This is a genomic window from Castellaniella daejeonensis (assembly GCF_039523555.1).
GTDB lineage: Bacteria > Pseudomonadota > Gammaproteobacteria > Burkholderiales > Burkholderiaceae_B > Castellaniella > Castellaniella daejeonensis.
In genome coordinates, this window is record NZ_BAAAFN010000006.1 from 303,173 (window position 1) to 360,146 (window position 56,974).

The following is a 56,974-nucleotide window of genomic DNA, read 5'->3' on the forward strand; positions in this document are numbered from 1 at the left end:
ATCAGGGGATAGCGCAGCACGAAATCCTGCGCCATGCGCACCATGGCGTCATAGGCCGCCTGGTCGCCGTGCGGGTGGTATTTGCCCAGCACATCGCCCACCACGCGGGCGGACTTCACGGGCCGGGCCTGCGGCCCCAGCCCCATGGCGTCCATGGCGTACAGGATGCGGCGCTGCACCGGTTTCTGGCCGTCGGACACTTCCGGCAGCGCTCGGCCGCGCACCACCGACACGGCATAGTCCAGGTACGCCTGCTCGGCATAGCGCGCCAGCACCAGGCCGTCGTCGTCGCCCGTCGATTCAGTCAGATTCAGATCCATTCCAGTCCCTTCAAACATCCACGTCGGCCAGGTTGCCCTTTTCTTCCAGCCAGCTGCGCCGCTGGGCAGCCTCGCCGCGGGCCATCAGCATCTCGAACATGCGCGCCGAGGCTGTCAGGCCCTCGTCGCCATGGCGCACCTGCACCAGACGGCGGGTATCCGGATTCAGTGTCGTGTCCCAGAGCTGCTCGGCGTTCATTTCGCCCAGGCCCTTGAAGCGGCTGATGCGCCAGCCGCCTTCGCGCAGGCCCTCGCCGCGCAGCTTGTCCAGCACCGAGTCGAGTTCCGCCTGGTCCAGGCAGTAAAGCTTGCGCGCCGGGCGCTTGCCTGCGGCCGGCACGTCCACGCGGAACAGCGGCGGGCGGGCGATGTACACGTGTCCCGCCTCGATCAGGCGCGGGAAATGGCGCAGGAACAGGGTCAGCAACAGCACCTGGATGTGTGCGCCATCCACGTCGGCGTCCGACAGGATGCAGATGCGGCCGTAGCGCAGCCCCGAAAGATCGGCTTCCTGGCCGGGGCCATGCGGATCGACGCCGATCGCCACGGAGATGTCGTGGATTTCCTGGTTGGCGAACAATCGGTCGCGCTCGACTTCCCAGGCGTTCAGGATTTTGCCGCGCAGCGGCAGGATGGCCTGGAATTCCTTGTCGCGACCCATCTTGGCCGAGCCGCCGGCGGAATCGCCTTCCACCAGGAAGACTTCGGTGCGGCTGACGTCCGTCGATTCGCAGTCGGTCAGCTTGCCCGGCAGCACGGCCACCCCCGAGCCCTTGCGCTTTTCGACCTTGCGCGCGGCACGCGAGCGGGCCTGCGCCTGGCCGATGGCCAGTTCGGCGATCTTGCGCCCGTATTCGACATTGGCGTGCAGCCACAGTTCCAGTGCGTTGCGCAGGAAACCGCCCACCAGGCGCACCGCATCGCGGCTGTTCAGGCGCTCCTTGATCTGGCCCTGGAACTGCGGATCCAGGATCTTGGCCGACAGAATGAAACTGGCGCGGGCAAACACGTCCTCGGGCAGCAGCCGGATGCCCTTGGGCAGCAGGTTGTGCAGTTCGGCAAAGGACTTGACGGCGTTGAACAGGCCTTCCCGCAGTCCCGACTCGTGGGTGCCCCCGGCCGGCGTGGCGATCAGGTTGACGTAGGATTCCCGCACCACGGGGCCTTCCTCGGTCCAGACGACGACCCACTGGGCTCCTTCGCCCGGCGCGTACTGCTCGTCGTCCGGGTCCGCATACTGGCCGCCCTCGAACGGCGGCGCCAGGGGCTGTGCGCCATCCAGGGCCTCGTTCAGGTAGCCGCGCAGGCCGGATTCATAGTGCCATTCGCGCCGCTGGCCGGTCTTTTCCAGCGTCAGCGCCACTCGCGTGCCCGGCAGCAGCACCGCCTTGCTGCGCAGCGCGTGCTCCAGTTCGCCCAGCGGCACCTGGGCATGATCGAAGTAGCGCGCATCCGGCCAGGCCCGCACCCGGGTCCCGGAACGCCGCCGCCCGACGCTGCCCACGCGCGTCAGGGGCTCGACCACGTTGCCATCGGCAAAGACGATGCGCCATTCGCCGCCGTCGCGCCAGACGGTGACCTCGAGCCGCGTGGACAAGGCGTTGGTGACCGACACCCCCACGCCGTGCAGGCCGCCGGAAAAGGCGTAGGCGCCGCCGTCTGCCTTGCTGAACTTGCCCCCGGCGTGCAGGCGCGTGAAGACCAGCTCGACCACGGGCGCGTGTTCCTCGGGGTGTTCGCCCACCGGAATGCCGCGCCCGTCGTCTTCGACCGTCAGGCTGCCGTCGGCGTGCTGCGCGACCTCGATGCTGCGGGCGTAACCGGCCAGCGCTTCGTCGGCGGCATTGTCGATGACTTCCTGGATGATGTGCAGCGGATTGTCGGTGCGCGTGTACATCCCGGGCCGCTGGCGCACAGGCTCCAGCCCCTTGAGGACGCGGATCGACGACTCATCGTAGCGTGCGGTGCTCAATGTTTTCTGTCCGTCTGAGGATTCAAAAGACGCCTATTTTACGGAGAATTAATGGTATGCTTATCGCCATTGGACCGATGCGCCCTGCCTCCGGGCGGTTTCTTTCCGGCCCACCGTCTTCTCCTATCCTTGCTTCCGCGCACACGACATGAGTGACTCCATCAAGCACGTCAGCGACGCGTCCTTTGCCGGCGACGTGCTCCAATCCGATCTGCCCGTCCTGGTCGACTACTGGGCCGAATGGTGTGGCCCCTGCAAAATGGTCGCCCCCCTGCTCGACGAAGCCGCCGCCCAGTACCAGGGCCGCCTCACCATCGCCAAGCTGAACGTCGACGAAAACCCCGACAGCGCAGCCAAGTATGGCATCCGCGGCATTCCCACCCTGATGCTGTTCAAGGACGGCAAGGTCGCCGCCACCAAGGTCGGCGCCCTGTCCCGCACCCAGCTTCAGGCCTTCCTCGACGAAGCCCTCTGATCCTCCCAGCCCATCCGCTTTGACTCCGCGCGCGAACCCGGTCCCGGGTTCGCCGACCATCCGACGACCTCCACTTTCTTCCCTTTCCCCTCTTTCCCATGCACCTGAACGAACTCAAAGCGCTGCACGTTTCGCAGCTGCTCGAAATGGCCGCCGGTCTCGAGATCGAAAACGCCAATCGGCTGCGCAAACAGGAACTGATGTTTGCCATCATGAAGCGGCGGGCCAAGCAGGGCGAACAGATCTTCGGCGACGGGGTCCTGGAAGTCCTGCCCGACGGCTTCGGTTTCCTGCGTTCGCCGGAAACGTCCTACCTGGCCAGCACCGACGACATCTACATCTCGCCTTCCCAGATCCGGCGCTTCAACCTGCATACGGGCGACTCCATCGAGGGCGAGGTCCGCACCCCCAAGGACGGCGAACGCTACTTCGCGCTGGTCAAGGTCGACAAGGTCAACGGCACGGTTCCGGAAGCCATCAAGCACCGGATCATGTTCGAGAACCTGACCCCGCTGCATCCCGACGAGCCCCTGGTGCTGGAACGCGACATCAAGAGCAAGGAAAACATCACCGGGCGCATCATGGACATCTTCGCGCCCATCGGCAAGGGCCAGCGCGCGCTGATCGTCGCCAGCCCGAAGTCGGGCAAGACCATCATGATGCAGCACATCGCCCACGCCATCACCGACAACTACCCCGATGCGGTGATGATCGTGCTGCTGGTCGACGAGCGCCCCGAGGAAGTCACCGAAATGCAGCGCACGGTGCGCGGCGAAGTCGTGGCCTCCACTTTCGACGAGCCGGCCACGCGCCACGTCCAGGTCGCTGAAATGGTCATCGAAAAGGCCAAGCGCCTGGTCGAACTGAAGAAGGACGTGGTCATCCTGCTGGACTCGATCACCCGCCTGGCGCGCGCCTACAACACCGTGGTGCCCGCTTCCGGCAAGGTGCTGACCGGTGGCGTGGATGCCAACGCCCTGCAGCGCCCCAAGCGCTTCTTCGGCGCCGCGCGCAACCTCGAAGAAGGCGGTTCGCTGACGATCATCGGCACGGCCCTGATCGAGACCGGCAGCCGCATGGACGAAGTGATCTACGAAGAATTCAAGGGCACCGGCAACTCCGAGGTGCACCTGGAACGGCGACTGGCCGAGAAGCGCATCTACCCGGCCATCAACCTGAACAAATCCGGCACGCGTCGCGAAGAGCTCCTGATCAAGCCCGAACTTCTACAAAAGATCTGGGTACTGCGAAAATTCATCCACGACATGGATGACGTCGAAGCAATGGAATTCATCCTGGACAAAATCCGGGCCACCAAAAACAACGCCGAATTTTTTGACATGATGAAGAAATAAGCACAAGCGAGCACTTTTGATGACACTTCCTTCCGTCGATCAGTTCCTAACCCGGATTCAGGCCCGGGATCCGCATCAACCAGAGTTCATGCAGGCCGTGAAAGAAGTCATGCACAGCCTGTGGCCCTTCATCCAGCAAAACCCGCGCTACGCCAGCCAGGCCCTGCTCGAACGGCTCGTCGAGCCGGAACGGGCCCTGCAGTTCCGCATCAGCTGGATGGACGACACTGGCCGCATCCGGGTCAACCGGGGCTTTCGCATCCAGCACAACTCGGCCATCGGCCCCTACAAGGGCGGCATGCGGTTCCACCCCTCGGTGAATCTGTCCATCCTCAAGTTCCTGGCCTTCGAACAGACCTTCAAGAACGCGCTCACCACCCTGCCCATGGGCGGCGGCAAGGGCGGCTCCGACTTCGACCCCAAGGGCAAGTCCGACGCCGAAGTCATGCGCTTCTGCCAGGCCCTGATGATCGAACTGCACCGCCACCTGGGCCCGGACACGGACGTGCCGGCCGGCGACATCGGCGTGGGTGCCCGCGAGGTCGGCTTCATGGCCGGCATGATGAAGAAGCTGTCCAACCAGAGCGCCTGCGTCTTCACCGGCAAGGGCCTCACCTTCGGCGGCAGCCTGATCCGCCCCGAAGCCACCGGCTACGGCACCGTCTATTTCGCGGAAGAAATGCTCCGGCACGCGGGCCAGTCGCTCGAAGGCTACACGGTCTCGGTGTCCGGCTCGGGCAACGTGGCGCAATACACCATCGAAAAATGCCTGCAGCTGGGTGCCAAGGTCGTCACGGTATCCGACTCCCACGGCTGCGTGGTCGACCCGGCGGGCTTCACGACGGAAAAACTGGCTGCCCTGATCGAGCTGAAGAACGAAAAGCGCGGCCGCGTCGAAGAATACGCCAAGCAGTTCGGCCTGACCTACGAGGCCGGCAAGCGCCCCTGGCACGTGCCCGTCGACGTCGCCCTGCCCTGCGCGACGCAGAACGAACTGGAAATCGAGGACGCCCGCACCCTGATCGCCAATGGCGTGCGCTGCGTGGCCGAAGGCGCCAACATGCCCTCCACCATCGAGGCGGCCGAAGCCTTCATCTCGGCCGGCGTGCTGTATGCGCCCGGCAAGGCCAGCAATGCGGGCGGCGTGGCCGTATCCGGTCTCGAAATGAGCCAGAACGCCCAGCGCCTGCACTGGACCCGCGAGGAAGTCGACGCCAAGCTGCACGCCATCATGCGCGACATCCACGAAAACTGCGTCCGCTATGGCAGCACGGACAAGGCCGTCAACTACCTGAACGGCGCCAACATCGCCGGCTTCGTGAAGGTGGCCGACGCCATGCTGGCCCAAGGGGTGTGCTGATGGCGCTCCGGATGGTCTTCCCCCACCCATGAAAAAAGCTCCTTCGGGAGCTTTTTTTCGGCCTGCAGTCAGCGGTTCTCGCCCACGGCCGCGCCCGTCGACGCCGGATCCTGGTTGCCCGGAGCCGGGCCGCCGGGCGCCCCAGCCGGGCCGGGCATTTCCCGGACGACCGGATCGTCCCAGGTTCCGGTCACGCGGTAACGCACCGCCATGCTCCTGGCCAGCGGCGCCTTCAGCAGCCACTGCGTGACGAAGGCGCCCAGGCCGATCAGGGGGTTGACGGCGATGCCCGCCGCGATCGCTGCGCCGCTGGCGTCCAGGTTCGGCACGATGACGGCCTGCATGTCCAGAATCTCGTCCACGATGCTGGTGCTGCCTTCGAGCAGGATGGTGCCCACCGGGCCGATGACCTTGTAATCGCGGACCTTCACCTTGCCTCGATCCATGTCCAGCGTGCCGCGCAGCTGATCGAAGGGAAAGCCATCCTTGGGCAGGCCGGCCAGGCCGCTGTCCAGCTTCGTCAGCCGTGAAATGGATTGCAGGGACAGAAATTCCAGCAGCTTGGCGGTATGCGAGCCCAGCTTCTGGAACCGGCCCTTGTCCAGTTCGATTGCCAGTGTGCCGCTCAGATCCGCCTTCTCGCGCGTCCAGGGCAGATTGCGCCACTGAAACCGCCCCTTGAGCGTGCCTTCGCCGCCGGACATCACGTTCTTCCAGCCGGCCCGATCCATCCAGGCCCCCAGGTTTCCAGCCTGCACCGAGGCATTCAGGTCCAGCCCGCGATCAGGCCCGCGCAGGCGCCAGGTGCCCGACCCGCGCAGGCGGGCGTTATCGTCGCCCAACCGCAGATTGTCCAGTTGCCAGACATGGCGGGTCCCGTCGCGCACGCCTTCCAGGGACAAGGCACCCATCGAATGACCGTACAGCCGCAGTTCGTCCGCCTGCAGCACGATGCCCGGAATTTCCAGGTCGTCGTCGAACGAGGCCTCGTCATCGGGCTCGGCCTCGGGCAGCAGGGACCGGGCGTCGTGGGGATCGTCTCCCAGGCTCAACCGCGCAAAGCGGGCCGACATGCGGCCCAGCACCCGGCCGTCGCGTTCCTGCCATTTGAGCGTGCCGCTGGTCTGCTCGGAGCGCAGGTTCATCGACCACTGATCCTCGGGAGAGCGCGACACCCGCAGCACGGCCTGGTCCAGGCGCGTACTCAGGATCCGCATCTGGTCGGCCTGGACGCTGAGCAGGCTCAGGTCGGGCCACAGGGGCCGCGTGCCGGACCGCTGGGCGCCCGCGCCGCGACGGGGGATGGAAAACTCGTCCACGATGCGGTTCCACAAGTCCAGGTCGAACAGCGGGTAGGCAACCTCGATCTTCAGCCCGTCCGCGGCGGCATCGATGGCGCGCCCCGCCCCGACGGCAGCACCCTGGAAATAGGGCCCCCGCCGGACCTTGCGCTCATGCCGCAGGGCCAGCCGCAGCGCGTCGCCGTACTGCGCCTCCAGGCGATCCGACTTCGGATCGGCATCCGACCACTGCACGTGCAGGGACCGGGGCTGCTCGGCCGGCTTGGCCAGCGGCGCGGGAAAGTCCAGCGTCAGGCCCCGGGTATCCGAATCCAGGGTGAAGACCGTGTCCCGCCCCTGCCTGTGCAGCGAAGCCCGGTAGTCCAGAGTGCCCATGATTCGCTGCATGCCCGGCACGCCAACGTAATCCGCCAGCGCCCGGGCGCCGATCCGGCCCTGGAAATCCAGGCCGGTGGCGTGCGGCCCGCCCAGGCTGCCTCCGATCCGCACATCGCCCCCGAGCAGCCGGGCGGACAGAGGCCGGGCGATGCGAACGCCCTGCTCGCTGAAATGCAGTTGCCCATCGATGGCCTGGAAGGCCGGCGCGTGCGGCAGGAACTGCAGGCTGCCCTGATGCAGGTCCACGCGCCCCTGGACCTGGGTGTCCTCGCCGTGCAGCAGGGGAATGGTCAGGGACAGCGGCACCTGCCAGTCGCCGCCGGCACTGGCCTCGTCGAATACGCCATCCAGCAGCGCGGCCAGCGGAGAATGCCGGATCAGCGCCATGTAGGCCTCGCCGGGCGCGGCCGTCAGTCCGGACACATGCAGGGTGGAATCATGCTCGAGGTCCGGAATCCGGGCGGTCAGCCCCGACAGGGAGATTTCCTGGCCGGCCGCAGGGCGCATCCGCGCCATGGAGGCCGTCAGCCGCAAATCGGTACGGTGCAGGTCGGCCGTGCCCGTGACGTCCTCCAGCATGGGCCAGACATCTTCCGGCGGCGCGCCGGGCACGAACTCGATGCGCGCCTCGCGAAACCCGCCCTGGACGCGGAAATCCCCCGCCTGCGGCTGCGCGCCGAACGGGAATTCCGCCAGATCGCCCTGCAGGCGCCAGCGCGCATCCACGACCTCGCCGGCATGCAGGCCGCCCGCCAGCCAGTCCCTGGCGTCCGGGTTGACCTCGAGCGGCAGGTAGCGGTGGATCGCATTCAGGCTGGCGCGGGCAATCGTGCCCTGGAAATCGGCCTTGCCGGCCGCCCCACCGGACTGCCAGGTTCCCGCGCCGCGCAGATCGATGTCCGGATTCCGCCAATGCAGTTCGTCCAGCGCCAGGCTCCAGGATTCCGCCTGCCGCAGCTGGCCGCGGACTTCCAGGAAACCCAGGGACAGCGGCTGGCCAAATACGGCGGGCACGTTTCCCCGCGCACCCTGGGCGCGCACCTGGAAATCCAGACCGTCGGGCATCGGCCGGCCCTGCCCCAGGGCCAGCCACTGATCCAGTGCGCCAGAGGCCCAGATCCCGGCCCGGGGCATATCCAGGGACAGTCCGGAATCCCCTTCCCAGCGGACGGCTTCCGATCCCAGCAGCAAAGTCAGGCGGGGCCGGCCGCCCCGGGTCTGGACCCAGGCCTGCGCCTGCATGCCCCCCCGCAGCAAGGCCTCGGGCACGTCCGCCCAGGCGCGCCAGGCACGCGAGCGGATCGGCCCGGCCTTCAGCCAGGCCTGCCAGTCGGCTGGCAGGCGGCCTTGCGCCAGACTATCGGGATCCGCCAGCCTGGCGCGCAGTTCGAGCCGTGCGCCGGCCGCGTCGGGCACCCGCGCGCTGAGCGATATGCCGAGCGCTCCGCCCTCGCGCTCCAGGACCGCATCCACGCCTTCCAGACGCAGTTCGGGCGCGGCGCGCACCTGATCCACCCAGCGCAGGGTGGCATCGTGGAACGCGATCCGGGGCTGAGCCAGCAACCATCGCAAGGCAGGCGCATCCGTGGTGTCGTGCGCGCCTTCCAGGTTCAGGGTCTGTCCCAGCAGGCCCAGCCGGCCGTCCGGCAGACGATCCAGCGTCAGGTCCATGCCCCGGACCCGCAGGTCCAGCAGGCCCTGGTGCCCCGGCAGCATGGCGCGCCAGTCCAGCCGCGCGCGCGTCTCGGGAATGATCAGGTGTCCCTGGCCGTCGGCGGCCTGCAGGCGCGTGCCCTGCACGTCGAATTCGGGATTCCAGCCGTGCCAGCGGACCTGGATGGGGCCCAGCGCGACCTGGACGCCCAGTGCCTGGGACAGGCGTGCATCGATGCGGGGGCGCCAGGCATCGATCTGCGGCAGCACGACATACCGCAAGACGAGCAGTGCGATGCCGATGCAGAAGTACAGACCGACGGCAACCGCGAGCAGCCGGCGGCCCCAGGTGGAGCCATGGCGTGAAATGAATTGGCGCATGCCACCTTTTGCAGTATGTTAGGAACCCTTTGGAAACCCCCGGAACCCGCGCCGCGCACGGCAGGTCCCGCCCACCGCAGGCAGTCCCCATGTCCGAGACCATTATATTCAAGCCCGCCCTCCAATGGTCCGGCGCCTTGCGGCGCTACCTGACGGCGCATCCGGGCGAAGAATCCCGTCTGGCGGCCGACGCGGGCCAGCCCGTCACCCGCAAGACCCTGGCCGACTGGTACGCGGAACTGCTCGGCCCCGACACGGCCCGCCCGGTTCCCCAGGCCGACCTGAGGCGCGCCCTGCGGCGGCTGCGCGCGCGGGTCTTCGCCACGCTGACGGTGCGCGACATCGCCGGGCTGGCGCCCCTGCACGAAATCGTGGCCGCCATGTCGCACCTGGCGGACCTGGCCGTGGGCGAGGCCTACGCCTGCGCCATGCATACGCTGATGGAGACGCACGGCGTCCCCCGCCACCCCGGCACAGGCCAGCCCCAGGACATGCTGATCCTGGGCATGGGCAAGCTGGGCGGCAAGGAATTGAACGTCTCATCGGACATCGACCTGATCATGCTCTACGATGCGGAAGGCGAGACCGACGGCCGGCGCCGCATCAGCCACCACGAGTTCTACGGCAAGGTCTGCCGGCTGATGATGCCGATCCTGTCCGAGCCCGATGCCGACGGCATCGTCTTTCGCACCGACCTGCGACTGCGCCCCGACGGCGACAGCGGGCCGCTCGCCTGGAGCCTGGAGGCACTGGAGAACTACCTGGTGGTCCAGGGCCGGGAATGGGAACGCTACGCCTGGCTCAAGGCCCGGCTGATCCCCTGCCAGCTCTTCGACGAGTCGGCCTTCGCCGCCCAGGCGCGCGATGTCGAATCCCTGCGGTGCCCCTTCGTGTACCGCAAGTACTTCGATTTCGACGCGCTCGCGGCCCTGCGCGGGCTGCGGGAACGCATCCGCATGGACTGGCAGCGCCGCGCCCATGCCCGCAAGGGCCTGGACACGCGCCACAACATCAAGCTGGGCGAAGGCGGCATCCGCGAGATCGAGTTCGTCGTCCAGCTCAACCAGCTGATCCGGGGCGGGCGCCAGCCTTCCCTGCAGCAGCGCAATCTGCTGGCGGCCCTGCACAAGCAGCGCCGCGCCGGCATCCTGGACGAGGACCAGGCCGCCGGTCTGGAGGCCGCCTATGTCCATCTGCGACGGGTCGAGCACATGCTGCAGTACCGCGAAGACGAGCAGACCCACCTGCTGCCGCGCACGGCCGAAGGCATGGCCGCGCTGGCCCAGGCCATGGGCCATGCGGACACGGCCGGCTTCCTGGCCGAACTGGACCGGCACCGCGCCTGCGTCTCGCAGTGCTTCCGCGACGCCTTCCGCATCGCCGGCATGGGCGGCGATGCGCCGGAACCCGAAACTGCGCAGCCGGAAACGGCCGCACCGCAGCTGCCCGACGCCCTGGCCGAAGCCATGCAGGCGCGCATCGACGCCCTGCTCGACAGCCATCGGATCCGCAGCCTGCCGCGCGCCAGCCTGCAGCGCCTGCATGCCCTGCTGCCGGGGCTGACACAGGCGGCGGCACGCACCGACGACCCGCCCGTCGTTCTGCAGCGTCTGCTGAACCTGGTCGAGCACATCGCCCAGCGCAGCGCCTATCTGGCGCTGCTTGCCGAATACCCCGAAACCCTGGCCCGAGTGGCGCGCATCGTGCAGGCCAGCCCCTGGGCCTCGGAATACCTGACCCGCTATCCGCTGCTGCTCGACAGCCTGATCGAATGGCGCAGCCTGATGCAGGCGCCCGACTTCCCGGCTCTGGCCGAACAATTGCGCAACGACCTGGACGCCTGTGTGCTGCCCGACGGCCAGCCCGACGTGGAGCAGCAGATGAACCTGATGCGCGACGTCCAGCACCAGGTCACATTCCAGCTCCTGGCCCAGGACCTGGAAAATGTCATCAGCGTCGAGGGGCTGGCCGATCACCTGTCGGCCCTGGCCGACCTGATGCTGGCCGAAGCCATCCGCCGTGCCTGGCCCCAGGTGCTGCCGCGCGAACGCCGCGCCAACCCCGGCAAGCCGCGCTTCGCCATCATCGCCTACGGCAAGCTGGGCGGCAAAGAAATCGGCTACGCATCGGATCTGGACCTGGTTTTCCTGTACGACGACCCGGACCAGGAAGCTGCCGAGCGCTACGTCAAGCTGGGCCGCCGCGTGGCGTCCTGGCTGTCCACCCTGACCTCGTCGGGCCGCCTGTACGAAATCGACCTGAGACTGCGCCCGGACGGCGACGCCGGGCTGCTGGCCCTGCCCATCGACGCCTTCGAGCACTATCAGCTGGAACAGGCCTGGCCCTGGGAACACCAGGCCCTGACCCGGGCGCGTTTCGTGGCGGGCGATGCCGCCATCGGCGCCCGCTTCGAGGACATCCGCCGGCGCATCCTGCTGCTGCCGCGCGACCCCGAAGCGTTGCGCCGCGAAGTACTCGTCATGCGGGACAAGATTTCCCAGGGCCACCCCAACCGCAGCGGGGATTTCGACCTGAAGCACGACCGGGGCGGCATGGTGGACATCGAGTTCATCACCCAGTTCCTCGTGCTGAGCCAGTCCCGCACCCACCCAGAACTGCTGGGCAACCTGGGCAACATCGCCCTGCTGGGCCTGGCGGCGCGCGCCGGCCTGATCCCCGGCACGCTGGCGGCCGAGACGGCGGATGCCTACCGCGTCTTCCGCCGGCGCCAGCACACGCTGCGCCTGCAGGGCGCCGACAAGGCGCGAGTGCCGCCGGCGGAATTCGCACGCGAGCGCGAAGCGGTGCGCCAGCTGTGGGCGCACGTGCTGGAAAACAAGGGCTGAAGCGGCGGCGCAGGCTGCGGGGTCGGCCGGATCAGGCCTCCCCCACCCGGAACGCTCCGGCCAGCGTGGGCGAGAAATGGGCGGCGTTGATGCGGGTCATGGCGCGATAGTCGGCCGTCACGGCAAAGGCCTCTCCCGGCAGCAGCAGAATGCCCTTTTCCTCCAGGCCCGCGATGAAACCGGACAGATCCGGCAGGTCCGGATGCCCCGCCCACAGGAACATGCCTCCGGCGGGCGCAACCTCGAACCGCCAGCCCAGGTTGCGCAACGCCTTCTGCGTCAGTTGCTGCTGTGTGGCGAGCCGCCGCTGGATGGCGCGCGCGTGGCGCAGGTAGGTGCCATCGGCCAGGATGGTGTGGACGAAGCGCTCGCAGAACCCGGGAACCGCCACACTGGTCAGCAACTTGAGCCGGATGAGCGGTTCCACCAGATCCTTCGGGCACGCCAGGTAGCCGATCCGCAACGAGGCCGACAGCGACTTGGAAAAGCTGCCGACATAGACGACGCGCTCCAGTCCGTCCAGTTCCGCGAAAGTCTGGCGGCCCCCGGGATGGAAATCCCCGTACACATCGTCCTCGATGATCAGGAAATCGTGCGCCTCGGCGCGCTTCAGCATCCCGAAGGCCGCCCTGGGCGTCAGGCCCGCACCCGTGGGGTTATGGAAGGTGCTGTTGCAGAAAAAGGCACGGACACGATGCCGCGACAGGATGTCGTCCAGGAACTCGAGGTCGGGGCCGTCCTGCCGGCGGGGCACGCCCACCGGCTCGCCGCCGCACAGCCTGATCAGCCGCACCAGATTGCCGTTGCACGGCTCATCGACCAGCACCCGGTCCCCGGGCGAGAGCAGTTGCCGGGCCACCAGGTCCAGCGCCTGGGTCGCGCCCAGTGTGGTGATGAGCCGGTCCGGCGGAGCCTCCAGCCGCATGGTCTGCTGCAGATGCGCCGACAGCAGCCTGCGCAGCGGCACGTATCCCTGGATGTCGCCGTATTCCACCAGGCCGCTCTGGCCATGCCGGGCGGTCCGGCGGATGGCACGCGCCAGCAGATCGGTATCGCGCCAGGACGGCGGCAGCCAGCCGCAACCCAGCTTGACGTGGCGGCCGGGCGGCGCCTGCAGCAGCCGGAACAAGGGATCGCCCGGAAGGACCGGCGCTTCCGCAGGGGCCGCCGACCGGTGCAGGGGCCCCTGCACCGCCACGAAATAGCCCCGGCCCTGCTGCGCTTCGAGCAGGCCATCGCCCACCAGGCGGCCGTAGGTGCTGACCACCGTATGCAGGCTCACCCGCCGCTGCGCGGCCATCGCACGGATGGAAGGCAGCCGCTGGCCCCATTCCCACCGGCCCGCCAGCAAGTCCGAGCGGATATCGTCATAAAGGCCCATCGCAGCCCGCCCAACTGTTAGAAAAAACGCTCAAACAGTTTACGGGAAAAGCAGCCGGTGTTTCCGTCGGCGCAGCGTCTGAACTGACACAATATCTCCAGACGACACGCAACCGGACGAAACCCGATGACCTCGAAGCTGCCCTTTGCCACCTACCTGTATTTCCTGGCGCAGTCCATCAACCTGACCACCGCCGTCATGTCGGTGGCCATGGCGGCCATCGTGGGGGCCTCGCTCACGCCCAGTCTCTGGCTGTCGACCGTGCCGTACGGCTTCCAGTTCCTGCTCGTGATGCTGATGACGGTGCCCGCATCCCAGCTGATGAGCCGTATCGGGCGCAAGCCGGCATTCCTGCTGGCGGCCATTCCCCTGGCGCTCGCCGGCGTCGCGGGCTACCTTGCCGTGGAGCAGGAATCGTTCGCGCTGCTGATCGTATCGCACGCGCTGCTGGGCACCTACATCGCCTTTGCCAACTTCAACCGCTTCGCGGCCACGGACGGCCTGGACGCGCAGCTCAAGCCCCGCGCCATCTCGCTGGTCGTGGCGGGCGGCGTCCTGGCCGCCCTGACCGGCCCCCTGCTTGCGGACAGCCTGAAGGACGCCGCCGGCCATGCCCCCTTCGCCCTCTGCTACGCCGCCTTCACCGGTCTGGCGCTGCTGTCCTTCCTGGTCCACCTGGCGGTGCGGGAAGCGCCCGGCACCGGTTCCCAGGCCGTCCGGGGCGGGCATGCAGGTGCAGCCTGGGGCATCGTCCGGCGCACCCCCGCGCTGGCGGCGGCCATCGCCGTGGGCGCCCTGGGCTACGGCATCATGAACCTGCTGATGATCCAGGCCTCGCTGCACATGGCCGGCCTGCACATGCACTTCTCGGCCGTCGGCACGGCCATCCAGTGGCATGTGGTGGCGATGTTCGCGCCGTCCTTCTTCACCGGGTCGATCATCGGCCGCCTGGGTCTCAGGACCGTCGTATCCGGCGGCATCGCGCTGCTGGCCACCGCCAGCATCCTGAACCTCGTGTCAAGCGACTACGTGATGCTGGTCGCGAGCCTGGTGGTCCTGGGTCTGGGCTGGAATTTCACCTATGTGGGCGGCAGCGCGCTGCTTGCCCGGATCCTGGGGGACCAGCCCCACGCGATCGAAGTGCAGGGCCTGAACGACCTGGGGCTTTCCGTGATGGCGACCGCCGGCGCCTTCCTGCCCGCCCTGCTGCTGCAGGGCCTGGGGTGGACCGGCACCAACCTGGCGTGCATCGGGCTCTGCCTGGCCCTGCTGGCCTACGTTCACCGCTGCCTCAGGCACCATCCGGCCGCGGACGCGGACCCCGCCGCCGCGCGCGCCTGAGCCCGGCTGCCGGATCGATCCGGGGAACGACCCGGGCGGCAGACGTCCCGGGGCTAGGTCCTGGCCAGCGCCTCCGCCACGGATGCCTGCAGCGGCGTCGTCGGCCGGCCGATCAGCCGCGACAATTGGCAGCCATCGTCGAACAGCGCCCCCCGCGACGCGTCGACATCCCAGCCGGCGATCGCGCGGGCCAGCTCGGACGGCAAGCCATGGCTCACCAGGATGGCGGCGTAATCCTCCTGGGGCAGGTTGCGGTAGGGAATCGTGCGGCCCGTCTGGCGCGAGATCTCGGCAGCCAGTTCATCCAGGGTGTAGGCCGCATCGCCCGCCAGCTCATGGGTCTTCCCTTCGTGGCCGTCTTCCGACACGGCCACGGCGGCCGCATCGGCATAGTCGGCGCGCGCCGCCGAGGCAATGCGGCCCTGCCCCGCGCTGCCGACCAGTGCGCCGCCGGCCAGCGCTCCTGCGATGGCGCCCGTGTAGTTCTCGGTGTACCAGCCGTTGCGCAGGATCGTCCAGGCCAGCCCGGAATCCTTCAGCATCCGTTCGGTCCCCTGGTGCTCGGCCGCCAGGCTGAGCGGCGAGGCATCGGCATGCAGCAGGCTGGTATAGACGATGCGCCGCACGCCCGCTGCACGCGCCGCATCGATCGCATGGCGATGCTGCGCAAGGCGGCGGCCGACTTCGCTCGAAGAAATCAGCAGCAGGGTGTCCACGCCCGCAAGCGCGGGTTCCAGCGTCGACGGCCGGTCGTAGTCGGCCTCGCGCACATCGATGCCCAGGCCGGCCGCCCTGGACGGAGTGCGCGCCAACGCCCGCAGGCTGTCGGGATCGACGTGGGACTTCAGTCGTTCGATGACCAGGCGGCCGAGCTGCCCGGTGGCTCCGGTAATGGCGATAGTCATGATGATGCATCCGTGTAAGTTGAGGGTGGCTACACTCTACCGAATAAACTAACTTTCAGTAAGTACACACAGAAATGTTAGTGTTAACATGACGCCATGAAGACTGCTTCCGTCTCCGCCGCCCCGGCGGCCGTCCCGTCCCTGTCGCAGCGCCTGCGGCACGGCAACCTATTGGCCGCAGACTGTCCTTCCCGGGAAGTGCTCAAGCATGTCACCAGCCGCTGGGGCGTGCTGGTGCTGATCGTCCTGGAAAGCCGCACGCACCGCTTCAGCGAACTGCGGCGCGCCATCGGTGGTGTCAGCGAACGCATGCTGGCGCAGACACTGCAATGGCTCGAAGGCGACGGCCTGGTGCTGCGCACCGCACTGGACGTCGTGCCGCCCCATGTCGAATACAGCCTGACTCCGCTGGGCCGCGAAGCGGCCGAAAAAGTGCGGCTCCTGGCCGACTGGATCGAACTGAACCTGCCCCGCATTCGTCCGGAGGCACAATGAGCCGGCCGCAGGCCGGGATCCACCCACCCACCGCCGCGGACGGCGAACCGCCCGCGGCATTCTGGCGCGACCCGTCTCTGCCCTTCATCGAAAGCCGCCGCGCCTGCCGCAGCCGCGCCTGCTACGTGCCGCATCGCCATCCCACTTTTTCCATCGGCGCGGTCGATGAGGGCCGCAGCCTGTTCACCGGCGCCCCCGGCGGCCCGATCGGGCTGACCGCCGGCACGCTGGTGTTCGTGCCGGCCGAACGGGTGCATGCCTGCAATCCGGTCCCCGATACCGCCTGGAGCTACCAGATGCTGCACCTGGACGCCGCATGGCTGCGGCACGCCAGGGAAGAACATGCCCCGGCCCGTTCGCGCGCGGCCGAACCGGTCCGCATCTCGACCGACCGCGCGCTCTACCGCCGCTTCAGCCAGCTCAACGCGCTGCTGTTCTCCGGGGCCGGACCGCACGACAAGGAAGCCGCACTGATCGAGTTCATGGGCGACATCGATACCGGCTCCGGCGTGCATATCGAACCACAGGCCGTCCCGCCCGGCACACACAAGCGCATCCGTCCGGTCCTGGAGCGCCTGCGCGACGCGCCGGATACCAATGCCTCCCTGAGCGAACTGGCGGCTTTGGCGCGCATGAGCCGCTACCAGCTGATCCGCACCTTCCGCACGGCCACCGGCATGACGCCGCATGCCTGGCAGTTGAACCAGCGCGTGAACCTGGCCCGCGAACGGATCCGCAAAGGCGCCGCCATCGCGGAAGTGGCCCTGCAGCTGGGCTTTGCCGACCAGGCGCATTTCCAGCGGGTGTTCAAGGCCCACACGGGCGTCACGCCGGGCCGCTTCCGGGCCTGACGCCGCGCCTGCCTGCAATTTTCTTCAATACAGGGCGCGTGCGCATCGGCACACTGCGGAAAAACACGCTCGTGCCCAGAATGCAGCAATTCCTGATCATCGCCGCGGCGCACTTCCTGGCGCTGCTGTCCCCCGGCCCCGACTTCTTCCTGATCGGCAGGACGTCCTTGTCCTCGGGCTGGCGCGTCGCCAGCGGCGCTTGCGCCGGCATCGCGCTGGCCAACGGGGTATTCATCGCCGCCGCATTCGCCGGCACCGCCGCGCTGCGGCCGGACGGCGTCCTGTTCACCGCCCTGCAGGCGGCCGGCTGCGCCTACCTGCTCTACCTGGGCCAGATGTTCATCCGCCACGCGGGCCGCAGCCAGCTGGACATCGCGCGAACCCGGACGCCCCTGCCGGCGCGCGCCCCCTGGGCCTGGCGGCGCTGCGCCGGCATGGGTTTTCTTTCGGGCATCCTGAATCCGAAGAATGCGCTGTTCTATGCCAGCCTGGCCGCGATGCTGAGCGGCCCGCATGCAAGCGCCGGCTGGAAAACCCTGTACGGCGCCTGGATGTTCAGTGCGGTGCTGCTGTGGGACGTGCTGGTTGCCGTCATGATCGGCAACCAGGCCGTGCTGCGGCGTTTCGCACGGCTGCTGCCCTGGCTGGAACGCATGTCCGGCGCCATGCTCATCCTGCTTGCGCTGGGCGTCATGGCGGTCCTGCTGCTGCGCTGAAGGCCAGGGCAGGCACGCTTACTGCAAGGTGCGCTCGAACACGAACTTCTCGCCGTCCCAGTCCACCGGCACGACGTCGCGCGGCCCGAACTTGCCTTCCAGGATCAGCCGCGCCACCGGATTCTCGACGTGCTGCTGGATGGCGCGCTTGAGCGGCCGCGCGCCGAACACCGGATCGTAGCCCGCGCGGGCAAGCTCGGTGACCGCCGCGTCGGATACTTCCAGGCGCATTTCCTGCTGAGCCAGGCGCTCGGCCAGGCGCTTGAGCTGGATGCGCGCGATCGGCTCGATGTGCGTGGCATCCAGTCCGTGGAAAACCACGATCTCGTCGATCCGGTTCAGAAATTCCGGCCGGAACGCCGTCTTCAGTTCGTCGCGGATGACCTCCTTGACCACGTCGTAGGGCTGGTCGGCCAGGTTCTGGATGTGCTGCGAACCGATGTTCGAGGTCATGATGACCACCGTATTGCGGAAGTCCACCGTGCGGCCCTGGCCGTCGGTCAGGCGGCCATCGTCGAGCACCTGCAGCAGTACGTTGAACACGTCCGGATGCGCCTTTTCGACCTCGTCGAGCAGGATCACGCTGTAGGGCTTGCGGCGCACGGCTTCCGTCAGGTAGCCGCCTTCCTCGTAGCCCACGTAGCCCGGCGGCGCGCCGATCAGGCGGGCGACGGAATGCTTCTCCATGAACTCGCTCATGTCGATGCGCACCAGATGGTGGTCCGAATCGAACAGGAAGCTGGCCAACGCCTTGGTCAGTTCGGTCTTGCCCACGCCGGTCGGCCCCAGGAACAGGAACGAACCATAGGGACGGTTCGGGTCGGACAATCCGGCGCGCGAACGGCGGATGGCCTCGGACACCAGGCGCACGGCTTCATCCTGACCCACCACGCGCTCATGCAGCACGGTCTCCATGCCCAGCAGCTTGGCGCGTTCACCCTGCATCATGCGCGACACGGGGATGCCGGTGGCACGCGACACGACCTCGGCGATTTCCTCGGCGCCGACCTGGGTGCGCAGCAGGCGCGGCTTGTCGGCCTCTTCCGTCCTGGACGCGGACTCGGCCGCCTTGAGCCGCGCCTCGAGTTCGGGCAGGCGGCCGTACTGCAGCTCGGCAAGCTTGTCGTACTGGCCCTTGCGCTGCAATTCGGCCATTTCGGCGCGGACCTGGTCGATTTCTTCCTTCACAGCCTGCGATCCCTGGACGGCAGCCTTTTCGGCCTTCCAGATTTCCTCGTAGTCGTTGTATTCGCGCTGCAGCGATTCCAGCTCGTCCTCGATCGCCTTCAGGCGGCGTTCGGAGGCTTCGTCCTTGTCCTTCTTGACGGCCTCGCGCTCGATCTTCAGCTGGATGATGCGCCGGTCGAGCCGGTCCATGACTTCCGGCTTGGAATCGATTTCCATGCGGATGCGCGCCGCCGCCTCGTCGATCAGGTCGATGGCCTTGTCGGGCAGGAAGCGGTCGGTGATATAGCGGTGCGACAATTCCGCCGCCGCCACGATGGCCGGATCGGTGATCTGCACGCCATGGTGCAGTTCGTAGCGTTCCTGCAGGCCGCGCAGGATGGCGATGGTGGATTCCACGTCGGGCTCGTCCACCAGCACCTTCTGGAAGCGGCGCTCCAGGGCGGCATCCTTTTCGATGTACTGGCGGTATTCGTCCAGGGTGGTGGCGCCCACGCAATGCAACTCGCCGCGCGACAGGGCGGGCTTGAGCATGTTGCCGGCATCCATGGCGCCTTCGGCCTTGCCGGCGCCGACCATGGTGTGCAGCTCGTCGATGAAGACGATGGTCTGGCCGGAATCCTGGGACAGTTCCTTCAGCACGGCCTTCAGGCGTTCTTCGAATTCGCCGCGGTACTTGGCGCCGGCCAGCAGCCCGGCCAGGTCCAGCGACAGGATGCGCTTGCCCTTCAGGGTTTCGGGCACTTCGCCATTGACGATGCGCTGCGCCAGGCCTTCGACGATCGCCGTCTTGCCCACGCCGGGCTCGCCGATCAGCACGGGGTTGTTCTTGGTGCGCCGCTGCAGGATCTGGATGGTGCGGCGGATTTCGTCGTCGCGCCCGATCACCGGATCGAGCTTGCCTTCGCGCGCGCGGGCGGTCAGGTCCAGGGTGTATTTCTTGAGCGCCTGGCGGTTGTCTTCGTCCTCCGCGCCCGTGACGGCGGCGCCGCCGCGCACGGCATCGATGGCGGCTTCCAGCGCCTTGCGCTGCAGGCCCGCCTCGCGCAGGGCGCGGCCGACCTCGCCCTTGTCATCGGACAGGGCCAGCAGGTAGAGTTCGCTGGCGATGTAGGCGTCTCCGCGCTGTCCGGCTTCCTTGTCGGTGCGCGCCAGGGCGGCCTGCAGGTCGCGGCCTACCTGGACATTGCCCTCGGCGCCCTGGACTGCGGGCAGGGCCTTGATCTGGCGTTCCAGTTCGGCTTGCAGGCGCGGCACCGCCACGCCTGCGCGCGCCAGCAGGCTGCTGGCGCCGCTGTCCGCATCGGCCAGCAGGGCCGACAACAGGTGGGCATTTTCAATATAGGGATTGTCATGACGCACCGCCAGGCTCTGTGCGTCGGCGAGCGCCTGCTGGAACTTCGTCGTCAGTTTGTCGAATCGCATGGGTGGAACCCCTTGAATAGGGAGGGGGCATTGCGCCCCGATACGCGATATATACGGACAGAAGACGGATTTTCAAGATGCTGCCCAGGCCGGGCAACAGGCTCCTTGCCACGTGATCCGCCGCCGTCAGCCAGCGTAGCGCGCAGGCTTTGGGCCATGCGCCACACAAAATCCCGGTCGATTGAGAAAAGTCAAAGCCGTGACAGATAAATCCCGGTTTCGCGGACGAACGACGCCATTCAGGGTTTACCCGGTGCTACAGTCAGAAGAATCTGATACAAAACCGCCCTTCCGCCCCTCGAAAGAACCGCCATGACCGCCTCTCAGGACTGGGACCCTCGCGCCCCGGAAGTTCTCGCCGACCCGATCGCCGCCTATGACAGCATGCGCCGCCGCTGCCCGGTGGCCCACAGCGATTACCTGCATCATTCCGTCTTCCGCCACGCCGACGTCATGCGGATCCTGCTGGATCACAAGACCTTCAGCAGCCAGGCCTCGCGCCACGTATCCGTGCCCAACAGCATGGACCCCCCCGAACACACCGCCTACCGGCGGCTGATCGAGCCTTATTTCGGCCCCGACCGCATGGCGGCCTTCGAGCCGGTCTGCCGCCGCCTCTGCGAAGACCTGGTCGCCGCCCTGCCCCGCAACGAGCAGGTCGAAATCATGTTCGGCCTGGCGCATCCCTTCGCCCTGCGCATGCAATGCGCCTTCCTGGGCTGGCCCGACAGCCTGCACGAACCCCTGCGGCAATGGATCCACAAAAAGAACGTCGCCACGCTTTCGGGCGACACCCACGCCATCGCCGCCGTGGCCACCGAATTCGACGAGACCATCCGTTCCCTGCTGAAGGTGCGCCGCCAGGCCGGTGACCAGGCGCCCGACGACGCCACCACGCGCCTGATGCGCGAAACCGTGAACGGCCACCCCCTGTCCGAAGACGAGATCGTCAGCATCCTGCGCAACTGGACTGTCGGCGAACTGGGGACCATGGCGTCCAGCGTCGGCATCATCGCCCACTACCTGGCCACCCACCCCGACCTGCAGAACCGCCTGCGCCGCCATCCCGAACTCGTCCGGCCCGCCAATGACGAGATCCTGCGGATCCACGCGCCGCTGATCGCCAACCGCCGCGCCACCACCTGTCCGGTGCGCCTGGGCGGGACGCAGATTCCGGCGGGCGAACGGGTCACGCTGATCTGGGCTTCGGCCAACCGCGACGAGGCCGTCTTCGGCGACCCGGACGAATTCCGCCTGGACCGCGACCCGTCCCTGAACCTGCTCTATGGCGCAGGCATCCACGCCTGTCCGGGGGCTCCCCTGGCGCGCCTGGAGATCGAAGCCATGATCCAGGCGCTGCTCGCGGGCACGCGCGCCCTGGAACCCATCGAAGACCAGCCGCCCATGCCGGCGATCTACCCGGCCAGCGGCTACCGCCAGGTCATGCTGCAGCTGCGCCACGGCTGACCGGCCCATCGCTTCGAAACGTGGCATTTTCACCGCGCGAGTGCGCGCGGTGTGCGGCTTCGTTCGCCAATCCCTCGCTGCCAGGTCTACAATTCAGGCATGAACGATCCGGGGCCTGCGCCGCCCCGTCCTGCCGAAGAGACCCGCCAGCCATGTGTCAGTTATTGGGCATGAATTGCGCTACGCCCACGGACATCACGTTTTCCTTCACCGGGTTCGCCGCGCGCGGCGGCGACACCGATCACCACGCCGACGGCTTCGGCATCGCCTTCTACGAAAACCGCGGTTCGCGCTGTTTCCTGGACAACGCCCCCTGCTGCCGGTCGCCGGTCGCGGAACTGATCAAGCGCTATCCGATCAAATCCCGCAACGTCATCGCCCACATCCGCAAGGCCACCCAGGGTTCACTGGAGCTGGAGAACTGCCATCCCTTCGTGCGCGAACTCTGGGGCCGCCACTGGCTGTTTGCCCATAACGGCGACCTGAAGGACTTCAACCCCGACCTGCGCGGCGACCACATGCCGATCGGCCAGACCGACAGCGAACGGGCCTTCTGCACCATGATGGAAGGTCTGCGCAGCCGTTTCGGCACCCGCGAGCCCGAAGACACCGAACTGTTCGCCGCCGTCGCCGACATGACGGCCGATCTCACACGCCACGGCGTCTTCAATTTCCTGATGTCCAACGGCCGCTGCCTGCTGGCGCACTGCTCCACGAACCTGTACTACATCGTACGGGCCTGGCCGTTCCAGGTGGCCCACCTGGTCGATACCGACATGTCGGTGGATTTCTCGCAGACCAACGCGCGCGGCGACTGCGTCTCGGTCATCACGACCAAGCCACTCACCGACAACGAAACCTGGACAGCCTTCCAGCAGGGCGAACTGATGATGTTCGTCGACGGCAGGCCTCAGTGCGGCCGGCTCATCGAGATTCCCGAAGACGTCCGGCGCAGCAACCAGGCCAACATGGCCTGCGTCTGACGCCACGATATGGACACGACGAACATCCCCGCCGACGACCCCCGCCCCGAAGAACCCGTCGAGCCGGATCTCAACGAATGCTGCGGCAATGGCTGTGAACCTTGCGTGTTCGACATCTACGCCGAGGAAAGGCGCTCCTGGCAGCAGGCCGTGAAGGCGTGGGAAGAGCGCCAGCGGGCACGCGCCGGCATGCCGCCGGGAACCTGATCGCGCCTGCTTCGACAACCTTTCTGCGCATAGGGTTCCCGCCGGTTTTCCGAGGGGGCGTTCCTATAATCGGAAGCTCGACCCACCTCTCCAGGAATGACGTACCGTGGCCTCCGACGCTATCCCCATGTTCGCAGAAAACACCTATCCCCTCGACGCGCGCGGCATTGCCAAGCGTTTCCGCCACGCGGCCATCTTCGGCGCGCTGTCGGCGCTGCAGCCCGGTGAAACCATGCGCTTCTGCAACGACCATGATCCCCTGCCGCTGCTGCAGCAGCTGAAGAACCATTTCGGCGAAAACATCCAGTTCGAATACCTGGCCCGCAACCCCGGTGAAATCGTCATCGATTTCCACATCGTGCCCTGAGCCGCACCGGGATCAGGCAGCCAAGGCCCGAGTTCGGCATTGCACCGGACTCGGGCCTTTCAGTTTGGCTCTGATCCGGCCGCGATTGCAGTAGTGGCTGTATTGGCGGATTCACCCGGCGGGCTTCTCGCCCTTCAAGAGGCCGGATCATTGCCGGCTCAATCCCTGCAGGAACTGCCCCAGTTCCGGCGGCAGCTGCGTGGGCGGCACCGGCAGGTCCAGGCTTCCCGGCGCGGGCGGCGTGGCTGCCAGCCGCTGCACACGGAACTGCTGTTCGTACGCGAGCAGGCCCAGGCCCTTTTCTTCCAGCGCATCCAGAACCTGCCGCGCGCCATCCGCCGGCTGGCCGGCGGCAGCCTGCAGCAGGACGGCCATCCGTCCCAGGGCACGCGTCAGTTCCCTGACTTCGGGCTGCTTGCTCAGCACGCCCCGCCCCGAGCGATCCCGCCCCTGTTCGTCCCGGTAGGACACGGTATAGACGGCACCCGCGCGGCCGGCCACCGTCTCGCGGGCACCTGTCGGCTGGAGGCTGGTCAACGAGCGGATCATGTCGGGAGCCGGCTGCGAGGCCCCGCCACCCAGCAGCCTCGCCATGGCACCGCCATCCATGACCAGGGGCCGGCCCGCGGCCCGCATGACTGAATACAGCTTGCCGTCGCGCATCAGCAAGTAGCCCTGGCCGATGCCGCCGACATCGACCCGCGCATCCGGCCCGTCGAAGGACACCGTCAGTGTCCGGTCGCCCGCCTGCACGGTCGCCACACCCGCCGCCAGAACAACGGCCGGGGCAATCCAGCCCCCGGCCGCCAGCAGCCATCCGATCCAGCGCATCATGTTTCCGTCTCTCCATGGAATTCGCACAGGTCTTTCACGATAGCGGGTTTGCCGCCCGGGGAACAGGCACAGCGGCGGGTCATGTGTGTCAGGATCTTGCCCCGCCTGCCGTACAGAATCAGCCCGGACCAGGAGACCCGCAGCCGCCCGGCTGCCGATGGCGCGCTCCGGAATCCCTGTTCTTGACCCCCATCAAGGCTATCCGAAAAAATCGGGAAAGGATCCTAATAACACTATATATTGTGTCTATATTGATTTTGAACACAATATATAGAGGAACACAGGATGACGCCCCCCACGCATCAAGCCCCGGCCGGGACACCGGCCAGCCGCCCCGTCCCGCACGTGGACGTGATCCGCTCCATCGACGAATACCTGCACCGCCAGGACTGGCGCGTCAACGCCAACGCCAACCAGGGCTATTCGCTGGGCGGCCTGATCCTGAACACGTCGGGCAAGATGATCGCCAATTACTGGCTCAGCCACGTCTACCCCGAGGCCATCGGCCAGGCACATCGCCAGGCCGACCTGCACATCCATGACCTGGACATGCTGTCGGGCTACTGCGCCGGCTGGTCGCTGCGCACGCTGCTCAACGAGGGACTCAACGGTGTTCCCGGCAAGGTCGAAGCCATCGCGCCGCGCCACATGTCCAGTGCGGTCGGCCAGATCGTCAACTTCCTGGGCACGCTGCAGAACGAATGGGCCGGCGCCCAGGCCTTCAGCTCCTTCGACACCTACATGGCCCCCTTCATCCGCAAGGACGCCATGTCCTACGCCGAAGTGCGGCAATGCATCCAGGAACTGATCTACAACCTGAACGTGCCCTCGCGCTGGGGCACGCAGACGCCCTTCACCAACCTGACCTTCGACTGGGTCTGCCCGGAAGACCTGCGCGCCCAGGTGCCGCTGATCGGCGGCGAGGAAATGCCATTCACCTACGGCGAGCTGCAGGCCGAGATGGACATGATCAACCGCGCCTACATCGAAGTCATGATGGCCGGCGATGCGCGCGGGCGGGCATTCACCTTCCCCATTCCCACGTACAACATCACGCCCGACTTCGACTGGCACAGCCCGAATTCGGAACTGCTGTTCGAGATGACGGCGAAATACGGCCTGCCCTACTTCCAGAACTTCATCAACTCCGAACTCAAGCCCAACATGATCCGGTCCATGTGCTGCCGGCTGCAACTGGACCTGCGCGAACTGCTCAAGCGCGGCAACGGCCTGTTCGGCTCGGCCGAGCAGACGGGTTCCCTGGGCGTGGTCACCATCAACTGCGCGCGCCTGGGCTACCTGCACCAGGGTGACGAGGCGGGGCTGTTTGCGCGGCTCGACGAACTGCTCGAACTGGGCCGCGACAGCCTGGAAATCAAGCGTCGCGTCATCCAGCAGCACATGGACGACGGCCTGTTCCCCTACACGCGCCGCTACCTGGGCACCCTGCGCAATCACTTCTCCACGCTGGGGGTCAACGGCATCAATGAAATGATCCGCAACTTCACCGCGGACGAGCACGACCTGACGAGCCCCCGGGGTCACGCCTTCGCCGTGCGCCTGCTGGACCACGTGCGCGCCCGCATGATCGAATTCCAGGAAGCCACCGGCCACATGTACAACCTGGAGGCCACCCCCGCCGAAGGCACGACCTACCGCTTCGCCAAGGAAGACCGCGCCCGCTGGCCCGGCATCCTGCAGGCCGGCACGCCCGACATGCCCTACTACACCAACTCGTCCCAGCTTCCGGTCGGCTTCACGGACGACCCCTTCGAGGCCCTGGAGCGCCAGGACGAACTGCAGCGCAAATACACCGGCGGCACGGTGCTGCACCTGTACATGACCGAACCCCTGTCGTCGGCCGATGCCTGCCGCGAACTGGTGCGCCGCACGCTGAGCCGCTTTTCGCTGCCCTACATCACGGTCACGCCGACGTTTTCCATCTGCCCCCGCCACGGCTACCTGCCGGGCCGCCACGATTTCTGCCCGCACTGCGACGATGAACTGATCGCCCGCAAGCGGCAGGCGGCAGCCTCGCCGGACGAGACCCCGCGCATAGCGGCAGCCTGATCGCGGCGCACCGATCCCCTTCCACCCACCCTTCACAGGAGCATTCCATGAACACACCCTCCATCACCCTGAATGACGCCGAACGCCAGCTCTGCGAAATATGGACCCGCGTCATGGGCTACCACCGCCCGATGTCGTCCTTCAACATCGGCAAGAAGGGCGAATTCCACGAGCGCCGGTTCTTCGTCGAACGGCGCGCCTGCCAGGCACCCGCCCGGCAGGCGGCCTGACGCGAACACGCGGCGCCCCCGCCCAGGGGGCGTCCCTTTCCGCCATGCACACAGACTTGTTCCCGCAGCGACACACTTTCGCGCCGGACCGCATCCGGGTCCGGCGATCCCTCATCCCCCGCCTGAAGATCGGCGGACTGGTCCCCTTCACCGCCACGGACTACCCCGGGCTGCTGGCGGCCGTCCTCTTCGTGCAGGGCTGCCCCTGGCGCTGCGGCTATTGCCACAATCCTCACCTGCAGCCGCGCACGGTCGACAGTCCGCTGGACTGGAACGAGGTCATGGCCTTCCTGCGCCGCCGCGTCGGACTGATCGACGGCGTGGTCTTCAGTGGCGGAGAACCCACCATGGACCCCGGCCTGGGCATCGCGATCCGCGAAGTCCGCGCCCTGGGCTACCGCATCGGCCTGCACACCGGGGGCACCCACCCGCGCCGCCTGGCCCAGGTGCTGCCGGACGTGGACTGGGTCGGCCTGGACATCAAGGCGGATTTCGACGACTACGCCCGCGTCACCCGGGTGGCCGGCAGCGGCTCGCCTGCCCTGGCCAGCCTGCAGGCACTGCTGGACAGTGGTGTCGGATTCGAATGCCGCACCACCGCTCATCCGGACCTGATCGACGCAAAGGGCCTGCTGGCACTGGGCCAACAACTGGCAGGCATGGGCGTGCGGCGCTACGCGGTGCAGGTATTCCGCCCGCAGGGCTGCGCCGACGAAGCCCTGAACGCCCGGGGCCGTGCGCTGCGCGACTGGCCCGGTCCAGCGGTCGCAGACGCGCTGGCAGACCTGTTCGAATCATTCGAACTGCGGCGCGCCTGACTAGCGTATTTCGACCCCGCCACCGATCCCGGCCGACGCTTGCGCTGCCCGTGCACGCGGCATCAGACGCTGCCCCAGCGTCCGTGCCACATCGCGCAGCACGGCGCGCGGCTGGAACACCGCCATATCGATGGAGTCCAGGGTGTTCTTCACCATCAGGCCCAGTTCCGTATCGCCTTCGATGACCAGGCGGCGGCTGAAGAACAGCGTGTCCGGGTCTTCCCGGCGCTGCAGCAGGCAGTGGAAATCCCAGGCGTTGGCGCGAAAGGTGAGGTCGGGCTCGGCCACATCGTGCCGGGCCGCCCGGAAGGCGCCGTTGCGCCAGGTGTAGTCGAAGCGCAACCCCGCATCCGCCACGTGGATACGCAGGGAACGGCCTTCCAGCATGTGCAGTGTATCGGGATGCAGGTGGCGGGCCAGCACCAGGTTCAGCCCGGTGACGAAGAGCACCGAGCCCGGATAGCGAGGCAGGTGCCCCAGCACCCGGGCCACGGGTTCGGGAATGCGGTAGGCGGGGGTCGAGGTGTTTTGCATGGTCGGGCTCGTGGGAAGAAATCGGAAAGCGTCAGGCCGCGCTGCGTGCCTTGACCCCGGGCGTCCGTGCGTCCGGCGCTTGCGACACGATGACGGTGCCGGGCAGGACCATGTCCAGGCCGGCGCGGCCGTGCCAGTAGCCGTTGCAGGGACCGGCGGGCATCAGCGGCACCAGGCGCTGGTGCGCATCGTCGGCCGACTCGCGGCCGTCGAGCACGGCACGGAAAGCGGCCACGACCTGGTCCATGTGCTGCGACTGGGGACTCAGCCGCACCACGTCCACGCCCAGGCCGCGCAGTTCGTCCAGCGCGTGGATCAGCGTGTAGACCAGCGCCGACTGGGTCTGGATGCCATTGATCGTGAGGAAAGCCTGGGATTCCTTGGTTTCCAGGAGCAGGCCATCGGGATATTCCATGCAGACGTACTGGCAGTTGTCCTTGGGGAAATTGCGGTTGCGGGCAGTGAAGCAGCGTGCGGAAAAAGCCAGCGGCATGCGGCCGTAGGCGAAGACCTCGGTCTGCAGGCCGGCGGGCCGGTCCTGCTGCAGCTGCGTCAGGCCGGTACGGCCCATTTCCAGCGGCATGACCCAGCGCACCGCGCCCTGTGCGGCGATCACGTCCAGAGTGGGCTTGCTGTAGACGTTCAGGAACGGCCCCCCCACGAAAGGCCGGCCCTGCATGAGGTGCACGGCGCCCATGTCATTGGCTTCGACGCCGTAGCGTTCGTTGTCGATGATCTTGCGCAGGGTATTCAGGTCGTTGCCCGATTCCAGCAGGACTTGCGTGGACAGCACGGGCGTCTTGCCGGCCCCCGCCAGCATGTCGGCGACTTCGATCCAGTCGGGCAGGCGCAGTTCGTGGCGCCGGGAACAAACGGTTTCCCCCAGGTAGACGATGTCCACCGGCCAGTCGCATACGGCGGCATAGAATTCCAGGGTGGTGACACGGGGCCAGTAGTACTGCAGGGGGCCCAGGGCGATTTTCATGATGGTTTCCTCGTGCGCAATGGGCGGGGCGGCCCGCGTCCCCGGCCAGGGGACCGGCGGGCGCAAGGCCCCGCGCGGGATCATTTCCAGGGCCGGTGGTAGGCGCCCAGCGTGTGCTGCTGGCCTTCGGCGACCTTGTTCAGTTCGGCCATCCAGGACGGATGCACCGAGTAGCGGGACGGGCTGCTGCGGGCCTGGTCGATGGCCTGGCGCCAGACGCGGGTGACCTGGGCGGTATAGGCCGGGCTGCGCTGGCGGCCTTCGATCTTGATGGCCCGCACCCCCATGGCCATCAGCCGGGGCAGCAGTTCCAGGGTATTGAGGCTGGTGGGCTCTTCAAGGGCGTAGTAGTTTTCGCCCGCCACGTCGAAGCGGCCCTTGCACAGCGTGGGGTAGCCTGCGTTCTCGCCATCGTCATAGCGGTCGATCAGCACGCCGTTCAGGCGCGATTCCAGGCCTTTGTCCGTTTGCTGCCAGCGCACGTGCTTGGCCGGGGAACAGACGCCGTGGGTATTGGGCGATTCGCCCGTGGCGTAGGACGACAGGGCGCAGCGGCCCTCGACCATGACACACAGGCTGCCGAAACCGAATACCTCGATTTCGACCGGCGTGTTTTCGCAGACCTGCTGTACCTGGGCCACCGACAGCACGCGCGGCAGCACGGCGCGCGCCACCCCGAAGCGGTCATGGTAGAAGCGGATGGCCTCGTAGTTGGTGGCGGAGCCCTGCACCGACAGGTGCAGCCGCAGGCCGGGATGACGTTCACAGGCGTAGGCCATCAGGCCCGGATCGGCCATGATCACGGCGTCCACGCCCGCGCCTGCTGCACGATCGACCGCGTCCCGCCACAGCTGCCAGCCGTCGGGCTGGGGGTAGGTATTCAGGGCCAGGAGTACCTTGCGCTTGCGGTCGTGGGCGTAGCGGATGCCTTCGTCAATGGCCGCGGTATCGAAGTTCAGGCCCGCGAAGTTGCGCGCATTGGTGGCATCGCGAAAACCCAGGTAGACGGCATCGGCGCCTTCGTCGACAGCGGCTTTGAGAGCGGGCAGGCTGCCCGCCGGACAGACGAGTTCGAAGCTCGACAGGTCGTGGCGGGGCACCACGCCGGGACGGTGGGATTCAGGGAGGGCTGACATGAGGGACTTCCAGGGGATTCGTGGCGGGGCGCACCGCCGGGCCCCGCTTCGGCAATAGCGGAAACTATGCCCTGTCGAACGGCATCGGACCTTAATCCGGATCAAGAAGCGCTCATCCTGACCCTGCCACAGGGTCTTTCCGCCGCCGATCCGAACCGGGAAAACAGTGCCCCGGACACGGTCTTGGTCCACGCAGGCCCCAGGATCGTGTAAGGTAGCGTCACCCAGGCCGCGCCCCGCGCGCCCATTTCGGACCCTGCCATGGCCCCTCCTCCCGATCTGACCCTCGACGTACGTTCGCTGCCGGCTCCCGAGCCGCTGGAACACTGCCTGGAAGCCCTGGCCGACCTGGCCCCGGGCCAGCGCCTGCGCATGCTCATCGACCGCGAGCCGTACCCGCTGTACACCATCCTGGACCGCGACGGATTCCAGCACTGCTGCACCCTCGAGGACACGCATTTCCTGGTCACGATCTGGTACGACGCCAAATAACATGCAGCGCGCCCTGGATTTCGACAAGACGCCCGCCCTGGGCGTGCCCCTGCCTTTTTTCCTGAATGTGCCGCTGTTCGCCCTGCTGGCCGGCCTGCTGGCCACCTGGGCGGGGTCCCAGGCATTCGCTTCGCGCTGGAACGGCGCTGCGCTGGCCCTCACCCATCTGTGGACCCTGGGCATCCTGGGCAGTGCCATGCTGGGCGCCCTGCTGCAGATCCTGGCGGTGGCCTGCAACGTCCGGGTGGACGCCATCCGCACGGTGGCCGGCCTGACGCACGCACTGCTGACCGCGGGCACGCTGCTGCTGGCGGCGGGCTTCCTGGGCTGGTGGCCGGTCGCCTGGGTGGGCGCCGCTGCGCTGCTCGGTCCGGCCTTCGCGCTGTACCTGGCCGCCGTGGCGTGGGCGCTCTGGCAACACCGTCGCCAGGTCTACAAGGGCGCCCGCGAAATCCTGGTGCCCGTGCGCGGCGCGTTGGCCGCCCTGGCCTGCACCGTGCTGATCGGCCTGGTCCTGGCGCTGTCCCTGGGCCTGGGATCGGCGCCGCCCGACTGGATCGACGGCCACGTGCTGTGGGGCCTGGCCGGCTGGGGCGGCCTGCTGCTGATGGGCATGTCCTTCCAGTTGCTGCCGATCTTCCAGGTGACGGAACTCTACCCCAGGCCCATCGCGCGCTGGCTGCCCCTGCTGATTCCCGGTCTGCTGCTGGCCTGGACCGCACTGGAAGCCTCCACCGGCCTGCCCCGCCTGATGCGGGAAACTGCGGAACTGCTGCTGGTCGGCGCCTACGCGCTGTGGGCCGGCGTCACCCTGCGGCTGCTGTGGACCCGCAAGCGGCCCACCCCCGAGCCCACGACCCTGTTCTGGTACGCGGGCATGATCAGTCTGCTGGCCTGTGCACCGCTCTGGATCTGGATGACGCACGGCCAGTCTCCCCGGGCGGGACTGGTGCTGGGCGTGGTGATGATCGCGGGGGTGCTGGGCTCGGTGGTGAACGGGATGCTGTACAAGATCGTGCCGTTTCTGCTCTGGAAGCATGCCCAGGACGCCATGATCGTGCCCGACCACGACCCGGCCCAGGCCCGCGTCTACCTGAAGGTCCTGCCCAAGATGGCCACCTACATCGGCGACCGCCCGGCCCGCTGGCAATGGGCCGCCCATGTCGCCGTCATCATCTGCTGGTCGCTGGCGGCGGCAGGCTGGGCTCCGGCGGTGCTGGCGGCCGGCCCGCTGCAGATCGTCTCGGCGGCAGGCCTGGCCTGGAACATCGGCCGGGCACTGCGGCTCTACCGCAGGACACTGCGCGCCATGGCGGCCCTGCCGCACCACGCGCCCGCCGCGCAGACCCGCGGGCCGCTTCGGGCCGGCGGCCGTGAATGATCCACCAGGATCATTCGCCGCCCGGCCTCATCCCTTGTAGTTTCTCAGCCCATCGGGGTCGAGAATGGTGTATTCGCGGCCCCGGACATGGATCAGGCGGCGATCGCTCAGGTCGCGCAAGATGCGCGAGAAATGCTCCGGCGTCAGGTTCAGGCGCGAAGCCACGATGGCCTTGCTGATCTCGATGCGAAACGGTTCGCCGACTTCGCCGCGCCATTCGCGCAGCAGGTAGGAAATCAGGCGCTGGGCGCCGGTATGCAGGGTGTAGGCCTCGACGTCGCCCATCAGGCTGTACAGGCGCCGGCTCAGGCCGGCCAGCATCTTGCGCGCCATGCCCGGATTGCGGTCGAGCTGGTCGAACAGCGCGTCGCGCCCCACGTGCAGCAGCAGCGTATCGCGCAGAGCCTCGGCGGTGACGATGTAATTCTGGCCCATGAACATCAGGGCCTCGCCGAATCCGTCGCCCGGGCCGATCAGGCGCACGACGCGTTCCACCCCCGAATTCGAGACGAACAGCAGCTTGACCTGGCCGTAGACCACCACATGGAAACCCACGCACGGATCGCCGCGCCGGAAAATGATGTCCCCCCGCACGGCGCTGATTTCGCTCGTACCGCGCGCGATGGGATCCAGGTCCTGCGGCGGCAGTTCGTTGAACAGCGGCACCTGGGACAGCAGGTCGCGCATCCTGGCATGGCGCGAGCGTTCTTCCCCGCCTCCCCGCGGGCGCCACGGATTGATAGAATCCCCGGTACGATGATCCGCGCCCTCTTTACCCTCCTGGGTTGCGTGGCCCTGGCCCTGGGCGTGCTGGGCATCTTCCTGCCCCTGCTGCCCACCACCCCGTTCCTGCTGCTGGCGGCTTTCTGCTTCCTGCGCGGCTCGGCGCGCATGCATGCCTGGTTGATGTCCCATCGCATCCTCGGTCCGTACATCCGCGACTTTCAGGCGGGGCGCGGCATCCCCTTGCGCAGCAAATGCATTGCCCTGATCCTGATGTGGCCTTCGCTGGCCCTTTCAGCCTGGATCATGCCGGTGCCCTGGGCACGCTGGTTGCTGCTGATCCCGGGCATCGGCGTCACGATCTATCTGTGGCGCCTGCCCACCCGGCCCGCCCGCCAGGCCGGCGGGGCGCCCGATACACCTGCCCGGCCCGATCCCGATCAGATCAGCCGGGAATAAGTGGCCACCCGCGGGCGGCGCACGTACTGGTCGAACACCATCGCCAGCGCGCGCACGAACACCCGCCCCTTGGGCAACACCCTGAGCCCGCGCCCGTCCAGTTCCAGCAGGCCGGCATCCGCATACGGGCGCAGCCGATCCAGTTCTTCGCCGAAACAGGACTCGAAGGAGCAGCCATGGCGCGCCTCGAAATCGGCAAAATCCAGCGGCATGCTGCACATGATGGTCATGATGACTTCCCGGCGCAGGACGTCTTCGGGGCTCAGGTCGAACCCCTTGGCCGTGGGCAGTTCGCCGCGTTCGAGGCACTCGCGGTAGGCGTTCAGGGAATGGTGATTCTGGATATAGGCATCGCCGATCTTGCCGATCGCCGAAATGCCGAAGCCCACCAGATCGCATTCCGCGCGGGTGGTATAGCCCTGGAAATTGCGATGCAGGCTGTGATTCAGGCGCGCCCGGTTCAGCTCGTCGTCGGGCTTGGCGAAATGGTCCAGCCCGATGTAGACGTAGCCGGCCGCCAGCAGGCGGCGCACCGACATCAGGAAGATCCCCATGCGCGTGTCGGCGCTGGGCAGGTCTTCGGCGTGGATCAGGCGCTGGGCCTTGAAGCGGTCGGGCAAGTGGGCGTAGTTGTACAGGGCGATGCGGTCGGGCGACAGCTCGATCAGCTGGTCCAGGGTGCGGCTGAAGCTGTCCAGCGTCTGCTTGGGCAGCCCATAGATCAGATCGGCGTTGATGGACTGAAAGCCGTTGTCCCGGCTGGCCTGCAGGGCCGTGCGCACCATCTCGTAGGGCTGGATGCGGTTGACCGCGGCCTGAACCAGCGGATCGAAGTCCTGGACGCCGAAGCTGGTGCGGTTGAATCCCAGACCCGCCAGCATGGCGAGCGAGGCGGGCCGGACGGTGCGCGGATCGATTTCCACGCCCAGTTCGGCGTCGGGGGTGAATTCGACGTGGCTCCGGATCCGGTCCATCAGGGCGGTCAGCTCTTCCGCGCTCAGGAAGGTCGGCGTGCCGCCCCCCAGGTGCAGCTGCACCGCGCGATTGTGGCGCCCCAGGAGCGCGCCGACCTGGTCCATTTCGCGGTACAGGATGTCCAGGTATTCAGCCGAGCGGCTGTGGTCCTGGGTGATGATCTTGTTGCAGGCGCAGAAATAGCACAGCGATTCGCAGAACGGCAGGTGCACGTAGACCGACAGGGGTGGCGCCTGATCGGCTGCGGCCCGTTCCTGCAGGCGCGCGATGTAGGCCGAGGCCGGATAGCCCTGCTGGAAGCGGTCGGCCGTCGGATACGAGGTATAGCGCGGGCCCGACTGGTCGAAACGGCGGATCAGCGCCTCGGAGATCTCCAGGTCGGGAAAGGCGATGGTCTCCGGATCGGAGGCCATCGCAGGGTTTTCTTGGGTCGTCATGCGGCAAGCTCCTGCGACAAGGCCGCGCCGGAAACCGGGGGGCCGGTGCGTTCAGGCGATATTGTTCTACATTTCAACATAGTCTCCGACAAAAATCGCCCATCAGGCTTGACTCAGGTCAAGCCCTTTTCTTCGCGTATCATTAAGGACTTCCATGCGGGTCCGCCCGGTTAGCTCCTCGGGCCGCGCGTTCCCGATTCCCGTACCAGCCATTCAATGCTTCTGATCCTGATCCTCGCGATCCCGTTTATCGGCAGCCTGTGCGCCTCGCTGCTTCCCGCGACCGCGCGCCGCGCAGGGGCCTGGCTGGCGGGCGGCAGTGCCCTGGCCTGCCTGATCCTGACGCTGCTGCTCACCCCCGAGGTCGCCGCCTCGGGTGTCATCAAGCTCAGCCTGCCCTGGATTCCGACACTGGGGGTGGACCTGACCCTGCGCATGGACGGCTACGCCTGGCTGTTCTCCGTGATCGTCTCGGCCATGGGTGCTCTGATCGCCCTGTACGCCCACTACTACCTGTCGGCCCGGGATCCGGTCCCCCGGTTCTTCACCTTCCTGCTCAGCTTCATGGGCGCCATGCTGGGTGTGGTGCTGGCCGGCAACCTGATCCAGCTGCTGGTGTTCTGGGAACTGACCAGCCTGTCCTCCTTCATGCTGATCGGCTACTGGCACCACCGCATGGACGCCCGCCGTGGTGCGCGCATGGCCCTGCTGGTCACGGGCACCGGCGGCTTCTGCCTGCTCGCCAGCATGCTCATCATCGGCCACATCGTCGGCAGCTACGACCTGGACGCGGTGCTGGCGGCCGCCACGGCGATCCGGGGCCACCGCTGGTACCCGATCCTGCTGGTGCTGCTGGCCCTGGGCGCCCTGACCAAGAGCGCCCAGTTTCCCTTCCATTTCTGGCTGCCCAACGCCATGGCCGCGCCCACTCCGGTGTCGGCCTATCTCCATTCGGCCACCATGGTGAAGGCGGGGGTGTTCCTGCTGGCGCGCTTCTGGCCGATCTTCTCCGGCACCGACTGGTGGACCTGGATCATCGGCGGCGCGGGCCTGTGCTCGCTGCTGCTGGGCGCCTACGCCGCCACCTTCCAGCGCGACATGAAGGGCGTGCTGGCCTATTCCACCATCAGCCACCTGGGGCTGATCACACTGCTGCTGGGCATGAACAGCCGCCTGGCCCTGGTGGCCGCCATATTCCACATCATCAACCACGCCACATTCAAGGCATCCCTGTTCATGGCGGCCGGGATCGTCGACCATGAAAGCGGCACCCGCGACCTGACCCGGCTGTCCGGCCTGCGGACCCTGATGCCGCTGACGGCCACGCTGGCCATGGTGTCCGCCGCCGCCATGGCGGGCGTGCCCCTGCTCAACGGCTTCATCTCGAAGGAAATGTTCTTCGCGGAAACCGTCTTCATCACCGGCCACTGGGCCAGCCGCTGGGGCCTGCCGATCGCCGCCGTCGTGGCCGGTGCGCTCAGCGTGGCGTACTCGCTGCGCTTCATCCTGCAGGTGTTCTTCGGCCCGCAGGCAACCGATCTGCCCAGAACGCCGCACGACCCGCCCCGCATGATGCTGATCCCCTGCGCGGTGCTGGTGCTGTTCTGCCTGTCCGTCGGCATCCTGCCGGGCCTGATCCTGGATCCGGTCCTGAACATGGTCATGCGCGCCCTGCTGGGCGACCGCACGCCGGTCTACGACCTGCAGGTCTGGCATGGGCTGAACCTGCCCCTGCTCATGAGCCTGGTCGCCATGGCGGCCGGCATCGGCCTGTACCTGGCCCTGCGCGAACGCGACCGCCGGGCGCCGGGCCAGGTGCCCCTGATCTACCGCCTGGACGGCCGCCAGTCCTTCGAGGCGCTGCTCGAGGCCATCGACGCCGGCTCGGCCGCGCTGCTGGCCCGGCTGCAGACCCAAAGGCTGCAGCCCCAGGTGCTGCTGCTGGTGCTGTCCACCGGCGCGGTGGCGCTGCTGCCGCTGCTGCCGGGCGGCTGGTGGCCCGACCACCCCACGGGCACTCCGGCGCAGTGGTCCTTCGGGCTGATGTGGCTGGCGGGCGGCGCCTGCGCCGTGGTCGCGGCCTACCAGGCCAAGTACCACCGCGCCGCCTCGCTGATGCTGGCCGGTGCGGCCGGCCTGGTCACCTGCGTCACTTTCGCGTGGCTGTCAGCCCCCGACCTGGCCCTGACCCAGCTCACGGTCGAAGTCGTCACCACCGTGCTCATCCTGCTGGGGCTGCGCTGGCTGCCGCCCCGGATCGAGGAATTCCCGGGCCCGACGCCGATGACGACGCGCTGGCGCCGGCTGCGCGATTTCCTGGTGGCCCTGGCCGCGGGGGCCACGATGACGGTCCTGTCCTACGTCATGATGACGCGGCTGCCGGCGCACGACAGCATCTCCGCCTATTTCGTGCAGCAGGCCTGGCCCCTGGGCGGCGGTGCCAACGTGGTCAACGTGATCCTGGTCGATTTCCGCGCCTTCGATACTTTCGGCGAGATCACCGTGCTGGGAGTCGTGGCCCTCAGCGTCTACGCGCTGCTGCGGCGTTTCCGGCCGCCGGCCGAAACCATTGCCGCGCCGCTGCACCACCGCGGCAGCGGCGACACGCCTGCGCCCTTCGAAGAACCCGACCTGCACGCGCCGCTGCCCGAAGGCACGATGCGCGTGCCCGCCGTCCTGATCCGGCTGCTGCTGCCGGTCTCCACCCTGATCTCGCTGTACTTCCTGCTGCGCGGCCACAACCTGCCGGGCGGCGGTTTCATCGGCGGGCTGATCATGGCCACCGGCATCATCCTGCAGTACATGGCAGGCGGCATCCTGTGGGTCGAGGCCCGCCCCCTGATCCGCCCGCAGGCCTGGATCGCCCTGGGCCTGATGGTGGCCGGGGCCGCCGCCATGGCGGTGTGGTGGGTCGGCAAGCCCCTGCTTGCCGCCCATGCGGTGGACCTGATCCTGCCGCTGGTCGGCACCGTGCACCTGTCCAGCGTGCTGCTGTTCGACCTAGGCGTGTACATGCTGGTGGTGGGCGCCACCGTCCTGATGATCATCGCCCTGGCGCACCAATCGCTGCGCTTCTACCGCAAGCTCGCCGAGGCGGCGGGCGCCTCATCGACGGAGTCCTGACCATGGAATGGATATTGGCGCTGGCGATCGGCGTGCTCGCAAGCTCGGGGGTCTGGCTGCTGCTGCGGCCGCGCACCTTCCAGTTCATCATGGGGCTGGCGCTGCTGGGCTACGCGGTCAACCTGTTCATCTTCGCCATGGGCCGCCTGCGCGTGGACGCGCCGCCGGTCATCGACCCCGCCTGGGCCGACCCGGCCAGCTACGCCGACCCCCTGCCCCAGGCGCTGGTGCTGACCGCCATCGTCATCGGCTTCGCCACCATGGCGCTGTTCCTGGTGGTGCTGCTGGCCTCGCGCGGCCTGAGCGACACCGACCACGTCGACGGCGAGGAACACCGCCGATGAATCCCTGGCTGCAACACCTGCCGGTCCTGCCGGTCCTGATACCCCTGCTCGCGGCGGCCCTGATGCTGCTCACCCGCGACGGCCAGCGGCGGCTGCGCGTGACCCTGGGCGCCGTCGCGCTGGGGCTCATGGCGCTGTCGGCCCTGATGCTGGTGCGCGCCACCCAGGGGATCGGCGCGCCCCATTGGCCCGACAACATCGGCGTCTACCTGCTCGGCAACTGGCCCGCGCCCTTCGGCATCGTGCTGGTGGCCGATCGCCTCTCTGCGCTGATGCTGGGCCTGACGGCTGTGCTGGGCCTGTGCGCCTGGATCTACGCCACGGCCCGGTGGGACCGGGCCGGCAGCCACTTTCACCCCCTGTTCCTGCTGATCATGATGGGCCTGAACGGCGCCTTCCTGGCGGGCGACCTGTTCAATCTGTTCGTCTTCTTCGAGATCCTGCTGACCGCATCCTACGGCCTGATGCTGCACGGCTCGGGCAAGCGCCGGGTCGGCGCCGCACTGCACTACATCGCCGTCAACCTGATCGCGTCCTTCCTGCTGCTGGTGGCCATCGCCCTGATCTACGGCCTGACCGGCACGCTGAACCTGGCCGACCTGTCGGTGCGCGCCCTGGCCCTGCATGGAGCGGATCGCCAGCTCTTCGACAGCGCGGCGGCGATCCTGGGCGTCGCCTTCCTGATCAAGGCTGCCGCCTGGCCCCTGAACTTCTGGCTGCCGAACACCTACTCCGAGGCCGGCGCCCCGGTGGCCGCGCTCTTCGCCATCATGACCAAGGTCGGCATCTACGCCCTGCTGCGCATCGGCTCGCTGCTGCTGCCGGCCGGCGCCCCCGCCGCCTTCGGCGGCGCCTGGATGTTCCCCGCCGGAATCGCCACCCTGGCCTTCGGCACCCTGGGCATGCTGGCCAGCACCCAGGCGCGGCGCATCGCGGCCTACGCCATCATCACGTCCTCGGGCACGCTGTTCGCCGCCCTGGGCATGCCCGGGGCGACCCTCACCGGCCCGGCCCTGTACTACCTGCTCAGCTCGGTCCTGGCTCTGGGCGCCCTGTTCCTGCTGCTGGAGCTGACGGAACGCAGCCAGAGCTTCGGCTCCGACGTGCTCGCGATCACGCAGGAAGCCTTCGAAAGCGAAGACACCGATACCGCCGACCTGAGCGGCCAGGCGGTGGGCGTGCCGCTGCCCGCCACCATGGCCTTCCTGGGCCTGAGCTTCTTTGCCTGCTCGCTGCTGATCATCGGCCTGCCGCCGCTCTCGGGTTTCGTGGCGAAATTCTCGCTGCTGTCGGCCGCGCTGCGTACCGCCGAATACGGCGCACCCACCGCCAACGTCTGGCTGCTGGTGGCGGCCATGCTGATCTCGGGCGTGGCCGGCCTGATCGCCCTGGGACGCTGCGGCGTGCGCCTGTTCTGGGTGCCGGAAGACCTGCATGTCCCGTCCCTGCGGCTGAACGAGGCCATCCCCATCCTGGTGCTGCTGTCGGCCAGCATCCTGCTGACGGCGCGCGCCGGATCCGTGATGGCCTATCTGGAAGACACGGCCTGGTACCTGGACCAGCCGGGCCGCTACGTCGAGGCGGTGCTGGGCCAGGATCCCCACGTCTTCCCCGCGCCGGCCGCCGGACACGGAGGCCCGCAATGAGGCGCCTGCTGCAATCCCTGCCGCTTGCCTGCCTGCTGCTGGTGCTCTGGCTGGTGCTGAACGACAGCCTCTCGGCGGGCCACCTGATCCTGGGGGCCGCCATTGCCCTGACGCTCGCCCTGCTGGCGCCGGTCCTGCGGCCGGTGCGCGCACGCCTGTCGCATCCGCTCACGGCGCTGCGCCTGGCAGGGCACGTAGCCGCCGACATCGCCCGTTCGAACCGCGACGTCGGCCGGATCATCCTGCGCGGGCCCAAGGCCGGCACCGAGCCCGGTTTTCTGGACATCCAGTTGCGCATCCGCGATCCGCACGGCCTGGCGACACTGGCCTGCATCATCACCTTCACGCCCGGCACGGTCTGGGCCGGGCACGATCCCGAGCGCAACATCCTGACCCTGCACGTGCTGGACCTGAGCGACCCCCAGGGCCTGACCCGCATCATCCAGGACCGCTACGAACGCCCCCTGATGGAGATCTTCGAATGAGCGCAACGATACTGCACTGGGCCGGTGGCTTCGCCGTGCTGTGCTTCACGCTGGGACTGGGCTGCGCCGCCGTGCGCCTGATCCGGGGCCCCGGCGCCGAGGACCGCGTCCTGGCCCTGGACACCATCTACATCAACGGCATGCTGATCCTGCTGGTGCTGGGCCTGCGCTTCGGAGCGGGCCTGTACTTCGACGTGGCCCTGCTGATCGCATTGTTCGGCTTCGTCGGTTCTTCCGCCCTGGCGAAGTTCCTGCTGCGCGGCGAGGTGATCGAGCCATGATCGGACTGCCCCTGTGGGCCGCCGTGCCCGTGGCCCTGCTGCTTGTCCTGGCGGGCATCGTGACCCTGACCGGCTCCATCGGCCTGCTGCGGCTGCGCAGCTTTCACGAGCGCATGCATGCCCCGACCATGGGCATGACGATGGGCGTGTTCTGCGTCGCCCTGGCCGCCACCGTGATCGCCAGCCTGCTGCAGCACAGGCCGATCGTCCACGAATGGCTGATCTGCCTGTTCCTGTTCATGACCGCGCCCGTCACGGCCATCCTGCTGATGCAAAGCGCCCGGCGCCGCCAGCGCAAGCGCACGGGCGCTGACGAGTCGAAATGACTTTGTTACACCGAGTTCTAGGGAAAACCCGTACACTGATCTGAAGTCCGTTCGCGCGGATCGAGCAGGCCGCACGAACGGTAAGCAAATCCCTGAACCGGACCGGGCATCGCCCAGGCCCCTCTCGCAAGGAGAGTTCACCATGCATCGTGCTATCCAGACACCTTTGCGCACCGCGCTGCTGGCCGCCGGACTGGGCTGTGCCGCCCTGTTCGCCCCCGCGACCCAGGCCGCGGGCACGCAGGCGCAATCCCAATATCAGCAGGATGTGGCGCGCTGCCACAACACTCCGGGCATCGACGTGCAGGCCTGCCTGAAAGAAGCCGGCGCCGCCGCCCAGGCTGCCCGCCAGGATGCCCTGACGCAGCCTTCGGACCAGGCCGAGTTGCGCAACCGGAAAGAACGCTGCGACCGCCTGCCGGCGGACCAGCGCGAGGACTGCATGACCCTGATGAACGACACCAACGCGCGTGTGCAGGGCTCGGTCCAGTCGGGCGGCGTGCTGCGCGAAACCACGATCACGATCCCCGCCCCGGCCGGCTCGTGACCGGGCGCTAGAGTTCCATCTGCATGCCCATTTCCACCACGCGGTTGGGTGGAATCTTGTAGAACCGGGTGCTGCGGCTGGCATTGCGCGCCATGAAGGCGAACAGATGCCGCCGCCAGCTCCGGTACCATGGCAGCCTGCGCACCACGATCACCGTCTGGCGCGACAGGAAATACGAAGTCTGCATGGGATCCAGGTTCAGCTCCGGGATCTCCAGGCCGATCTGCTCCACTACCTGGGGCACGTTCGGCTCCTGCTTGAATCCCCAGCGGGCCACGGCCTGCCAGCTGCTGCGACTGACCCTTTCGATGCGCAGCCGTTCGCTGAACGGCACGTAGGGCACGTCGGCCGACTCGACCGTCAGGAACAGCGCCTGTTCATGCAGCACCTTGTTGTGTTTCAAATTGTGCAGCAGCGCGGGCGGCACCGTGCCGACGATCATGCTCATGAACACCGCCGTGCCCGGCACGCGGGTCGGCGGATAGGCTTCCAGCGATTCCATGAAGCTGGCGAGCGGCTGCTGGTCCCCCGCCAGCGTATCGTGCACCCGCTGGCGCCCCTGCTTCCAGGTCACCATCAGCGTCAGCAGGCCGATGCCCACCAGCAGCGGCAGCCAGCCGCCTTCGTGCAGCTTCAGTGTGTTCGACGAGAACAGCAGCACATCGATCGCCAGGAACAGGGCAATCAGCGCCAGCCAGGCGAGCCGCCGTGCGCCATGCGCATTTCTGGGCAGCACGGCGAACGCCAGCAGCGAGGTCATCAGCATCGTGCCCGTGACGGCGAAGCCGTAGGCATGCGCCAGGCGGTCCGAAGAGCCGAACGACAGTGTCAGGACCAGCACGGCCAGCAGCAGCAGCCAGTTCACGCGCGGCAGGTAGATCTGCCCTTCCTCGCGCGCCGAGGTGTGCTGGATCACCATGCGTGGCCAGTAGCCCAGCTGCACGGCCTGACGCGTCATGGAAAACGCGCCGGAAATCACGGACTGCGAGGCGATCACCGTGGCCAAGGTGGCCAGGGCCACCAGCGGGATCAGGCCCCAGTCGGGTGCCAGCAGGAAAAAGGGATTGCGGATGGCGCCGGGGTCGCTGAGCAGCAGCGCGCCCTGGCCGAAATAGCACAGGAACAGTGCCGGCAGGACCACGGCGAACCAGGCGCGGCGGATGACTGCGCCGCCGAAATGGCCCATGTCGGCATACAGTGCCTCGGCCCCCGTCAGGGCCAGGACCAGTGCGCCCAGCGCCAGGAAGGTTTCCCAGGGAGCATCGCCGATGAAACGCAGGGCCCAGACCGGATTGACGGCCTGCAGCACTTCGGTCTGCCCGGCGATGCGCCAGGCCCCCAGCCCGCCCAGCACCAGGAACCAGCACAGCATCACCGGACCGAACAGCTTGCCCACGGCGCCGGTGCCACGCGACTGGAACATGAACAGGGCCAGCAGCACGACCACCGCGATCGGCACCACCCAGGCATCCAGCCGATGCGACACGATGCCGATGCCCTCGACGGCGGACAGGACAGAAATCGCAGGCGTGATCATGCTGTCGCCGTAGAACAGGCTGGCACCGATCAGCCCCAGCACGGCCAGGCGCCAGCGGCCCTGGCCCGACCGCCCGCGCAGGGCGAGTTCCATCAGGGCCAGCGTCCCGCCTTCGCCGCGGTTGTCGGCGCGCAGGATGCAGGTCACGTATTTCAACGAAACCACCAGGATGAGCATCCAGAACAGGATCGACAGCATGCCCAGGATGTGTTCGACGTCGGGCCGGCCCGTGCCCGAGAGCGCGACCTTCATGGTGTACAGCGGGCTGGTGCCGATATCCCCGTAGACGACGCCCAGTGCGCCGATCAGCAGGGTAGCCCGCGGATTGTCTTTCTGCATGTTCGTACCGTGTGCTATTGGTCCCGTCCGGGGGACTCCGCGCCGTGTGGACGGCCTGCTTCGCCGCCGTCCGGGTCGGCCTTGGGCTCCGGATGGATGCCGCCGCGCCCGGCTTCGTCACGCAGAGCCAGGCCCGCGCCCTGGCGTGCGGCCAGGCGGGCGCCCAGCCTGGGGCCGGGAAACACCAGGGTCACCCGCGTGCCGGGAAACGCGGGCCGGCTGGCAACCTTCCACCAGGCGCCATGTGCCCGCGCGATCTCGCGCACGATGGCCAGCCCCAGGCCGGAGCCGCCCTGGCCTGCATCGGCGGCGCGATAGAAGGCCTCGAAGACGCGGTCCAGATCTTCGGCACGGATGCCGGCGCCATCGTCCTCGACGGAAAACGACGGCGGATTGGCCATGACGCGCAGCACGATGCGGTTCGCCCCCAGGCCGTAGCGCAGGGCGTTGTCGATCAGGTTGCCCAGCAGTTCCCCCAGCAGGACCGGATCGCCGTCCACCCAGACGGCAGCGTCGGGTGCCACCAACTGCAGGTCGACGGAATGATCGCGCGCGCGGCCCAGCCATTCCGCACCCGCCTGGCGCATCCATTCGCACAGGTCCAGGCGCACGAAGCTGTCCCGGGGGCGGGCAGCATGCTCGGCGCGCGCCAGCACCAGCAACTGCTGCCCCATGCGGATCATGTGATCGGTCACGGACTTGATGCGGCCGGCCCGCATGCGGATGTCCTCGGACAGATCCTGGCCGAGCATGAGCTCGGATTCGACCTTCAGGCCGGCCAGCGGCGTGCGCAGCTGGTGCGCCGCGTGACCGATGAAGCGGCGCTGGGCCTGGACCGAATCGTCCAGCCGCACGAGCAGGTCGTTGAAATGCAGGACCAGGGGCGCGATCTCGCTGGGCAGGCCGGTCAGGTCGAGCGGCTGCAAATCCTCGATGGAGCGCTGCCGTATGTCGTCGGCCAGGCGATTGATGGACGCCAGTTCGGAGCGGATGCCCGAGATCAGCACCCACACGAACAGCGCCACCAGCAGCCCCTGCGTGAGCATCATGGTCCAGAACAGGTCGCGCAGCAGCCAGGGCTGGGGGCGGATCACGCCCGTCATGAACCAGGTGGCCAGCAGGTCGATGGCCACCAGGATGAAAAAGGCCGGCAGCAGCCGGCGCACCAGGCGGCGGGCGAGCGAATCCCGGGGCATCAGCCGCCCGACCAGGCCCGGCACGCGATCGGCGCGCGGGCCGGACTCGTGGGATTCAGGCGGCACGGTCGACGTCGAGCAGGTAGCCGAAGCCGCGCACCGTCTGGATGCTGGCCCCGGTGCCGTCGAGCCGCTTGCGCAGGCGGTAGACATAGACTTCGACCGCGTTTTCGCTGAAATCGGCATCCCAGGCCGACAGGGAATTGACGATCTGCTGCTTGGTCACCACCCGGCCGGGCCGGGCCATGAGCATTTCCAGCACCGACAATTCGCGCACGGACAGCGCCAGGCGCTTGCCGTCGACCCGGATCTGCCTGCCCACGGTATCGAAGGACAAGGGGCCGCATTCGAGGATGGTCTGGGCCTGGCCCGTGCGCCGGCGTGCAAGCGCCCGCACCCGGGCGGCCAGCTCGGGCAATTCGAAGGGCTTGGTGACGTAATCGTCTGCGCCGGCGTCCAGGCCCGCGACGCGGTCGTCCAGACCGTCGCGCGCCGTCAGGATCAGCACCGGCACCTGGGAACCGCCGTCGCGCAACCGCCGCAGGACTTCCAGGCCGCTCAGGCCGGGCAGGTTCAGATCCAGGAGCAGCAGGTCGTAGATCTGCCCGGCAAGCGCGCCTTCGACGCGGTCGCCGGATTGCAGCCAATCGACGGCATAACCCTGCCCGCCCAGGAATTCCTGCAGGGCGTGGCCAAGGGTGGCGTCGTCTTCGATGACCAGGACTCTCATGAAGGTGATTCTAGCCTGAAGCGGTCACCCCGCGTCACCGCTGAAGAGTCTGCGTTACATAGTTGACGATTGCTTGAATGCGTCAGCCACCGTGCCCCGGGGCGGGCGGCGGCGCGGACGGGCCTGCGGATGCCGGCGCGGCGGCAGGACTTTCGGGGGGCGCGGCAGCCGGGGCCGCCTGCCCTGGCGTGGTGACGAAGCCCAGGCGTTTCATGCCTGCCTGGCGGGCGGCACCCATGATCCTCGCCAGCACGCCGTAGCGGGTCTCCACATCGGCGCGGATGCGGACTTCGGGCTGGGGGTCGGCCGCGGCCTCGCTGGCGAACCGCGCGGGCAGTTCTTCTTCCGCGATCGGCTGCTCGTTCCAGAACAGCGCCCCGGACGGATCGATGGCGAGATCGATCACCACGGGCTTCTGCTCCACCGGCTGGGCAGTCACCTGGGGCACGTTGATGCGGATCGAATGGCTGAGCAGGGGCGCAGTGATGATGAAGATCACCAGCAGCACCAGCATCACGTCGATCAACGGCACCATGTTGATCTCGGACATGGTGGTGCCCGGCCCCTTGGAATCGAAGCTGCCGAATGCCATGTCAGGCTCCCCGGTGGCTGGCCAGGCTGATGGTCCGGCCGTTGCGCTCGTGGCTGCTGTCGGCCACCTGCTGGCCGGTGGTCAGGAAGGTGAACAGGTCGTGCGCAAAAGCGTCGAGCTGCGCCAGATAGACCCGGTTGATGCGCACGAAGGCGTTGTAGGCCAGCACGGCGGGAATGGCGACCGCCAGGCCCAGCCCGGTCATGATCAGCGCCTCGCCCACCGGGCCGGCGATGCGGTTGATGGTGACGCCATCGGTCATGCTGATGCTCAGCAGGGCGTGGTACACCCCCCACACCGTGCCGAACAGGCCCACGAACGGCGCGGTCGACCCCACGGACGCCAGCACCGTCAGGCCGTTTTCCAGGCGAGCGGTTTCCTCATCGATGACCTTGCGGATGGTGCGCGTGACGAAGGCCGCCGTGGAGCCGCTTTCCTCCAGCTTGAGTGCGCCGTACTTGGTGTGGTGCTTCTGGGCATGGATGGCATGGCTGGCCAGGTGGGCGAAAGGCTCTTCCGCCCCGTGCGTGGCGATCTCGTTTTCCACCTGCTCCAGGGAACTGGCCGCCCAGAATTCCGACAGGAAAATCCGCGACCGGCGGCGAATGCGCAGGTGCGTCAGCCCCTTGGCCAGGATCAGGTACCAGCTCGCCAGGGACATCAGCATCAGGAAAACGAACAGGGATTTGCCCACCGCATCGCTCTGGCCGATGAAATGCAGCACCCCCTGCCCGCCCGTTTCGGCGGCCGCATGCGGCAGCGCCACCTGGGCGGCATCCACTGCCGCGCCTGCGGCGGCCTGGGCGGCATCCGGCCCCACGGCCTGGGCCAGCGTCAGTGCCGCGCTCCCGATCAGATCAAGCATCATGGTCCTGTCCTATAAGACGAAATCGAAAGGAATGTCCACCAGCGCCTTGTACGCGATCCCGTTTTCCGTATACGGACGGAAACGCGCGTGGCGCATGGCGTCCACCGCCGCCTCGTCCAGGCGCGTGTACCCCGACGAGGTACGCACCGAGACGCTGGCCACCTGGCCCAGCGGAGAAATCAGCACTCGCAGCACCACCCGCCCCTGCTCGCCCCGGCGCTGGGAGATGCGGGGGTAGACCGGGCTGGGCCGCTTGCCCAGATAATCCACCTGGCCGACGGTGCGCGGCCTGTCGGGATCCACGGGCACCGGCTCGCCCCGCGCCTCGGACGCCTGCCGCGCGCCCCCCGCCGCAACGGCATCCCGCGAAGCGGCGGCGGGCGCCGCCGGCTGGGCCTGGACCTGCGGCTTGGGCTGCGGCTTGTGCACGGGCTTGGGTCGGGGTTTCGGCTTGGGCTTGGGCTTGGGCTTGGGTTCCGGTGGCGGCGGCTCGGTGATGGATTCGGGCTCCGGGGTCTCGACGACGGGTTCTGGGGTGGGCTCGGGCTCAGGCTCGACCGCGGGTTCGGGTTCGGGCTGGATGACAGGCTCGGGCTCCGGTTCGGGCGGCATTTCCGCCGGTGGCTGCGGCTCGGCCGCAGCCACCGGTTCCGGTTCGAGTGCGGGGCCCAATTCCACGAACTGCACATCGAGCGCCTCGGGACGGCCTTGCGCGACCTCGACCACGGGCGCCGACAGCACCATGGCCAGCACGGCCGCATGCAGGCCCAGGGCCACGCAGGCGGCTGCGATCTTCAGCGAAGAGAAGCGCGGGGAGGAACCGGAAGGCATGGACCAGCGGGCAGCGGAAAGCGAGTGCAAGATCTTATCAGAAATGATAACGGTTCTCAATACAACCAACAAAATCCATGGGAAAGTTTCCCGTCCGGAAACACAAAATTACATTTTTCATGAAACTTGAAACCGCCATGACCTGTCCCTTCGATCTGGAGACCGGATCCGGACCGGGAAGATCAACCAGAACCAGAGACTGAATCGACACCATGTCCAGACACCTTGCATTTTGGGCTGCCGCACTGTGCGCCCTGAGCTTCCAGACTGCCGCCCTGGCTGCGGAAACCGCCCCTGCCGGCATCTATCTGTCCACCGACTACCCGTCGCTGACCCTGAAGGCCGGAGAGACTTCGACCATCGCCCTGCACCTGCGCAACCACGCCACGCCGCCCGAGCGGCTGGCGCTGTCGGTGGACGGCGTGCCTTCGGGCTGGAAAGCCGATCTCCTGGGCAATGGCCGCCCTGTCGGATCGGCCATGCCTGGAAGCGATGATACGCTGCCCCTGCAGCTGCGGCTTGACATCCCGCAAGACGAAGCGCGTTCGCACCACACGCTCACCGTCCATGCCGACGGTACCCAGCGGCACCTGAGCCTGCCCATCGACATCACACTCGCCGACGAACTGCCGGCGCAGCTGTCGATCCAGCCCGAACTGCCGCAGCTGACCGGATCGGCCCGCACGGCCTTCGACTACCAGCTGACCGTGAAGAACGCCAGCGGTCACGATGTCCTGGCCAGCCTGGCGGCCCAGGCGCCGCAATACTTCGATATCTCCTTCACCGAAGGCTACGGCACCCAGCAGATCAGCGCCGTCCCCGTGAAGGCAGGCGAGTCGAAGACCGTGAAGCTGCACGTGCGCCCGCCCGCATCGGCACAATCCGGCGAACACGCGATCAAAGTCCGCGTCGCCGCCGACGGCGCGGAAGCCACCACCGACCTGAAGCTCGACATCACGGGCCAGCCATCGCTGGAGCTGTCGGGACGCGACGGGTTGATGAGCACCGACGCCCAGATCGGCGACACCCGCGAAATGCCCCTGGTGCTGCGCAACGACGGCACCGCGGCCGCGCAGGACATCGCGCTCGATGGCACGGCACCCTCGGGCTGGAAGATCGAGTTCGAGCCGGCCCGCGTCGCGCTCCTCGAGCCGGGCAAGACGACCGAAGTCCAGGCCCGCATCACACCCTCGACCCAGTCCCTGGCAGGCGACTACATGGTCAAGCTGCACGCGCGCTCGGCGGGCCAGTCGGCCGATGGCGACCTGCGCGTCTCGGTGACGACATCCGGCCTGTGGGGGGTCAGCGGCGCCATCCTGATCGCCGTGGCCCTGCTGGCGCTGCTCGGTGCGGTCGCACGGTACGGCCGCCGATGAACGGGACGCCCGCCATGAATGCAACTGCAGCGCCTCTTCCGCCCCGCGACGCCCCCGCCATCGATGCCCGGGGACTGGGCAAGGACTACGGCAGCCGCACTGTGGTCCAGTCGTTGAATTTCCAGGTGCGGCCCGGCGAGGTCTTCGGCCTGCTCGGCCCCAACGGGGCAGGCAAGACGACCACGATCCTGATGCTGCTGGGCCTGACCGAGGCCACGCGCGGCCAGGTGCGCGTGCTGGGCGAGGACCCCTGGCGCAATCCGCTCGCCGTCAAGCGCCAGGTCGGCTACATGCCCGACTCGGTCGGCTTCTACGACCACCTGAGCGCGCGCGACAACCTGCGCTACACCGCGCGGCTCCTGGGCATCCCCGCACGGGAACGGGACGACCGGATCGCCGAGGCCCTGGAACGCGTCAAGCTGCTGGACCGCATCGACCAGCGCGCCGGGACGTTTTCCCACGGCATGCGCCGCCGCCTGGGGCTGGCCGAAATCCTGCTCAAGCGGGCCGCCATCGCCATCCTGGACGAACCCACCTCGGGCCTGGATCCGCAATCCACCGAAGCCTTCCTGCGCATGATCGAATCCCTGCGCGAGGACGGCGTCACGGTGCTGCTGTCCTCGCACCTGCTGGATCAGATGCAGCGCATCTGCGATCGCGTCGCCCTGTTCAGCGCCGGGCGCATCGCGCTGATGGGACCGGTCCGCGACCTGGCCCGCCAGGTGCTGGGCGGACACAGCCACGAGGTCCACATCCATGCCGACGGTCCCGACCTGCGGTCCGTCCTGGCCGCCGTCTCGGGCGTGGGCGGCGTGCACGCCGCGGCGCCGGGCCACTATGTCCTGCAGGCCGAGCACGACGTGCGCGCCCAGGCCGCGCAGGCGGCGGTCCTGGCCGGCGCGCAGCTGCGCGACCTGGCCGTGGACACCCCCAGCCTGGACCGCATCTATCGCCAGACCTTCACGGAGGACACCCCGACATGAGCACGACCCGCATCGGCTCGCCCTGGCACGGCCTGGGCGCCGTCCTGTCCAAGGAATTGGCCGACCACCTGGGCAGCGCCCGCATGCGGCTGCTGGAATGGCTGGTCGTCCTGACCGCGGCGGCGGCCCTGTACGGCGCCATCGAAGGCATCCGCCAGACGACCTCGTCGGATCCCTTCGTCTTCCTGCGCCTGTTCACGGATACGCGCGCACCCTTGCCGTCCTTCGCCGCCCTGCTGGGGTTCCTGATCCCCCTGCTCGCCATCGGCCTGGGTTTCGACGCAATCAACGGCGAATACAACCGCCGCACCCTGAGCCGCATCCTGTCGCAGCCCCTCTACCGCGATGCCCTGCTGCTGGGCAAGTTCCTGGCCGGCCTGGCGGCGCTGGCCATCAGCCTGGTGTGCCTCTGGCTGCTGGTCATGGGTGCTGGCCTGATCCTGCTGGGCGTGCCCCCCAGCGGCGAGGAAGTCGTCCGTTCCCTGGCGTTCCTGGCCGCGGCCCTGGCCTATGCGGGCGTCTGGCTGGCCGTCGCCCTGCTGTGCTCGGTGATGTTCCGTTCGGCATCGACCTCGGCCCTGGTCGCCCTGGGATTGTGGCTGTTCTGCGCCCTGCTGTGGCCCATGCTGGCGCCCGCGCTGGCCCGCCTGATTGCCCCGCCCGACCTGGCGATCCTGATGGCGGGCGGGCTCGATCCGCATGCCCTGGCCTGGCAGGACGGCCTGCTGCATGTCTCGCCTTCCACGCTGTTCAACGACACCGCCATCACCTTGCTGAGCCCATCCACGCGCAGCCTGGGGCCGGTGTTCCTGTCGCAGCTGCAGGGTGCGCTGCTGGGCAGCCCGCTGCCCCTGTCCGAAAGCCTGGCCATCGTCTGGCCGCAGTTCACGGGCCTGATCGCGGCGGTCGTGCTGCTGTTCACCCTGGCCTACATCGCGTTCCAGCGGCAGGAGGTCCGGGCATAGGCAAGACCAGGGCGGTGGCGGTGCCCGGCCCGGGATGCTTACGGGCCGGGCGCGGGCCCCGCATCGATTCAGGCGCGCAGCAGTTCCGCCACGGGGTGGCCCGGGCCCAGGCGCAGATCGATCGCATCGGGAGCGGGGGCCGGCCGGCCCACCAGATAACCCTGGATCAGGTCGCAGCCCAGGCGCTTCAGATGCGCCAGTTGCTCCGGCGTCTCGACGCCTTCGGCCACGACGTCCAGCGCCAGGCCGTGGCCCAGGGCAATGATCGCCGTCACGATGGACAGGTTGCCGGGATTGGTCTCCAGGTCCCGGACGAACGACATGTCGATCTTGAGCCGGTGCACGCGGAGATGCTGGAGATAGGACAGCGAAGAATAGCCCGTGCCGAAGTCGTCGATGGACAGGCGCACGCCCATGCCGCGCAGGGTTTCCAGCGTTTCGATGGCGCGGCCGCGATCGGCCATCAGGCAGCTTTCGGTGATTTCCAGTTCCAGGCAATCCGGCGGCAGCCGGTTTGCATCGAGGACGGCGCGCACGGCATCGACCAGGTCCACGCAGCCGAGCTGCAGCGCGCACAGGTTCACGGCGACATAGCCGGGCGCCTTGCCCTCGTCGGTCCAGGCGCGCATCTGGCGGCCCACTTCCTGCAGGACCCAATTCCCCAGCGGCACGATCAGGCCGCTTTCCTCGGCCAGGGAAATGAACGCGCCGGGCGCGATCAGGCCGCGTTCGGGATGCTCCCAGCGCACCAGCGCCTCCAGCCCCGTCACCTCGCACCTGCCCAGGTGCAGCTGCGGCTGGTAGTACACCCGGAACTCCCCCCGCTCCAGCGCGCGCCGCATCTCGGCTTCGAGCGACAGGCGTTCCTTGGCGCGCTGCATGATCTCGGGCGAGAAGAAACGCAGGCTGCCCCGCCCGTCCGCCTTGGCCTGGTGCAGCGTGGCATCGGCCCGGCTGAGCAGTTCGCTTGCCGTCGTGCCATCTTCCGGGTAGAGCGCCACGCCGATGGTCGCGTTCACGTAGATGGCTTGTCCATCCAGGGTGAACGGGGCTGCCAGAGCATCGAGCATGCCCTGCCCGGCCAGGGTGACGCCCCGCTCGCCCTGGTCCCGGTCCAGGATGACATAGAACTCGTCGCCGCCGACCCTGGCCAGGGCATCGCGCTCCGGCAGCAGGCTGCGCAGGCGCTGGGCCACCTGGACCAGCACACGGTCGCCCAGTCCATGCCCCAGGGTTTCGTTGATGGTGGCGAACTTGTCCAGGTCCAGGCACAACAGGGCGAAGCGCATGGAAGCATGCTGGGCCATCTGGATCGAGTGGGCCAGCAATTCAGCGAACAGCACCCGGTTGGGCAGGCCGGTGAGGGGATCGCGGTGGGCCAGGATGCGGTATTTTTCCTCGCTGACCTGCAGCAGGACGGTGCGCTGGGCCACCAGGTCTTCCAGGAAGAGGCGCAGGCGGGCCAGCTCGAGATGGGCGCGCACCCGCGCGCGAACCTCATCGATGTCGAAGGGTTTGGTGATGTAATCGGCAGCGCCCAGGGCGAACCCGCGGACCTTGTCGCGCGTGTCGTCGACCACCGTGACGAACATCACCGGGATGCGCCGGCCGGCCGGCGTGGACTTGATGCGCCGGCAGACTTCGTAGCCATCCATGCCCGGCATCACCACATCGAGCAGCACCAGGTCGGGAGGCGTCGGCCCCTGGATGATTTCCAGCGCCCGTGCGCCGTCGCCGGCGACCTGGATGCGGAATTCGCCGCGCAGGGCCGACAGCAGCTCGTGGATGTTTTCCGGCACGTCATCGACCACCAGCAGCGTCGGCTGCGGCGCATCGCGGGCCTGCACCGCCAGGTCGAACGCCATGGGCATGCGTCGATAGCGCATCAGTTCGAGCTGGTTCCTGACCCGCACGCGGAACAGTTCCGGATTGATGGGCTTGGTGACGTAGTCGGCCGCGCCCATCAGCAGGCCGCGCGCCGCGTCGGCCGCCTCGGCCAGGGCGGTCACGAAGATGACCGGGATGTCCGCCGTCGCCGCGTCCTGCTTCAGGGCCGTGAGCACCTCGTAGCCGTCCATGTCCGGCATCTGGATGTCGAGCAGGATCAGGTCGGGCCGCGGCTCGCGCTGCGCCAGCTCCAGGGCCTTGCGGCCGCTGGTGGCGGCGGAAATCGCGTATTCGTCCCGGAACATGCCGATCAGCGTGTGCAGGTTCACGGACGCGTCGTCGACGATCAGCAGCCGGGGGCGTTCGTCGGTGCCGACGGCCGGGCCGGCCTGCGGAGGGGTCGCGTTCACGAAGGATTCTCCGATGGGATGGGCAGGGATTCCAGCAGCGCCAGCGCGGTATCGAGATCGAACCGGTCGATCCGCCCGGCGATCTCTGCCACGGGGGCCTGCAAGGGAGTGCCCGACACGCCCCGGGCCAGATCGTCGAGCAGGGCCTCGACGGCCCCGAGGTCGGATCCAAGCGCTTCCTTCAGGCGCCCGACCAGGTCGCGCAGGACCGCGGGCGACGATGGCTCTGACGACGGCGAAGGCTGCGTTTCAGAGCCGGAGAAGGATTCGATGTCGGCAAGCACGCCGCGCAGCAGCGTTTCCGCCGTATCCAGCAGTCCGGCATCGGGAATCACGTCCTGCTTCAATTGGACGTCGATCTCTGATACGTGGGCAAACAGCGCGCGCGCACCGATGTTGCCGGCCACGCCCTTGAGCATGTGGCAATGCGCCTCGGCCGCGGCCAGATCGGATTGGGCCAGCAGGTGCCGCAGTACCGCGATCGCGTCGCCATACTGCGCATGAAAGCGCCGCAACTGCTTGCGGTAGGGTTCGACCCGGCCGCCGATGCGGCGCACGCCGTCGGCTGCGTCCAGGTGCGTCAGCGTCAGCAGCTCGGCAGGCAGGCCGCCCGCTCCGCCGTCGGGATCGGCGGGCCGTGCAGGCGGCAGCAAGCTCACCCGATCGGCGGGCAATTCCACCCAACGGGCCAGCGTCGCCAGCAGGTGGTCGGGATCGATCGGCTTGGCGATGTGATCGTTCATGCCGGCTTCCTGGCTGGCCTGCGCATCGGACGACATGGCCAGCGCCGTCATGGCAATGATGGGCAAGGCGGCGAAACGCGCACCGCCCGAGGCCTTTCCCAGCTGCCGGATGCGCCTGGCCGCCTGCAGGCCGTCCATGACGGGCATCTGGATGTCCATCAGCACGGCGTCGTAATGCTTGCGCTGCACACGGTCCAGGGCCTCTTCCCCGTTGACGGCCTCGTCCACCGAAATGCCCTCGCCGCGCAGCAGTTCCCCCGCGAATTCACGATTGATGTCGTTGTCTTCGACCAGCAGGATCCGGGCGCCGGCCAGGCGGGGACTCCCGGCACGCGCGCCTGCCCCCGGCGCGGCGGCGTCGGGGCCCGGCAGCCGGCCCTGACCCAGCACGGACAGGACCGTGTCCAGCAGCGACGAGGGCGAGACCGGCTTGATCAGGAAGCCATCCATGCCGGCCTGCTCCGCCCGCCGCATGACGTCTTCGGTGCCGTAGGCAGTGACCATCACGATCTTCGGCTGATGCGCGATGGCGGGATCCGCCTTGATGCGCCGCGCGACCTCGTCGCCATGCATCCCGGGCATGCGCCAATCCATCAGGACCAGGTCGTACGGCTGGCCGCTGGCCTGGCGAAGCATGGTCAATGCCTGCGTGCCATGGCTGGCGGTGCCGACGTCGAGCTGGAAGAACAGCAGCATCTCGGACAGGATTTCCAGCGACACCGGATTGTCGTCGACCACCAGCACCCGCCAGCCGCGCAGCCGGGAACCGATCCGTTCCAGCAACTGGCGCTGCTGTGTCTGCGCCTGCCGCGCCACTTCCAGCCGCACGGTGAAGCACATCGTCGTGCCCTGCCCCGGGGCGGAGGATTCCACCCACAGCCGCCCCCCCATCAATTCGGCCAGGCTGCTGCAGATCGCCAGCCCCAGGCCCGTGCCGCCGTAGCGGCGCGTCATGGACTGATCGGCCTGGGTGAACTTCTGGAACAGCGTGCGAGCCTGCTCGGGTGTCATGCCGATGCCGGTGTCGCGTATGCACGCCCGGACCTTGACGCCGTCCTCGTCCCGCTCCAGGCAATGCAGGGCCAGCTCGACTTCACCCTGCTCGGTGAACTTGACGGCGTTGCCGCACAGGTTCAGCAGGATCTGCCCCAGCCGCAGCGGATCGCCCACCAGCAGGGTCGGAATGGCCGGATCGTGCCGGATCAGCAGTTCCACACCCTTGGCTTCCGCCTGCAGGCCGACCGCGTCCACCAGCCGTTCCAGCACCAGTTCCAGATCGAACTCGACCTGCTCGACGGCGAGCTTGCCCGCTTCCAGTTTGGAGAAATCCAGGATGTCGTTGATGATGCCCAGCAGCGACTGCGCGGCGCCCTGGGCCTTGACCAGCCGTCCACGCACACCGGACGGCATGTCGTCCTTCAGGGCCAGGTACAGCATCCCCAGGATGGCGTTCATGGGCGTGCGGATCTCGTGGCTCATGGTGGCCAGGAAATCGGCCTTCACGCGCGTGGCGGACTCGGCGGTTTCCTTGGCCAGCTGCAATTCCCGCGTCCGGGCCTCGACAATGGATTCCAGGTCGCGGTTCAACGCATCGAGATCCCGCATCGAGGCCGACAGGCGCCGACGGCTCTCGTGAAAGGCGTCCACCAGCTCGCCCAGTTCGTCGGAATACGGGTAGGCCAGCGGCTGGGAGGCGGTTTCATCGGCGCCGAAACGCCAGCTCTTCACCGCGGCCACGACGGCCGTCAGCGTATTCGACAGCTGGCGGCGGATCGTCCAGACGAAAAGCAGCCACAGGATGCCACTGAGCACGATCGAATTGAGCAGTGCCACCGCAAAACCGTACTTGAGCCGGCCCCAGATCACCGACGGCTCGGTATGAAGCCGCAATACCCCGATCTCCTGGATCTGACCGCCCGACACGGCATGGCGCAACGGGATGGAGGCCGACTGCCCCCGCACGAAGAACTCCGGCGCGGGTGCATCGGCGGATTCGCGCGGCCAGCCGCTATCGACCAGGAGATCGCCCTCGGCCGACTCGATCCGCGCGCCGGACACGATTTCATTCTGCCGCAGGCCATCCAGGGCACGGATCATCTGGTCGCGGTCCAATTCCCAGACGGCATTGGTGACGGAGGATTCGATTGTCTGCCCCAGCGAGGCCAGATCGTCGCCGACCGACCGGCTGATGCCGACATACTGGATCCCCAGCTGCACCGCCACCATGGCGACGGTCGCCAGCAGGTACCAGGGCAGCATGAAGCGCAGCAGGCGCCTGGACAGGGTGGATTGCGTCTTCAACCGAACCACCCGGACATCAGCGCCACCACCATTTCGTATCGATCGCCGCCGCCTCCGGAGACAACAGGGGGTTGTCCAGCCGGATGACCCGGCGCTGGCTGCGGCGCAGGTCCTTGATCATCGAGGCGTAATAAGTCTCGAACAGCTTGCGCAAGGAGCCGTCGGCCAGGGCCGCATTGAGTCCCCGCTCGATCTGGGCGGCCAGCTGCGCATCCTTGTGGTTCACCCAGAAATAGATGGGATAAGGGAAGAACAGCGCCCGGGTCTTTTCGATGGTCAGCTGGGGGTAGGTATCCTGCCGGGCGTTCAGTTCGACCGTCGCTTCGCCGATTCCTCGAGGCAGCGCATCGAAACGATGCGCCGCCAGCATGCCGAACAGGCTTTCATAATCGGAAGAGGTCAGTACCGTGTAGCCATTGGCCCGCATGATGGACACGTCGGCCCACTGCGCATTCAGCCCGAAGGTAAGGTCGGTCCTGAAGGCTTCGTCATCCATCCGCGCAATGCGTTCCTGGTCGGAAGCCGAAATCAGGAACACCCGGTAGCCGACGACCCCACGGGAAATGTCGAACCGGACCGGCAGCATCCTGGCTTCGCGTTCTGCGTTGGTGCCCAGCGCGATGATATCGATCGATCCGGTCTGCAGCAGGCTGACGGCACGGTTCTGGCTGACGTCCTGGCTGAAGGGCTGCAGATCGAACGTCGCGCCTTCGGCCTGCCGGACATGATCCAGCGCCAGTTCGAGGACCTTCCAGCGGTATTCGTAGATGGGACCGACGGGGTAGTAGTTCAGGGTCCGGTCCGCGGCATGCGCCGCGCCCGTGATTCCAACAGCGGCCAGCAAGGCCGACAGCAGCCTGCACATGGAAACCGCCCATCGCCGGACGCAGGATCCTTTGTTAGCCACCAAACGTTGCACCCAGACCCTCCCCTCGGGTTGTCGTCGGATGCGCCCGCGCCCCCAGCACAAGCGCATCGAGGAGTGACCCAGGATAGCACAGGGCATGTATCAAAGTATCACGAGGA

General features: G+C 67.7%; 49 protein-coding genes (1 of these 49 only partly in view). 28 read left to right on the plus strand and 21 right to left on the minus strand.

Annotation, left to right across the window (positions count from 1 at the left end):
• Window positions 1-320: the beginning of a DNA topoisomerase IV subunit A gene (gene parC, locus ABD022_RS03320; RefSeq protein ID WP_325126254.1), read on the minus strand. Its footprint begins 1,984 nt before the window's first position; the window shows 320 of its 2,304 coding nt (coding positions 1-320); the start codon lies at window positions 318-320; its stop codon lies beyond the left edge, outside the window.
• Window positions 321-330: 10 nt separating this feature from the next.
• Window positions 331-2,292, minus strand: a complete 1,962-nt coding sequence (locus ABD022_RS03325; RefSeq protein ID WP_343820034.1) for a DNA topoisomerase IV subunit B — start codon at window positions 2,290-2,292, stop codon at window positions 331-333.
• A gap of 148 nt (window positions 2,293-2,440) precedes the next feature.
• Here ABD022_RS03325 and trxA point away from each other — a divergent pair, with 148 nt between their 5' ends.
• From trxA to gdhA, 3 genes are all read left to right on the plus strand, one after another.
• Window positions 2,441-2,767 carry a thioredoxin TrxA gene (gene trxA, locus ABD022_RS03330; protein ID WP_325126258.1) on the plus strand — a complete coding sequence of 109 codons (327 nt, stop codon included), beginning with the start codon at window positions 2,441-2,443 and terminating at the stop codon, window positions 2,765-2,767.
• A gap of 98 nt (window positions 2,768-2,865) precedes the next feature.
• Entirely contained in the window at window positions 2,866-4,122 is a 1,257-nt protein-coding gene (gene rho, locus ABD022_RS03335) for a transcription termination factor Rho (RefSeq protein ID WP_325126260.1), read from the plus strand.
• Window positions 4,123-4,141: 19 nt separating this feature from the next.
• Window positions 4,142-5,482: an NADP-specific glutamate dehydrogenase gene (gdhA, locus tag ABD022_RS03340; RefSeq protein WP_325126262.1), complete on the plus strand. Its 1,341-nt coding sequence runs from the start codon at window positions 4,142-4,144 to the stop codon at window positions 5,480-5,482.
• A gap of 68 nt (window positions 5,483-5,550) precedes the next feature.
• Here gdhA and ABD022_RS03345 read toward each other — a convergent pair whose 3' ends face one another.
• The gene (locus ABD022_RS03345; protein ID WP_343820037.1) at window positions 5,551-9,195 is read right to left on the minus strand and encodes a YhdP family protein; all 3,645 of its coding nucleotides are present in this window, start codon (window positions 9,193-9,195) and stop codon (window positions 5,551-5,553) included.
• An 89-nt stretch (window positions 9,196-9,284) separates the two neighbouring features.
• Between ABD022_RS03345 and glnE the strand changes: the two genes are divergently transcribed.
• Complete coding sequence (gene glnE / locus ABD022_RS03350) at window positions 9,285-12,041, plus strand: bifunctional [glutamate--ammonia ligase]-adenylyl-L-tyrosine phosphorylase/[glutamate--ammonia-ligase] adenylyltransferase (protein WP_343820039.1); 2,757 nt, start codon at window positions 9,285-9,287, stop codon at window positions 12,039-12,041.
• 31 nt (window positions 12,042-12,072) lie between these two features.
• On the opposite strand, the gene ABD022_RS03355 is transcribed toward glnE, so the two are convergent.
• Window positions 12,073-13,422 (minus strand): aminotransferase-like domain-containing protein, encoded by a 1,350-nt coding sequence (locus ABD022_RS03355; RefSeq protein ID WP_325126266.1) that lies wholly within the window; start codon window positions 13,420-13,422, stop codon window positions 12,073-12,075.
• A gap of 126 nt (window positions 13,423-13,548) precedes the next feature.
• On the opposite strand from ABD022_RS03355, the gene ABD022_RS03360 reads away from it, so the two are divergent.
• Window positions 13,549-14,763, plus strand: a complete 1,215-nt coding sequence (locus ABD022_RS03360) for an MFS transporter (RefSeq protein ID WP_343820041.1) — start codon at window positions 13,549-13,551, stop codon at window positions 14,761-14,763.
• A 53-nt stretch (window positions 14,764-14,816) separates the two neighbouring features.
• Here ABD022_RS03360 and ABD022_RS03365 read toward each other — a convergent pair whose 3' ends face one another.
• Entirely contained in the window at window positions 14,817-15,668 is an 852-nt protein-coding gene (locus tag ABD022_RS03365; protein WP_343820043.1) for an SDR family oxidoreductase, read from the minus strand.
• Window positions 15,669-15,764: 96 nt separating this feature from the next.
• On the opposite strand from ABD022_RS03365, the gene ABD022_RS03370 reads away from it, so the two are divergent.
• The 3 genes from ABD022_RS03370 (at window position 15,765) to ABD022_RS03380 (ending at window position 17,730) form a co-directional block, all read left to right on the plus strand.
• Window positions 15,765-16,163 carry a winged helix-turn-helix transcriptional regulator gene (locus ABD022_RS03370; RefSeq protein ID WP_325126271.1) on the plus strand — a complete coding sequence of 133 codons (399 nt, stop codon included), beginning with the start codon at window positions 15,765-15,767 and terminating at the stop codon, window positions 16,161-16,163.
• Window positions 16,160-17,014, plus strand: coding sequence for an AraC family transcriptional regulator (locus ABD022_RS03375; protein WP_325126273.1), 855 nt, complete (start codon window positions 16,160-16,162; stop codon window positions 17,012-17,014). Before ABD022_RS03370 ends, ABD022_RS03375 begins: the two co-directional genes overlap by 4 nt.
• An 80-nt stretch (window positions 17,015-17,094) precedes the next feature.
• Window positions 17,095-17,730, plus strand: a complete 636-nt coding sequence (locus ABD022_RS03380; protein WP_343820188.1) for a LysE family translocator — start codon at window positions 17,095-17,097, stop codon at window positions 17,728-17,730.
• Window positions 17,731-17,748: 18 nt separating this feature from the next.
• Here the strand turns inward: ABD022_RS03380 and clpB are convergent, their stop codons facing one another.
• Window positions 17,749-20,340: an ATP-dependent chaperone ClpB gene (clpB, locus tag ABD022_RS03385; protein ID WP_343820046.1), complete on the minus strand. Its 2,592-nt coding sequence runs from the start codon at window positions 20,338-20,340 to the stop codon at window positions 17,749-17,751.
• A 312-nt stretch (window positions 20,341-20,652) separates the two neighbouring features.
• On the opposite strand from clpB, the gene ABD022_RS03390 reads away from it, so the two are divergent.
• From ABD022_RS03390 to ABD022_RS03405, 4 genes are all read left to right on the plus strand, one after another.
• Window positions 20,653-21,807: a cytochrome P450 gene (locus ABD022_RS03390; RefSeq protein WP_325127007.1), complete on the plus strand. Its 1,155-nt coding sequence runs from the start codon at window positions 20,653-20,655 to the stop codon at window positions 21,805-21,807.
• 152 nt (window positions 21,808-21,959) lie between these two features.
• Window positions 21,960-22,790 (plus strand): class II glutamine amidotransferase, encoded by an 831-nt coding sequence (locus tag ABD022_RS03395; RefSeq protein WP_325127005.1) that lies wholly within the window; start codon window positions 21,960-21,962, stop codon window positions 22,788-22,790.
• 9 nt (window positions 22,791-22,799) lie between these two features.
• Complete coding sequence (locus ABD022_RS03400) at window positions 22,800-22,997, plus strand: oxidoreductase-like domain-containing protein (protein ID WP_343820050.1); 198 nt, start codon at window positions 22,800-22,802, stop codon at window positions 22,995-22,997.
• 127 nt (window positions 22,998-23,124) lie between these two features.
• Window positions 23,125-23,364: a DUF2249 domain-containing protein gene (locus ABD022_RS03405; RefSeq protein ID WP_043681763.1), complete on the plus strand. Its 240-nt coding sequence runs from the start codon at window positions 23,125-23,127 to the stop codon at window positions 23,362-23,364.
• Between the two features lie 147 nt (window positions 23,365-23,511).
• Here the strand turns inward: ABD022_RS03405 and ABD022_RS03410 are convergent, their stop codons facing one another.
• Window positions 23,512-24,198, minus strand: coding sequence for a hypothetical protein (locus ABD022_RS03410; protein ID WP_343820052.1), 687 nt, complete (start codon window positions 24,196-24,198; stop codon window positions 23,512-23,514).
• 285 nt (window positions 24,199-24,483) lie between these two features.
• On the opposite strand from ABD022_RS03410, the gene ABD022_RS03415 reads away from it, so the two are divergent.
• The 3 genes from ABD022_RS03415 to ABD022_RS03425 all read left to right on the plus strand — a co-directional run bounded on the left by ABD022_RS03415 (window position 24,484) and on the right by ABD022_RS03425 (window position 27,316).
• Window positions 24,484-26,268, plus strand: coding sequence for a ribonucleoside triphosphate reductase (locus ABD022_RS03415; protein ID WP_343820053.1), 1,785 nt, complete (start codon window positions 24,484-24,486; stop codon window positions 26,266-26,268).
• A gap of 47 nt (window positions 26,269-26,315) precedes the next feature.
• Window positions 26,316-26,498, plus strand: coding sequence for an anaerobic ribonucleoside-triphosphate reductase (nrdD, locus tag ABD022_RS03420; RefSeq protein ID WP_343820055.1), 183 nt, complete (start codon window positions 26,316-26,318; stop codon window positions 26,496-26,498).
• A 128-nt stretch (window positions 26,499-26,626) separates the two neighbouring features.
• Complete coding sequence (locus tag ABD022_RS03425; protein ID WP_325127021.1) at window positions 26,627-27,316, plus strand: anaerobic ribonucleoside-triphosphate reductase activating protein; 690 nt, start codon at window positions 26,627-26,629, stop codon at window positions 27,314-27,316.
• Here ABD022_RS03425 and ubiT read toward each other — a convergent pair whose 3' ends face one another.
• The 3 genes from ubiT to ubiU form a co-directional block, all read right to left on the minus strand.
• Window positions 27,317-27,850: a ubiquinone anaerobic biosynthesis accessory factor UbiT gene (ubiT, locus tag ABD022_RS03430; protein WP_325126993.1), complete on the minus strand. Its 534-nt coding sequence runs from the start codon at window positions 27,848-27,850 to the stop codon at window positions 27,317-27,319.
• A 31-nt stretch (window positions 27,851-27,881) separates the two neighbouring features.
• A complete protein-coding gene (gene ubiV, locus ABD022_RS03435) occupies window positions 27,882-28,835 on the minus strand; it encodes a ubiquinone anaerobic biosynthesis protein UbiV (RefSeq protein WP_325126991.1) in 954 nt (317 codons plus the stop codon).
• A gap of 80 nt (window positions 28,836-28,915) precedes the next feature.
• A complete protein-coding gene (gene ubiU, locus ABD022_RS03440; protein WP_325126989.1) occupies window positions 28,916-29,971 on the minus strand; it encodes a ubiquinone anaerobic biosynthesis protein UbiU in 1,056 nt (351 codons plus the stop codon).
• Window positions 29,972-30,232: 261 nt separating this feature from the next.
• Here ubiU and ABD022_RS03445 point away from each other — a divergent pair, with 261 nt between their 5' ends.
• Window positions 30,233-30,463 carry a DUF2249 domain-containing protein gene (locus ABD022_RS03445; RefSeq protein WP_325126987.1) on the plus strand — a complete coding sequence of 77 codons (231 nt, stop codon included), beginning with the start codon at window positions 30,233-30,235 and terminating at the stop codon, window positions 30,461-30,463.
• Window position 30,464: 1 nt separating this feature from the next.
• Window positions 30,465-31,844 (plus strand): hypothetical protein, encoded by a 1,380-nt coding sequence (locus tag ABD022_RS03450; protein ID WP_343820058.1) that lies wholly within the window; start codon window positions 30,465-30,467, stop codon window positions 31,842-31,844.
• Between the two features lie 27 nt (window positions 31,845-31,871).
• Here ABD022_RS03450 and ABD022_RS03455 read toward each other — a convergent pair whose 3' ends face one another.
• Window positions 31,872-32,531, minus strand: a complete 660-nt coding sequence (locus ABD022_RS03455) for a Crp/Fnr family transcriptional regulator (protein ID WP_325126983.1) — start codon at window positions 32,529-32,531, stop codon at window positions 31,872-31,874.
• 69 nt (window positions 32,532-32,600) lie between these two features.
• On the opposite strand from ABD022_RS03455, the gene ABD022_RS03460 reads away from it, so the two are divergent.
• Window positions 32,601-33,026: a YbaN family protein gene (locus tag ABD022_RS03460; protein ID WP_325126981.1), complete on the plus strand. Its 426-nt coding sequence runs from the start codon at window positions 32,601-32,603 to the stop codon at window positions 33,024-33,026.
• Here the strand turns inward: ABD022_RS03460 and hemN are convergent.
• Window positions 33,008-34,438, minus strand: a complete 1,431-nt coding sequence (hemN, locus tag ABD022_RS03465; RefSeq protein WP_325126979.1) for an oxygen-independent coproporphyrinogen III oxidase — start codon at window positions 34,436-34,438, stop codon at window positions 33,008-33,010. The two genes, ABD022_RS03460 and hemN, sit on opposite strands and share 19 nt — an antisense overlap.
• A gap of 216 nt (window positions 34,439-34,654) precedes the next feature.
• On the opposite strand from hemN, the gene ABD022_RS03470 reads away from it, so the two are divergent.
• The 7 genes from ABD022_RS03470 (at window position 34,655) to ABD022_RS03500 (ending at window position 41,190) form a co-directional block, all read left to right on the plus strand.
• The gene (locus tag ABD022_RS03470; RefSeq protein WP_325126977.1) at window positions 34,655-37,561 is read left to right on the plus strand and encodes a monovalent cation/H+ antiporter subunit A; all 2,907 of its coding nucleotides are present in this window, start codon (window positions 34,655-34,657) and stop codon (window positions 37,559-37,561) included.
• 2 nt (window positions 37,562-37,563) lie between these two features.
• Complete coding sequence (locus ABD022_RS03475; RefSeq protein WP_325126975.1) at window positions 37,564-37,905, plus strand: Na+/H+ antiporter subunit C; 342 nt, start codon at window positions 37,564-37,566, stop codon at window positions 37,903-37,905.
• Window positions 37,902-39,551, plus strand: a complete 1,650-nt coding sequence (locus tag ABD022_RS03480; RefSeq protein WP_325126973.1) for a monovalent cation/H+ antiporter subunit D — start codon at window positions 37,902-37,904, stop codon at window positions 39,549-39,551. Before ABD022_RS03475 ends, ABD022_RS03480 begins: the two co-directional genes overlap by 4 nt.
• A complete protein-coding gene (locus ABD022_RS03485) occupies window positions 39,548-40,036 on the plus strand; it encodes a Na+/H+ antiporter subunit E (RefSeq protein ID WP_325126971.1) in 489 nt (162 codons plus the stop codon). The genes ABD022_RS03480 and ABD022_RS03485 overlap by 4 nt, the downstream gene beginning before the upstream one ends.
• Window positions 40,033-40,317: a K+/H+ antiporter subunit F gene (locus ABD022_RS03490; RefSeq protein ID WP_325126969.1), complete on the plus strand. Its 285-nt coding sequence runs from the start codon at window positions 40,033-40,035 to the stop codon at window positions 40,315-40,317. The genes ABD022_RS03485 and ABD022_RS03490 overlap by 4 nt, the downstream gene beginning before the upstream one ends.
• Window positions 40,314-40,643 carry a monovalent cation/H(+) antiporter subunit G gene (gene mnhG / locus ABD022_RS03495; RefSeq protein ID WP_325126967.1) on the plus strand — a complete coding sequence of 110 codons (330 nt, stop codon included), beginning with the start codon at window positions 40,314-40,316 and terminating at the stop codon, window positions 40,641-40,643. The genes ABD022_RS03490 and mnhG overlap by 4 nt, the downstream gene beginning before the upstream one ends.
• Window positions 40,644-40,785: 142 nt before the next feature.
• Entirely contained in the window at window positions 40,786-41,190 is a 405-nt protein-coding gene (locus ABD022_RS03500) for a hypothetical protein (protein ID WP_325126965.1), read from the plus strand.
• Window positions 41,191-41,197: 7 nt separating this feature from the next.
• On the opposite strand, the gene ABD022_RS03505 is transcribed toward ABD022_RS03500, so the two are convergent.
• The 6 genes from ABD022_RS03505 to ABD022_RS03530 form a co-directional block, all read right to left on the minus strand.
• Window positions 41,198-43,066: a potassium transporter Kup gene (locus ABD022_RS03505; protein ID WP_325126963.1), complete on the minus strand. Its 1,869-nt coding sequence runs from the start codon at window positions 43,064-43,066 to the stop codon at window positions 41,198-41,200.
• A gap of 14 nt (window positions 43,067-43,080) precedes the next feature.
• Entirely contained in the window at window positions 43,081-44,262 is a 1,182-nt protein-coding gene (locus ABD022_RS03510) for a sensor histidine kinase (protein ID WP_325127019.1), read from the minus strand.
• Between the two features lie 55 nt (window positions 44,263-44,317).
• Complete coding sequence (locus ABD022_RS03515) at window positions 44,318-44,992, minus strand: response regulator transcription factor (protein ID WP_325126961.1); 675 nt, start codon at window positions 44,990-44,992, stop codon at window positions 44,318-44,320.
• An 82-nt stretch (window positions 44,993-45,074) separates the two neighbouring features.
• On the minus strand, window positions 45,075-45,584 hold the full coding sequence (locus ABD022_RS03520) for an ExbD/TolR family protein (RefSeq protein WP_325126959.1): 510 nt from the start codon (window positions 45,582-45,584) through the stop codon (window positions 45,075-45,077).
• Between the two features lies 1 nt (window position 45,585).
• The gene (locus ABD022_RS03525) at window positions 45,586-46,449 is read right to left on the minus strand and encodes a MotA/TolQ/ExbB proton channel family protein (RefSeq protein ID WP_325127017.1); all 864 of its coding nucleotides are present in this window, start codon (window positions 46,447-46,449) and stop codon (window positions 45,586-45,588) included.
• A gap of 12 nt (window positions 46,450-46,461) precedes the next feature.
• Window positions 46,462-47,283 carry an energy transducer TonB gene (locus ABD022_RS03530; protein WP_343820192.1) on the minus strand — a complete coding sequence of 274 codons (822 nt, stop codon included), beginning with the start codon at window positions 47,281-47,283 and terminating at the stop codon, window positions 46,462-46,464.
• A gap of 212 nt (window positions 47,284-47,495) precedes the next feature.
• On the opposite strand from ABD022_RS03530, the gene ABD022_RS03535 reads away from it, so the two are divergent.
• Genes ABD022_RS03535 through ABD022_RS03545 form a run of 3 tightly spaced genes read left to right on the plus strand, consistent with a single transcriptional unit; the run spans window position 47,496 to window position 50,607 of the window.
• Window positions 47,496-48,659, plus strand: a complete 1,164-nt coding sequence (locus ABD022_RS03535) for a COG1470 family protein (RefSeq protein ID WP_325126958.1) — start codon at window positions 47,496-47,498, stop codon at window positions 48,657-48,659.
• Between the two features lie 14 nt (window positions 48,660-48,673).
• Window positions 48,674-49,642: an ABC transporter ATP-binding protein gene (locus ABD022_RS03540; RefSeq protein ID WP_325126956.1), complete on the plus strand. Its 969-nt coding sequence runs from the start codon at window positions 48,674-48,676 to the stop codon at window positions 49,640-49,642.
• A complete protein-coding gene (locus ABD022_RS03545) occupies window positions 49,639-50,607 on the plus strand; it encodes an ABC transporter permease (protein WP_325126954.1) in 969 nt (322 codons plus the stop codon). Before ABD022_RS03540 ends, ABD022_RS03545 begins: the two co-directional genes overlap by 4 nt.
• Window positions 50,608-50,675: 68 nt before the next feature.
• On the opposite strand, the gene ABD022_RS03550 is transcribed toward ABD022_RS03545, so the two are convergent.
• The 3 genes from ABD022_RS03550 to ABD022_RS03560 are packed head-to-tail and all read right to left on the minus strand — an operon-like array spanning window position 50,676 to window position 56,813.
• Window positions 50,676-52,904 carry an EAL domain-containing response regulator gene (locus ABD022_RS03550; RefSeq protein ID WP_343820062.1) on the minus strand — a complete coding sequence of 743 codons (2,229 nt, stop codon included), beginning with the start codon at window positions 52,902-52,904 and terminating at the stop codon, window positions 50,676-50,678.
• Window positions 52,901-55,957, minus strand: a complete 3,057-nt coding sequence (locus ABD022_RS03555; RefSeq protein WP_425545196.1) for a hybrid sensor histidine kinase/response regulator — start codon at window positions 55,955-55,957, stop codon at window positions 52,901-52,903. The genes ABD022_RS03550 and ABD022_RS03555 overlap by 4 nt, the downstream gene beginning before the upstream one ends.
• A 7-nt stretch (window positions 55,958-55,964) precedes the next feature.
• Window positions 55,965-56,813, minus strand: coding sequence for a substrate-binding periplasmic protein (locus ABD022_RS03560; RefSeq protein ID WP_343820064.1), 849 nt, complete (start codon window positions 56,811-56,813; stop codon window positions 55,965-55,967).
• Between the last annotated feature and the right edge of the window lie 161 nt (window positions 56,814-56,974).

Bases quoted from the DNA above. Each gene is read 5' to 3' on its own strand.
- trxA (WP_325126258.1), top strand. From the start codon at position 2,441: ATGAGTGACTCCATCAAGCACGTCAGCGACGCGTCCTTTGCCGGCGAC.
- rho (WP_325126260.1), top strand. From the start codon at position 2,866: ATGCACCTGAACGAACTCAAAGCGCTGCACGTTTCGCAGCTGCTCGAA.
- gdhA (WP_325126262.1), top strand. From the start codon at position 4,142: ATGACACTTCCTTCCGTCGATCAGTTCCTAACCCGGATTCAGGCCCGG.
- ABD022_RS03345 (WP_343820037.1), bottom strand. From the start codon at position 9,195: ATGCGCCAATTCATTTCACGCCATGGCTCCACCTGGGGCCGCCGGCTG.
- glnE (WP_343820039.1), top strand. From the start codon at position 9,285: ATGTCCGAGACCATTATATTCAAGCCCGCCCTCCAATGGTCCGGCGCC.
- ABD022_RS03355 (WP_325126266.1), bottom strand. From the start codon at position 13,422: ATGGGCCTTTATGACGATATCCGCTCGGACTTGCTGGCGGGCCGGTGG.
- ABD022_RS03360 (WP_343820041.1), top strand. From the start codon at position 13,549: ATGACCTCGAAGCTGCCCTTTGCCACCTACCTGTATTTCCTGGCGCAG.
- ABD022_RS03365 (WP_343820043.1), bottom strand. From the start codon at position 15,668: ATGACTATCGCCATTACCGGAGCCACCGGGCAGCTCGGCCGCCTGGTC.
- ABD022_RS03370 (WP_325126271.1), top strand. From the start codon at position 15,765: ATGAAGACTGCTTCCGTCTCCGCCGCCCCGGCGGCCGTCCCGTCCCTG.
- ABD022_RS03375 (WP_325126273.1), top strand. From the start codon at position 16,160: ATGAGCCGGCCGCAGGCCGGGATCCACCCACCCACCGCCGCGGACGGC.
- ABD022_RS03380 (WP_343820188.1), top strand. From the start codon at position 17,095: ATGCAGCAATTCCTGATCATCGCCGCGGCGCACTTCCTGGCGCTGCTG.
- clpB (WP_343820046.1), bottom strand. From the start codon at position 20,340: ATGCGATTCGACAAACTGACGACGAAGTTCCAGCAGGCGCTCGCCGAC.
- ABD022_RS03390 (WP_325127007.1), top strand. From the start codon at position 20,653: ATGACCGCCTCTCAGGACTGGGACCCTCGCGCCCCGGAAGTTCTCGCC.
- ABD022_RS03395 (WP_325127005.1), top strand. From the start codon at position 21,960: ATGTGTCAGTTATTGGGCATGAATTGCGCTACGCCCACGGACATCACG.
- ABD022_RS03400 (WP_343820050.1), top strand. From the start codon at position 22,800: ATGGACACGACGAACATCCCCGCCGACGACCCCCGCCCCGAAGAACCC.
- ABD022_RS03405 (WP_043681763.1), top strand. From the start codon at position 23,125: ATGTTCGCAGAAAACACCTATCCCCTCGACGCGCGCGGCATTGCCAAG.
- ABD022_RS03410 (WP_343820052.1), bottom strand. From the start codon at position 24,198: ATGATGCGCTGGATCGGATGGCTGCTGGCGGCCGGGGGCTGGATTGCC.
- ABD022_RS03415 (WP_343820053.1), top strand. From the start codon at position 24,484: ATGACGCCCCCCACGCATCAAGCCCCGGCCGGGACACCGGCCAGCCGC.
- nrdD (WP_343820055.1), top strand. From the start codon at position 26,316: ATGAACACACCCTCCATCACCCTGAATGACGCCGAACGCCAGCTCTGC.
- ubiT (WP_325126993.1), bottom strand. From the start codon at position 27,850: ATGCAAAACACCTCGACCCCCGCCTACCGCATTCCCGAACCCGTGGCC.
- ubiV (WP_325126991.1), bottom strand. From the start codon at position 28,835: ATGAAAATCGCCCTGGGCCCCCTGCAGTACTACTGGCCCCGTGTCACC.
- ubiU (WP_325126989.1), bottom strand. From the start codon at position 29,971: ATGTCAGCCCTCCCTGAATCCCACCGTCCCGGCGTGGTGCCCCGCCAC.
- ABD022_RS03445 (WP_325126987.1), top strand. From the start codon at position 30,233: ATGGCCCCTCCTCCCGATCTGACCCTCGACGTACGTTCGCTGCCGGCT.
- ABD022_RS03450 (WP_343820058.1), top strand. From the start codon at position 30,465: ATGCAGCGCGCCCTGGATTTCGACAAGACGCCCGCCCTGGGCGTGCCC.
- ABD022_RS03455 (WP_325126983.1), bottom strand. From the start codon at position 32,531: ATGCGCGACCTGCTGTCCCAGGTGCCGCTGTTCAACGAACTGCCGCCG.
- ABD022_RS03460 (WP_325126981.1), top strand. From the start codon at position 32,601: ATGATCCGCGCCCTCTTTACCCTCCTGGGTTGCGTGGCCCTGGCCCTG.
- hemN (WP_325126979.1), bottom strand. From the start codon at position 34,438: ATGACGACCCAAGAAAACCCTGCGATGGCCTCCGATCCGGAGACCATC.
- ABD022_RS03470 (WP_325126977.1), top strand. From the start codon at position 34,655: ATGCTTCTGATCCTGATCCTCGCGATCCCGTTTATCGGCAGCCTGTGC.
- ABD022_RS03475 (WP_325126975.1), top strand. From the start codon at position 37,564: ATGGAATGGATATTGGCGCTGGCGATCGGCGTGCTCGCAAGCTCGGGG.
- ABD022_RS03480 (WP_325126973.1), top strand. From the start codon at position 37,902: ATGAATCCCTGGCTGCAACACCTGCCGGTCCTGCCGGTCCTGATACCC.
- ABD022_RS03485 (WP_325126971.1), top strand. From the start codon at position 39,548: ATGAGGCGCCTGCTGCAATCCCTGCCGCTTGCCTGCCTGCTGCTGGTG.
- ABD022_RS03490 (WP_325126969.1), top strand. From the start codon at position 40,033: ATGAGCGCAACGATACTGCACTGGGCCGGTGGCTTCGCCGTGCTGTGC.
- mnhG (WP_325126967.1), top strand. From the start codon at position 40,314: ATGATCGGACTGCCCCTGTGGGCCGCCGTGCCCGTGGCCCTGCTGCTT.
- ABD022_RS03500 (WP_325126965.1), top strand. From the start codon at position 40,786: ATGCATCGTGCTATCCAGACACCTTTGCGCACCGCGCTGCTGGCCGCC.
- ABD022_RS03505 (WP_325126963.1), bottom strand. From the start codon at position 43,066: ATGCAGAAAGACAATCCGCGGGCTACCCTGCTGATCGGCGCACTGGGC.
- ABD022_RS03510 (WP_325127019.1), bottom strand. From the start codon at position 44,262: ATGCCCCGGGATTCGCTCGCCCGCCGCCTGGTGCGCCGGCTGCTGCCG.
- ABD022_RS03515 (WP_325126961.1), bottom strand. From the start codon at position 44,992: ATGAGAGTCCTGGTCATCGAAGACGACGCCACCCTTGGCCACGCCCTG.
- ABD022_RS03520 (WP_325126959.1), bottom strand. From the start codon at position 45,584: ATGGCATTCGGCAGCTTCGATTCCAAGGGGCCGGGCACCACCATGTCC.
- ABD022_RS03525 (WP_325127017.1), bottom strand. From the start codon at position 46,449: ATGCTTGATCTGATCGGGAGCGCGGCACTGACGCTGGCCCAGGCCGTG.
- ABD022_RS03530 (WP_343820192.1), bottom strand. From the start codon at position 47,283: ATGCCTTCCGGTTCCTCCCCGCGCTTCTCTTCGCTGAAGATCGCAGCC.
- ABD022_RS03535 (WP_325126958.1), top strand. From the start codon at position 47,496: ATGTCCAGACACCTTGCATTTTGGGCTGCCGCACTGTGCGCCCTGAGC.
- ABD022_RS03540 (WP_325126956.1), top strand. From the start codon at position 48,674: ATGAATGCAACTGCAGCGCCTCTTCCGCCCCGCGACGCCCCCGCCATC.
- ABD022_RS03545 (WP_325126954.1), top strand. From the start codon at position 49,639: ATGAGCACGACCCGCATCGGCTCGCCCTGGCACGGCCTGGGCGCCGTC.
- ABD022_RS03560 (WP_343820064.1), bottom strand. From the start codon at position 56,813: ATGTGCAGGCTGCTGTCGGCCTTGCTGGCCGCTGTTGGAATCACGGGC.